Origin of the sequence: Thalassospira lucentensis, assembly GCF_032921865.1 — a bacterium.
GTDB classification, from domain to species: Bacteria; Pseudomonadota; Alphaproteobacteria; order Rhodospirillales; family Thalassospiraceae; genus Thalassospira; species Thalassospira lucentensis_A.
In genome coordinates, this window is the sequence record NZ_CP136684.1 from 2,932,095 (window position 1) to 2,988,737 (window position 56,643).

At 55.6% G+C, this 56,643-nt stretch carries 55 protein-coding genes (1 of these 55 cut by a window edge); 31 read left to right on the top strand and 24 right to left on the bottom strand.

Annotated elements, in window-relative coordinates; translation table 11 throughout:
- On the top strand, window positions 1-26 hold the 3' end of the coding sequence (locus R1T41_RS14160) for a hypothetical protein (protein WP_317337602.1). The gene continues 499 nt to the left of window position 1, outside the view; 26 of the gene's 525 nt are visible here — the last part of the coding sequence; the start codon falls outside the window, past its left edge; its stop codon occupies window positions 24-26.
- On the opposite strand, the gene R1T41_RS14165 is transcribed toward R1T41_RS14160, so the two are convergent.
- On the bottom strand, window positions 27-398 hold the full coding sequence (locus R1T41_RS14165; RefSeq protein WP_247742098.1) for a DUF1636 family protein: 372 nt from the start codon (window positions 396-398) through the stop codon (window positions 27-29).
- A 199-nt stretch (window positions 399-597) separates the two neighbouring features.
- Between R1T41_RS14165 and R1T41_RS14170 the strand changes: the two genes are divergently transcribed.
- The 7 genes from R1T41_RS14170 to R1T41_RS14200 all read left to right on the top strand — a co-directional run bounded on the left by R1T41_RS14170 (window position 598) and on the right by R1T41_RS14200 (window position 7,601).
- Window positions 598-3,021 carry a heavy metal translocating P-type ATPase gene (locus R1T41_RS14170; protein ID WP_317337603.1) on the top strand — a complete coding sequence of 808 codons (2,424 nt, stop codon included), beginning with the start codon at window positions 598-600 and terminating at the stop codon, window positions 3,019-3,021.
- 398 nt (window positions 3,022-3,419) lie between these two features.
- Window positions 3,420-4,256 (top strand): transporter substrate-binding domain-containing protein, encoded by an 837-nt coding sequence (locus R1T41_RS14175; protein ID WP_062952591.1) that lies wholly within the window; start codon window positions 3,420-3,422, stop codon window positions 4,254-4,256.
- Between the two features lie 26 nt (window positions 4,257-4,282).
- Window positions 4,283-4,945, top strand: coding sequence for an amino acid ABC transporter permease (locus tag R1T41_RS14180; protein ID WP_007090812.1), 663 nt, complete (start codon window positions 4,283-4,285; stop codon window positions 4,943-4,945).
- Between the two features lie 11 nt (window positions 4,946-4,956).
- Window positions 4,957-5,616, top strand: a complete 660-nt coding sequence (locus tag R1T41_RS14185) for an amino acid ABC transporter permease (RefSeq protein WP_062952590.1) — start codon at window positions 4,957-4,959, stop codon at window positions 5,614-5,616.
- 10 nt (window positions 5,617-5,626) lie between these two features.
- Window positions 5,627-6,391, top strand: coding sequence for an amino acid ABC transporter ATP-binding protein (locus R1T41_RS14190; RefSeq protein WP_071240365.1), 765 nt, complete (start codon window positions 5,627-5,629; stop codon window positions 6,389-6,391).
- Between the two features lie 21 nt (window positions 6,392-6,412).
- Window positions 6,413-6,799 carry a RidA family protein gene (locus R1T41_RS14195; RefSeq protein ID WP_082824806.1) on the top strand — a complete coding sequence of 129 codons (387 nt, stop codon included), beginning with the start codon at window positions 6,413-6,415 and terminating at the stop codon, window positions 6,797-6,799.
- A 43-nt stretch (window positions 6,800-6,842) separates the two neighbouring features.
- Window positions 6,843-7,601, top strand: a complete 759-nt coding sequence (locus R1T41_RS14200) for an IclR family transcriptional regulator (RefSeq protein ID WP_209221605.1) — start codon at window positions 6,843-6,845, stop codon at window positions 7,599-7,601.
- A gap of 407 nt (window positions 7,602-8,008) precedes the next feature.
- Here the strand turns inward: R1T41_RS14200 and R1T41_RS14205 are convergent, their stop codons facing one another.
- The 4 genes from R1T41_RS14205 to R1T41_RS14220 form a co-directional block, all read right to left on the bottom strand.
- Entirely contained in the window at window positions 8,009-9,148 is a 1,140-nt protein-coding gene (locus R1T41_RS14205; protein WP_317337604.1) for a DUF1513 domain-containing protein, read from the bottom strand.
- A gap of 19 nt (window positions 9,149-9,167) precedes the next feature.
- Entirely contained in the window at window positions 9,168-10,298 is a 1,131-nt protein-coding gene (locus R1T41_RS14210) for an imelysin family protein (protein ID WP_317337605.1), read from the bottom strand.
- 36 nt (window positions 10,299-10,334) lie between these two features.
- Window positions 10,335-11,792 carry a di-heme oxidoredictase family protein gene (locus R1T41_RS14215; protein WP_317337606.1) on the bottom strand — a complete coding sequence of 486 codons (1,458 nt, stop codon included), beginning with the start codon at window positions 11,790-11,792 and terminating at the stop codon, window positions 10,335-10,337.
- A gap of 96 nt (window positions 11,793-11,888) precedes the next feature.
- Window positions 11,889-13,157 carry an imelysin family protein gene (locus tag R1T41_RS14220; protein ID WP_317337607.1) on the bottom strand — a complete coding sequence of 423 codons (1,269 nt, stop codon included), beginning with the start codon at window positions 13,155-13,157 and terminating at the stop codon, window positions 11,889-11,891.
- Window positions 13,158-13,388: 231 nt separating this feature from the next.
- On the opposite strand from R1T41_RS14220, the gene R1T41_RS14225 reads away from it, so the two are divergent.
- Complete coding sequence (locus R1T41_RS14225; RefSeq protein WP_317337608.1) at window positions 13,389-14,090, top strand: cytochrome b/b6 domain-containing protein; 702 nt, start codon at window positions 13,389-13,391, stop codon at window positions 14,088-14,090.
- Between the two features lie 111 nt (window positions 14,091-14,201).
- On the opposite strand, the gene R1T41_RS14230 is transcribed toward R1T41_RS14225, so the two are convergent.
- Window positions 14,202-14,666: a c-type cytochrome gene (locus R1T41_RS14230; RefSeq protein WP_007090828.1), complete on the bottom strand. Its 465-nt coding sequence runs from the start codon at window positions 14,664-14,666 to the stop codon at window positions 14,202-14,204.
- 216 nt (window positions 14,667-14,882) lie between these two features.
- On the opposite strand from R1T41_RS14230, the gene R1T41_RS14235 reads away from it, so the two are divergent.
- The 5 genes from R1T41_RS14235 to R1T41_RS14255 all read left to right on the top strand — a co-directional run bounded on the left by R1T41_RS14235 (window position 14,883) and on the right by R1T41_RS14255 (window position 19,418).
- Window positions 14,883-16,397, top strand: a complete 1,515-nt coding sequence (locus R1T41_RS14235) for an NAD-dependent succinate-semialdehyde dehydrogenase (protein ID WP_317337609.1) — start codon at window positions 14,883-14,885, stop codon at window positions 16,395-16,397.
- 524 nt (window positions 16,398-16,921) lie between these two features.
- Window positions 16,922-17,080, top strand: a complete 159-nt coding sequence (locus tag R1T41_RS14240; RefSeq protein ID WP_156484639.1) for an RSP_7527 family protein — start codon at window positions 16,922-16,924, stop codon at window positions 17,078-17,080.
- 167 nt (window positions 17,081-17,247) lie between these two features.
- Window positions 17,248-18,033: an alpha/beta fold hydrolase gene (locus R1T41_RS14245; protein ID WP_062959223.1), complete on the top strand. Its 786-nt coding sequence runs from the start codon at window positions 17,248-17,250 to the stop codon at window positions 18,031-18,033.
- A gap of 13 nt (window positions 18,034-18,046) precedes the next feature.
- Window positions 18,047-18,661, top strand: a complete 615-nt coding sequence (locus tag R1T41_RS14250) for an NUDIX domain-containing protein (RefSeq protein ID WP_317337610.1) — start codon at window positions 18,047-18,049, stop codon at window positions 18,659-18,661.
- 28 nt (window positions 18,662-18,689) lie between these two features.
- Entirely contained in the window at window positions 18,690-19,418 is a 729-nt protein-coding gene (locus tag R1T41_RS14255; protein WP_317337611.1) for a class I SAM-dependent methyltransferase, read from the top strand.
- Window positions 19,419-19,428: 10 nt separating this feature from the next.
- Here the strand turns inward: R1T41_RS14255 and R1T41_RS14260 are convergent, their stop codons facing one another.
- On the bottom strand, window positions 19,429-20,169 hold the full coding sequence (locus R1T41_RS14260) for an SDR family NAD(P)-dependent oxidoreductase (protein ID WP_297207709.1): 741 nt from the start codon (window positions 20,167-20,169) through the stop codon (window positions 19,429-19,431).
- A gap of 143 nt (window positions 20,170-20,312) precedes the next feature.
- Here R1T41_RS14260 and R1T41_RS14265 point away from each other — a divergent pair, with 143 nt between their 5' ends.
- Window positions 20,313-20,696 carry a hypothetical protein gene (locus tag R1T41_RS14265; protein WP_062952573.1) on the top strand — a complete coding sequence of 128 codons (384 nt, stop codon included), beginning with the start codon at window positions 20,313-20,315 and terminating at the stop codon, window positions 20,694-20,696.
- Between the two features lie 95 nt (window positions 20,697-20,791).
- On the opposite strand, the gene R1T41_RS14270 is transcribed toward R1T41_RS14265, so the two are convergent.
- The 3 genes from R1T41_RS14270 to R1T41_RS14280 all read right to left on the bottom strand — a co-directional run bounded on the left by R1T41_RS14270 (window position 20,792) and on the right by R1T41_RS14280 (window position 24,157).
- Complete coding sequence (locus tag R1T41_RS14270; protein WP_062959219.1) at window positions 20,792-22,081, bottom strand: polyhydroxyalkanoate depolymerase; 1,290 nt, start codon at window positions 22,079-22,081, stop codon at window positions 20,792-20,794.
- A 654-nt stretch (window positions 22,082-22,735) separates the two neighbouring features.
- Window positions 22,736-22,867 carry a hypothetical protein gene (locus tag R1T41_RS14275; protein WP_255356831.1) on the bottom strand — a complete coding sequence of 44 codons (132 nt, stop codon included), beginning with the start codon at window positions 22,865-22,867 and terminating at the stop codon, window positions 22,736-22,738.
- A 306-nt stretch (window positions 22,868-23,173) separates the two neighbouring features.
- Window positions 23,174-24,157, bottom strand: a complete 984-nt coding sequence (locus R1T41_RS14280) for an AraC family transcriptional regulator (protein ID WP_062952571.1) — start codon at window positions 24,155-24,157, stop codon at window positions 23,174-23,176.
- A 274-nt stretch (window positions 24,158-24,431) separates the two neighbouring features.
- On the opposite strand from R1T41_RS14280, the gene R1T41_RS14285 reads away from it, so the two are divergent.
- From R1T41_RS14285 to R1T41_RS14330, 10 genes are all read left to right on the top strand, one after another.
- Window positions 24,432-25,706 carry an ABC transporter substrate-binding protein gene (locus tag R1T41_RS14285; protein ID WP_220150773.1) on the top strand — a complete coding sequence of 425 codons (1,275 nt, stop codon included), beginning with the start codon at window positions 24,432-24,434 and terminating at the stop codon, window positions 25,704-25,706.
- A gap of 134 nt (window positions 25,707-25,840) precedes the next feature.
- Window positions 25,841-26,764 (top strand): carbohydrate ABC transporter permease, encoded by a 924-nt coding sequence (locus R1T41_RS14290; protein WP_062952570.1) that lies wholly within the window; start codon window positions 25,841-25,843, stop codon window positions 26,762-26,764.
- Window position 26,765: 1 nt separating this feature from the next.
- Window positions 26,766-27,605, top strand: coding sequence for a carbohydrate ABC transporter permease (locus R1T41_RS14295; RefSeq protein ID WP_062952569.1), 840 nt, complete (start codon window positions 26,766-26,768; stop codon window positions 27,603-27,605).
- 37 nt (window positions 27,606-27,642) lie between these two features.
- Window positions 27,643-29,271 carry an alpha glucosidase gene (locus R1T41_RS14300; protein WP_317337612.1) on the top strand — a complete coding sequence of 543 codons (1,629 nt, stop codon included), beginning with the start codon at window positions 27,643-27,645 and terminating at the stop codon, window positions 29,269-29,271.
- A 26-nt stretch (window positions 29,272-29,297) separates the two neighbouring features.
- Window positions 29,298-30,428, top strand: coding sequence for a sn-glycerol-3-phosphate ABC transporter ATP-binding protein UgpC (locus R1T41_RS14305; protein WP_317337613.1), 1,131 nt, complete (start codon window positions 29,298-29,300; stop codon window positions 30,426-30,428).
- Between the two features lie 146 nt (window positions 30,429-30,574).
- The gene (gene zwf / locus R1T41_RS14310; protein ID WP_297009882.1) at window positions 30,575-32,080 is read left to right on the top strand and encodes a glucose-6-phosphate dehydrogenase; all 1,506 of its coding nucleotides are present in this window, start codon (window positions 30,575-30,577) and stop codon (window positions 32,078-32,080) included.
- 4 nt (window positions 32,081-32,084) lie between these two features.
- Window positions 32,085-32,879, top strand: coding sequence for a 6-phosphogluconolactonase (pgl, locus tag R1T41_RS14315; protein ID WP_062959213.1), 795 nt, complete (start codon window positions 32,085-32,087; stop codon window positions 32,877-32,879).
- A gap of 5 nt (window positions 32,880-32,884) precedes the next feature.
- A complete protein-coding gene (edd, locus tag R1T41_RS14320) occupies window positions 32,885-34,723 on the top strand; it encodes a phosphogluconate dehydratase (RefSeq protein ID WP_317337614.1) in 1,839 nt (612 codons plus the stop codon).
- Window positions 34,723-35,661, top strand: a complete 939-nt coding sequence (gene glk, locus R1T41_RS14325; protein WP_317337615.1) for a glucokinase — start codon at window positions 34,723-34,725, stop codon at window positions 35,659-35,661. The genes edd and glk overlap by 1 nt, the downstream gene beginning before the upstream one ends.
- A 21-nt stretch (window positions 35,662-35,682) precedes the next feature.
- Window positions 35,683-36,324, top strand: coding sequence for a bifunctional 4-hydroxy-2-oxoglutarate aldolase/2-dehydro-3-deoxy-phosphogluconate aldolase (locus tag R1T41_RS14330; RefSeq protein ID WP_007090845.1), 642 nt, complete (start codon window positions 35,683-35,685; stop codon window positions 36,322-36,324).
- 77 nt (window positions 36,325-36,401) lie between these two features.
- Here R1T41_RS14330 and R1T41_RS14335 read toward each other — a convergent pair whose 3' ends face one another.
- Entirely contained in the window at window positions 36,402-36,635 is a 234-nt protein-coding gene (locus R1T41_RS14335) for a hypothetical protein (RefSeq protein WP_114110886.1), read from the bottom strand.
- Between the two features lie 150 nt (window positions 36,636-36,785).
- Between R1T41_RS14335 and R1T41_RS14340 the strand changes: the two genes are divergently transcribed.
- The gene (locus R1T41_RS14340) at window positions 36,786-37,655 is read left to right on the top strand and encodes a LysR family transcriptional regulator (protein WP_317337616.1); all 870 of its coding nucleotides are present in this window, start codon (window positions 36,786-36,788) and stop codon (window positions 37,653-37,655) included.
- A gap of 131 nt (window positions 37,656-37,786) precedes the next feature.
- On the opposite strand, the gene R1T41_RS14345 is transcribed toward R1T41_RS14340, so the two are convergent.
- Entirely contained in the window at window positions 37,787-38,008 is a 222-nt protein-coding gene (locus R1T41_RS14345; protein WP_317337617.1) for a DUF1127 domain-containing protein, read from the bottom strand.
- Window positions 38,009-38,132: 124 nt separating this feature from the next.
- On the opposite strand from R1T41_RS14345, the gene R1T41_RS14350 reads away from it, so the two are divergent.
- The 4 genes from R1T41_RS14350 (at window position 38,133) to R1T41_RS14365 (ending at window position 40,977) form a co-directional block, all read left to right on the top strand.
- Window positions 38,133-39,002, top strand: a complete 870-nt coding sequence (locus R1T41_RS14350; RefSeq protein WP_062959326.1) for a LysR family transcriptional regulator — start codon at window positions 38,133-38,135, stop codon at window positions 39,000-39,002.
- Window positions 39,003-39,141: 139 nt separating this feature from the next.
- Window positions 39,142-39,696: a sigma-70 family RNA polymerase sigma factor gene (locus tag R1T41_RS14355; RefSeq protein WP_317337618.1), complete on the top strand. Its 555-nt coding sequence runs from the start codon at window positions 39,142-39,144 to the stop codon at window positions 39,694-39,696.
- Window positions 39,693-40,409, top strand: coding sequence for an anti-sigma factor domain-containing protein (locus tag R1T41_RS14360; protein ID WP_317337619.1), 717 nt, complete (start codon window positions 39,693-39,695; stop codon window positions 40,407-40,409). The genes R1T41_RS14355 and R1T41_RS14360 overlap by 4 nt, the downstream gene beginning before the upstream one ends.
- 133 nt (window positions 40,410-40,542) lie before the next feature.
- Complete coding sequence (locus tag R1T41_RS14365; RefSeq protein ID WP_097050751.1) at window positions 40,543-40,977, top strand: hypothetical protein; 435 nt, start codon at window positions 40,543-40,545, stop codon at window positions 40,975-40,977.
- 56 nt (window positions 40,978-41,033) lie between these two features.
- Here R1T41_RS14365 and R1T41_RS14370 read toward each other — a convergent pair whose 3' ends face one another.
- From R1T41_RS14370 to R1T41_RS14385, 4 genes are all read right to left on the bottom strand, one after another.
- Window positions 41,034-42,050 carry a high frequency lysogenization protein HflD gene (locus tag R1T41_RS14370; protein WP_317337620.1) on the bottom strand — a complete coding sequence of 339 codons (1,017 nt, stop codon included), beginning with the start codon at window positions 42,048-42,050 and terminating at the stop codon, window positions 41,034-41,036.
- The gene (locus R1T41_RS14375; protein ID WP_404969448.1) at window positions 41,974-42,603 is read right to left on the bottom strand and encodes a DUF1007 family protein; all 630 of its coding nucleotides are present in this window, start codon (window positions 42,601-42,603) and stop codon (window positions 41,974-41,976) included. The genes R1T41_RS14370 and R1T41_RS14375 overlap by 77 nt, the downstream gene beginning before the upstream one ends.
- 49 nt (window positions 42,604-42,652) lie before the next feature.
- Window positions 42,653-43,780: a zinc ABC transporter substrate-binding protein ZnuA gene (gene znuA, locus R1T41_RS14380; protein ID WP_317337621.1), complete on the bottom strand. Its 1,128-nt coding sequence runs from the start codon at window positions 43,778-43,780 to the stop codon at window positions 42,653-42,655.
- 265 nt (window positions 43,781-44,045) lie between these two features.
- Window positions 44,046-45,017: an amino acid ABC transporter permease gene (locus tag R1T41_RS14385; protein ID WP_258547291.1), complete on the bottom strand. Its 972-nt coding sequence runs from the start codon at window positions 45,015-45,017 to the stop codon at window positions 44,046-44,048.
- Window positions 45,018-45,085: 68 nt separating this feature from the next.
- Here R1T41_RS14385 and R1T41_RS14390 point away from each other — a divergent pair, with 68 nt between their 5' ends.
- Entirely contained in the window at window positions 45,086-45,922 is an 837-nt protein-coding gene (locus R1T41_RS14390; RefSeq protein WP_317337622.1) for a transporter substrate-binding domain-containing protein, read from the top strand.
- A 76-nt stretch (window positions 45,923-45,998) separates the two neighbouring features.
- On the opposite strand, the gene R1T41_RS14395 is transcribed toward R1T41_RS14390, so the two are convergent.
- The 8 genes from R1T41_RS14395 to R1T41_RS14430 all read right to left on the bottom strand — a co-directional run bounded on the left by R1T41_RS14395 (window position 45,999) and on the right by R1T41_RS14430 (window position 56,050).
- Window positions 45,999-46,610, bottom strand: a complete 612-nt coding sequence (locus R1T41_RS14395; protein WP_317337623.1) for a hypothetical protein — start codon at window positions 46,608-46,610, stop codon at window positions 45,999-46,001.
- Entirely contained in the window at window positions 46,607-47,308 is a 702-nt protein-coding gene (locus R1T41_RS14400; RefSeq protein WP_317337624.1) for a hypothetical protein, read from the bottom strand. The genes R1T41_RS14395 and R1T41_RS14400 overlap by 4 nt, the downstream gene beginning before the upstream one ends.
- Window positions 47,308-48,852, bottom strand: a complete 1,545-nt coding sequence (locus tag R1T41_RS14405; RefSeq protein ID WP_317337625.1) for an ABC transporter substrate-binding protein — start codon at window positions 48,850-48,852, stop codon at window positions 47,308-47,310. Before R1T41_RS14405 ends, R1T41_RS14400 begins: the two co-directional genes overlap by 1 nt.
- 10 nt (window positions 48,853-48,862) lie before the next feature.
- Window positions 48,863-49,732: an ABC transporter permease gene (locus R1T41_RS14410; protein ID WP_317337626.1), complete on the bottom strand. Its 870-nt coding sequence runs from the start codon at window positions 49,730-49,732 to the stop codon at window positions 48,863-48,865.
- Entirely contained in the window at window positions 49,733-50,671 is a 939-nt protein-coding gene (locus tag R1T41_RS14415; RefSeq protein WP_247742103.1) for an ABC transporter permease, read from the bottom strand.
- Between the two features lie 333 nt (window positions 50,672-51,004).
- A complete protein-coding gene (locus R1T41_RS14420) occupies window positions 51,005-52,612 on the bottom strand; it encodes a SpoVR family protein (RefSeq protein ID WP_404969443.1) in 1,608 nt (535 codons plus the stop codon).
- Window positions 52,609-53,958, bottom strand: a complete 1,350-nt coding sequence (locus tag R1T41_RS14425) for a YeaH/YhbH family protein (RefSeq protein WP_317337627.1) — start codon at window positions 53,956-53,958, stop codon at window positions 52,609-52,611. The genes R1T41_RS14420 and R1T41_RS14425 overlap by 4 nt, the downstream gene beginning before the upstream one ends.
- A gap of 145 nt (window positions 53,959-54,103) precedes the next feature.
- Window positions 54,104-56,050: a PrkA family serine protein kinase gene (locus R1T41_RS14430; RefSeq protein WP_062952549.1), complete on the bottom strand. Its 1,947-nt coding sequence runs from the start codon at window positions 56,048-56,050 to the stop codon at window positions 54,104-54,106.
- Window positions 56,051-56,643 lie beyond the last annotated feature (593 nt).

Here is a 56,643-nt window from a genome sequence, read left to right on the forward strand (position 1 = left end):
CAATGACTGTTTCGGTGGCACCTTAATCAAAGGGCCGGAATTCTGGCCTTAAGGCAAAAACGAAGACGCCCGCAGCCGCGTGCGTCTTCGATCCATCCATCCGGGGCGTTCAGATATTCCCGGCAGGTGGCAATGATATCGTCAATGTCGTGACGCGCCGATAATCCGGCAAAAAGATAACTTGCCCGCCCGGTTCCCTGAAGTGCAACCGATGTCGGGTCGCTGCATGATCCCATGCAGTCAACCTGTGTGACTTCAAACGTTTCGGGCAATTCCGCCTGATCAAGTGCCGTGCCTAACTGCCGCGCAAAACCATCCGCATCGACAAAATCCACCTTTGAGGCCGGATCAGCATCGGGTGCTGGCTGGCAGGTTTTGCAAATGACAATACGGGGCATCGGGCGGTCGGCCTTGGTTCTTAAATCGGGTGGTCACTATGGCTGCAGTGCTGGCGTAATTCATCAACTTTTTCGGGGCGTCGGGCATTGTGTGTGATAACATTCAAATCATGGTTTGAATGTTCTTGACTCCACAACATATGAATTGTTATTTGAATGTAATGCATGAATATAAATTTGAATGTTGGCGAGGTCCAGAATGTCCGTCATCGCAAAATGGGATCAGTTCCCGGCCATTGGAAATTGTGAAAGCTGCAAGTCATCGCTGATTGCGGCTCTGAACGACGCCGTACCGGGGCAAAGCTTTGTTGCTGCCGCCGATGGCCTGCACGCGCAATCTGAACTGAGTGGCAGGGAACAGGGCACGGTTGACGATGTGCTGGCCCGTCATCGCGACGGCATTTCGCATCGTCATTGGGCTGTATCGGGCATGGATTGCGGGTCCTGTGTGGCGAAAATTGAAACCGCGCTTTCCAAACGTGATGGCGTGCAATGTGTCGATGTGTCGATGATGCGCGAAATGGTGACGCTGGGTCTTCGCGACGACAGTGCCGAAACGCGTTCCGATATCAGCACCATGCTGACCAAACTGGGCTATCCGGCAAAGGAAAAGGTAATCCCGGGGGCGGCGAAATCATCCGAATCCGCTTGCTGCGCTGGCGGTTCCTGTGGTTCTGCCAATCCGGCTGCGACGGATAATGCCGCGTCGCAAGATACCGATGCCGATGACAAATCCCTGCTGCGCAAACTGGCCCCCTGGCCGGAAGCCGGGGACGAAATTGCATGGGCGGCGGTCTGGCTTATGCTGGGCGGGCTGGTTGGCTGGCTGGTTCCGGTCACCGATGCTTATGCCATGTCCATTGCCTCTATCATCGCGGCATTGCCGGTGATGAGAACGGCGTTCCGTCTGGCGGCAAGCGGCGCATTCTTTTCCATCGAACTGTTGATGAGTGTCGCGGTTCTTGGCGCGGTTGCAATCGGTGAAAGTCTTGAAGCCGGTATGGTCGTCCTGCTGTTTGCGATTGGCGAAAGCCTTGAAGGTGTTGCCGCTGGTCGGGCACGCAGCGGGGTTAAATCGCTGATGAAACTGGCCCCGGAAACCGCAAGGCGGGTTTCGGCATCGGGTAATGTGTTTGAAACGGTCGCCCCGTCCGCGCTTGCACTGAATGATATTATCGAAGTCCGTCCAGGCGAACGTATTCCGGCTGACGGTGTTCTGACCGACGGGGCCGCCGAAATTGACAACAGCCACCTGACCGGTGAATCCGTGCCCGTCCCGTCCGAACCGGGGGACGAGGTTTTTGCCGGTGCCATTGTCACCGATCGGCCCGTACGCCTGCGCGTGACCCGTGCGGCGGGGCAAACCATGCTGGATCGTGTGATCGAGCTGGTTGAACAAAGCGAAAAGCACAAGGCACCGGTCGAGCGTTTCGTTACCAAATTTGCCCGTATCTATACGCCAATCATCATGGCGCTTGCCGCCCTGACGGTCGTCATTCCGCCGGTCCTGTTCGGGCAGGGCTGGGAAGAATGGATCTATCGCGGGCTGGCCCTGCTTCTGATCGGCTGCCCCTGTGCCTTGGTGATCTCCACCCCGGCGGCGGTCACGTCGGCCCTGGCTCGTGCGGCCAGAATTGGTCTGCTGGTAAAAGGCGGTGCCGCGCTTGAGGCCATCGGGGCGGTTCGTACCATGGCGTTTGACAAAACCGGCACATTGACCGAAGGCAAGCCAAAGCTGACGGCAATGATGTCGGTGGGCGATATGGACGAAGACCGGCTGCTTGCGATTGCTGCTGCGCTTGAAACCGTGACCTCCCACCCGCTGGCAAAGGCGGTGGTTCATGCCGCGACGGAACAGAAACTTGATCTGCCGGAAATCACCGATGCGCGTACGATCGCCGGCGCCGGGGTCGAAGCCCGGATTGATGGCACGCTTTATCGTGTCGGGGCGGCCAAACGCCTTGATATCGAACCGGCTGCAAAAGTTGCCGACTGGCTTGCCGCACAGGAAGACGCCGGTAGCACGGCCGTTGTTATCCTGCGCAATGGCGATGTCATTGGCGCACTTGCGCTGCGGGATACCGCGCGTGCGGATGCCCGGGATGCGCTTGCCAAACTGAACGCCTTGGGCATCAGCCCAGTGATGCTGACGGGCGATGCCGAACGCGTTGCCAAACGCATGGCGGGTGAACTTGGTATGGACTACCGGGCGCAGCTTCTGCCTGAAGACAAGCTGAACGTGCTGGCTGATTTGCGCAATGATCCAGCGCGGAAGGGGCCGATTGCCATGGTTGGTGATGGTATCAACGACGCCCCGGCGCTGAAATCGGCCGATGTCGGCATCGCAATTGGCGGGGGCACCGATATTGCCCTTGAGGCCGCCGATGCGGTGGCGGTCAAGGACCGGCTGTCGGATGTCGTTAATCTGGTAAAGCTGTCCCGCACCACGCGCCGCGTGATCCGCGAAAACATCGGGTTGGCACTGGGGCTTAAGGCTGTCTTTCTGGTCACCAGCATCACCGGTCTGACGGGACTTTGGCTGGCGGTGATGGCCGATACCGGTGCAACCGTTCTGGTGACGCTTAACAGCCTTCGTCTGCTGATCGCGCTGCGCAACCGCTGATCCCTCAGCCGCGCAAGCTACTCCAGAAAATTATCGAAAGTCGGCCGCTATTGCATCTCGTGATAGCGGCCGAATTCTTTTTTGCTACCTCGCGCGCTGCGACTCCCGATCTTCTCCGTGTTCTTGTTCGCGTTTCGCGCAGAAATACTCGGAAAACGCCCTGCTCTGACGGGATGCACAGGTCATGACTTCCATAAAAGTCCGCACATCAGATCGTCCGGGTGCTGAGGTCACTACATTTCGAAAGCCAAGGAAAACTGCGGGTTTCGCAAAAGCGAATTGACATGGCTAGATTTTGGTTTCAAGTTAAATCCGCAACAACGATATTAATTCCGGTATAACGGAATTAATCGGGACTCATCAAAAACGGTTGGCTCTTTTCATCAGCGGAGACAAACATGACCTTCTTAAAAACAATCGCAGTCGCGGCGCTTATGACCGCAACTGCCGGATCGGCCATTGCACAGGAAGCCAGCAAGCTTCAGCAGGTTCTTGATCGTGGTCACCTGATCTTGGGGACCGGCTCGACCAACCCGCCATGGCACTTCATTGACTCGGATAACAAGCTCAAGGGCTTTGACGTTGATATGGGCCGCCTTGTCGCCAAGGCCCTGTTTGGCGATCCCGATAAAATCGAATATGTCCAGCAGTCCGGCGATGCCCGCATCCCGAACCTTGTGACCGACAAGGTCGATCTGACCTGCCAGTTCATGACGGTGACCGCCGAACGCGCCCAGCAGATCGAATTCACGATCCCCTATTACCGTGAAGGCGTTGGTCTGTTGCAGATGGAAGGTGGCGACTACGCCGATTACGAGGCGCTCAAAGCTGCCGGATCGGACGTTACCGTTGCCGTTCTTCAGAACGTCTACGCCGAAGAAATGGTCCACGCTGCCCTGCCAGAGGCAGAAGTTGATCAGTATGACAGTGTGGATCTGATGTATCAGGCGCTGAATTCCGGGCGTGCCGATGCCGCCGCAACTGATCAGTCGGCATTGCGCTGGTTCATGGTCAAAAACCCGGGCCGTTACCATGACGCCGGATATGGCTGGAACCCGCAAAGCTATTCCTGTGGCGTCAAGCCGGGCGATCAGCGTTGGCTGAACTTTGTAAACACGGTTCTGCACGAAGGCATGACCGGTGTTGAATTCCCGTTCTACGCCGACAGCTTCAAAACCTGGTTTGGTACCGAACTGTCGGTGCCGCAGATCGGCTTCCCCGTCGAATACAAATAACCTAGCAGCATCCGGGAAGAACCGTTTTGAACTACGATTTCAATTTCAGCGTCATCTGGCGCAATTGGGAACTGCTGGCGCAGGGCCTTGGCCTTGGCTTGTTCCTTGCCCTTGTTTCGATTGCGATTGGTTGCGGGATCGGACTTCTGGCGGCTTTCGGGATGCTGTCCCGTCACCGGGTTTTACGCTGGATCGCAGTGGCTTATGTCTCTGCGATCCGCAATACCCCGATCCTTGTCCTGATCCTGTTCTGTTACTTCGCATTGCCCCAGCTTGGCATTGCACTCGACAAGATACCATCCTTCATTTTTACCCTGTCGATTTATGCCGGTGCCTATCTGGCGGAAGTTTTCCGTTCGGGCCTTGTCGCCTTGCCAAAGGGCCTGCGCGAAGCCGGGCTTGCCATCGGTCTGACGGAACTGAAAATCAAAATCCACATCATCATTCCGGTGATGTTGCGCAATGTGTTGCCGTCGCTTTCGAACAATTTCATTTCGCTGTTCAAGGACACGTCGCTCGCAGCCGCCATCGCGGTTCCCGAACTGACGTTTTATGCGCGCAAGATCAATGTCGAAAGCTTCCGTGTGATTGAAACATGGATGGTTGCGTCACTGATTTACGTGGTGGCCTGCTATGTCATCGCGTGGTTCCTGCGCCAGCTTGAACAACGTCTTGCGGTTCCGCGCTGAAAGGCTTTCACATGAATTTTTCTCTTTTCCTGACCGAATTGTGGAATGCCCGCATGAACCTGCTGGCTGGGCTTGGCGATACGGTTCTGATTTCCGTCGCATCCGTGCTGCTTGGAACGTTCCTTGGCGTTTTCGTCGGTCTGGCGATGACATATGGCAATAAGCCGACCCGGTTTGGGGTGCGCCTTTATATCGACTTCCTGCGGGGAACTCCGGTTTTCGTTCTGATACTTGCCTGTTTTTATATTCTTTCGGTTGTCGGGCTGGATCTTAGCGCGTTTCAGGCTGGTGTGCTTGCGCTGACGATGTTCTGTTCATCCCATGTCGGGGAAATTGTCCGTGGCGCGTTAAAGGCGATCCCGGCCGGGCAAACCGAAGCCGCCAAGTCAATCGGGCTGACTTTTGGGCAAACCTTTGCCTATGTCCTGCTGCCCCAGGCCCTGCGCCAGATACTGCCGACCTGGGTCAATACCGCGACCGAAATCGTCAAGGCATCGACGCTGCTGTCGATCATTGGTGTGGTTGAATTGCTGCTGGCAACCCAGCAGGTCATTTCGCGGACCTATCTTAGCCTCGAATTCTATCTCTTCGTTGGTTTCGTCTATTTCATTCTGAACTTCCTGATCGAACAGGCCGGCCGTGCTGTCGAACGCCGCATCTCGATCCCATAATGAGGCAGCCATGTCCCCCATTCTGACAATTACCGATCTTCACAAAAGCTTTGGTGATCTCGAAGTCCTCAAGGGCATCGATATGACCATGCAAAAGGGTGATGTCGTCTCGCTGATCGGATCATCGGGTTCGGGCAAGACAACCCTGTTGCGCTGTGTGAACCTGCTTGAAGATTTCGAACGCGGTTCCATCGAACTGGACGGCGAAGCCATCGGCTACAGACACGACGGTGGTGAACGCCGCCGTCTTTCCGAACGTCATATTGCGCGTCAACGCGCCATGACCGGCATGGCGTTTCAGCAATTCAACCTGTTTCCGCATATGACCGCCATTCGCAATGTCATGCTGGGTCTGACCAAGACCAAGAAAATGGCAAAGGACGAAGCCTATGCCATTGCCGAAAAATGGCTTGAACGGGTTGGCATGATTGAACGACGTGATCATTTCCCCGGTCAGTTGTCTGGCGGACAGCAGCAGCGTGTCGCGATTGCGCGCGCGATTGCGATGAACCCGCGCATCATGCTGTTTGACGAGGTGACATCCGCCCTTGATCCGGAACTGGTCAAGGAAGTTCTGGCCGTTGTCCGCGATCTTGCCGACGACGGAATGACCATGCTGCTTGTCACCCATGAAATGCGCTTTGCCCGCGATGTTTCAAGCAAGGTCGTGTTCATGCATCACGGCCGTATCCACGAAGAAGGTCCCCCCGAACAGATTTTCGGCGCACCGGAAACAGACCGGTTGCGGGGCTTTCTTGCAAATTCTGAAATGTGATTGAAGACCAGGAGATATTGAATGACCATCAAAAGACACGGTGTCGGTGAAGCAAAAGGAAACGGTCAGAAGGCACTGCCTTTTGCAAAGGCTACGGAAGCTGATGGATGGCTTTACGTGTCCGGACAAACGCCGATGCGTGATGGCGAAGTCGTTGGAAACGGGATTGTCGAGCAGTCCCGCATTGCTATCGAAAACATGCTGAAAATCGTCGAGGATGCCGGATATAGCGCAAGCGATATCATGCGCATTGGCGTCTGGCTTGATGATGCCCGTGATTTCTGGAGCTTCAACGGCGTCTTTCAGGAATATTTCGGCGATCATCCGCCTGCGCGCGCTTGCGTTCAGTCTTCAATGGTGGTGGATTGCAAAGTCGAGGTCGACTGCATTGCCTTTCGCAAGGCATAAGAACCTCTATCCAAAGAACTGATTGCCAGCGAAGAGGGGACTTATGAAAGAAGGGCAAATACGGAAACGGGCGCGCGGTATTGATCGGGCGTTTGATATTCTTGATCATTTGCGCTCTGTCAAAGTCTCGCAACGGCCTGCCGAGATCGCCCAGGCGCTCGGCGCGCCGACCTCTACGATCTATGATCTGATCAGCGTTCTGCTGGAACATGGCATGCTCGAGGTCACCGATGCCAACGGATCGGTGTTCCTTGGGCGTCGTGTCTATTTCCTTGGGCTGGCCTATCGCGAATATTTCGATCTGACCCGCGAAGCCGGTGTGGTGCTGGATGAAATCACTGCCACCACCAAGGAAACATCCCAGTTCTGCATGCTGGACGGCAACAAATATACCGTCGCCCTGCAACGCGAAGGCAGCCGTCCGTTCCGCATCAGCGCCAATGTCGGCGAACGTACTCCGATCCCGTGGACGGCATCGGGGCGGCTGTTGTTGGGCCATTTTTCCGATGATGAAATCCGCGATCTGATTCCGGCAAACGATTTTGTCCTGCCCGATGGCAGCCATACCGATTTTGATGCCTATATCGCCGAAATCCGGCAGGCGGCAAAAGACGGGTTCTTTTCCTTTGACAGCATCGTCGACACTTTCACCCATTGCTTTGCCGCCCCGATCCGCGATCAGAACGGCGTGTGTGTTGCAACAGTATGTATTGTCGCACCGAAGGATGATGCACGCAAAAACTATGCGCAATATCGCGATGCGCTGAAATCCGCCGGTGACAAACTATCCCATAACGTCTGATGTCTTATCCGTCCGCGCGCAATATCTGTGCGTGGAGAAATGCCGGTTTCTTTGTGCTGAAAAGAGAAAGCGGCGGTTATCGTTTCCCGCATCGATAACCACCGCTGTTCCACCTTGAGAGGCCTGCGGGGAGAGAGACCCGCAGGTGAGAGACAAGCCTTTTGGGGACAAGTGCGAATGGGTTGCATTCGCGGGCTGTGTCGAGACCCGTTATAGGTCAGGAAAAATAACTGCGCAAGTGAAAATCGTTCGCATTTGCATAAAATTTTTGGTTGAGAGATTTGGGCTGTTTCTATCCCGACTAAAATGGTTGGTTAATGCCGCGGTTTTCTGCGGATTTCAGGTCGAAAATGCCAAAAAGGCCGCATGATCAGTGCGGCCTTTCAGGTTGGGTTGGACGACGATATTTAAACGGAAATACGCCGCAGATGATTGTCCCAATGAAGCGATTTAAGCGAATCGTCGGGTAATTCGACGCGTTTTCGGCGAATCGCATCCATGCGCCACCCATTGCCAAGCCCGCTGGTGCCAACGAACTGGCCTGCTACATCTGTCGCGGCAAGGCCGCAGCCGTCCGGGGCGGCGATATGGGTCAGGAAGCCCGATGTTTTGACATCCCAGAACGTGATCAGTCCGCCGCGTGGGCAGGAAATGCCAAATACCTGTCCCGATGCGTCAAAGCGCACCGATCCGCAATATTGCCGCATGCGCAGCTGGACATTATCCGGGGCTTCGATCGGGCGGATTTCGCTACCCGGCTGCCATAACCCGACCAGCGGTACCTGATCGGTCAGTTCCCCCTGATACTGGAAGCCCGCCGCAATTGTCCCGTTGGGGGCGACATCAAGATGGCGGATGGATAATTGATGCCAGTCGGCTTTAAGTGCTGCCTGATGGATCAGTTTGCCGTTATGCCGATCAATAATCGACAGGTTGGGTTCCATACTGTCGATATTAAGGGCGGTCCGACCATCAAAGTCCGGGTGGGTGTGCAAGCCACCATTGGCGATGACAAGGCTTTCGCCGTCGGGCATCAGGTGCAATTCGTGCGGTCCGGTGCCAAAGCTGTCAAATTCGGCAATGCGGCGATATCCGTCTTCGGCATCCCAGACGGAAACAACCCCGCGGGCATGATCAAAATCATTCTCGGTGACATAAAGGAACCGGCCATCATTGGAATAAACCGCGTGCCCGTAAAACCGCCGATCTTCCGGGCAATGCAGCTTGGCGCGGACCTCGCCGCTATGGCGATCAAGGATCAGGCCATAAAGACCCGGCCTGCGTTCAACTGCGGCCACATCGACATGGTTCGGGCGCAGGCCAAGGTCATGACCCCGGCCGGGCAGGGCCTGTTCAAACAAAATCTTGCCATTGGCGTTGAACGCGCTGACATAAAAATCATCATGATCCCCGGCACTGGCGGAAATATAATGCGCCCGGTCTTCAATAGATGTTGGTGCGGCCGCGCGCGCAATGCTGATCGGCAACAGGGTAAAGGCTCCGCCAACACCCATGAGTTTCAAAAACTCGCGTCGTTGATGTTTCATTTTCCGGCCTCCCGTTCGCCTAGTCACCGTCAAGCGCGTTAAACCCGCCGCCCAACTGTGTCGTGCCGCCAACATCGCCTTCGACCAGCGTATTGACGAAACTGACCTGCCCGGCAAAGTCGGCGAGTTTCTGATAACCGTCTGGCTGATCCAGAAGCTCGACAATCGATGGTGGCAGTTTATCAAGCGCATCCGCCATGGTTTGCCAGTTCAGCCTGAAGGACCGATCCAGAAGGCTGCTGTCGATCAGAGCTGACAGGCCTTTGCCTTCTTCGCCGGTATCACCCCACTTTCCGTCATAAATCGCAAACAGCCCGGTAAGGTTATGGGTGATATTGCGCAGGGACCGTTTGGATGTCGGGCTTTCGGCCCGGCTGGCTTTGCCGTCCTTTAGTCCGTTGCCAAGCGGACGGCCAAGTTTCTGACTGACAATGATCAGAAGTCCTTCGTGAAGCGCACGATAAAGATCGGTCGCGGCAAATTTGGCATCCGGGTAATCCATGCTGTCCGGGCCGGCTTCCATCATGCCCTGGGCAAAAGCTGGCCATTCATCAACCAGTTCACCCGTCATGCGTTCCAGATTGGCGCCAATGGCCCCGCCATAACCGCACAGGAACACGCCATCCTCGTCATCATCCAAAAGCTTGGGTGACAGCTTGTCGTCAAACAGGACCTGCTCAAGCGCCGGAAAACCCTGCAAGGCAGCACTGGTTTCGGCGATTTTTTCCCGGTCGGTATAGATCGCGGGCTTGTCAAACATCAGTTTGCGAAACTGCCTTGTCGCTGTGCCATGTTTGTCGGGCCAGTATTCGATATGCTGATCGCGACCATTGGCCACCATCGGCCCCATGCGCCACGGCTGCACTTCCTGCCAGACATCCATGGCCGCGTGGAAATCCTCGCGCACCTCGTCAAGGCCATCCTGATCGGGTTCGGCACAGAAATCATCAATCCCCTCAGACAGATTGTCCGTTGCATCATGCAGCGCATCAAGCTTTGGCGGCATCACCACGCCCAGAAGATGTTCAAGAACCGGGCGGTAATTTTCATCGGGGATATCGGCGCGTGCACCGGGCGGTGCCAACCCCACCGTCAGCAAGGCAGTTGCCCCCAAAAGGGCGGCTTTGCGAGTGTGACACAGGAAAGGCATGATATCCCCCGAACAGTAAGGCGTCTAAAACAAGGCTTACAAAGACTTCAGAAACGCGAGCAACTTGCTGCGATCCGATGATGGCAAGAATGTGACGGCGTCGCGCGCGGGTTTTGCCTCGCCCCCGTGCCACAATACGGCTTCCAGAATGCTGCGCGCCCGCCCGTCATGCAAGTAAGCGGCACGCGGATCGATTTCCTGCGCCCGGCCCAATCCCCAAAGGGGTGGCGTGCGCCATTCCGTGCCGCTGGCCTCGGCTTCGGGCCGATGATCGGCAAGCCCGTCACCCATATCATGCAGCAGAAGGTCGCTATACGGCCAGATCATTTGCCCGGATTGTTCCGGCATATCGGCACGTTCTGGCAATTGATAGCTTGGCGTGTGGCAGGATGCGCATCCGATTGAATTGAAAATCTCTCGCCCGGCCATGACATCCGGATCGGATGCGTTGGGCCGCATGGGAGGGGCGATGTTGCGCGCGTAATAAAGCACAAGGTCGGTAATCTGGTCATGGGCCTCAAGGTTATCGAACTCGGGATCGTTGCCATTCGGCGCACCGCGACAAAGGCTTTGGGCTTCGGTGCAGTCGCTGTATGCGTTCGGATAAAGCGGGGTTGAAAGGCCGATATCGAACTGGAATGCATTCTGGTTTTGCTGATCAAGGCTCGGCATTCCGGCCTTCCAGCCAAACCGCCCGATGGCAACCTCGTCCTTTGCAATATCCCAAACCCGGTTGACCCGGCCCGATATGCCGTTCCCGTCGCGATCCTGCGGATCGGCGTTGGCAAGCAGGATCTTATCTGGAATGGCTTCCAGCAATCCAAGCCCGATCATTGGCGGGGCAATGCGCGGTGAAATCATTACATCATCATGCAATGGCCCATAGGCCAGATCAGCTATGCCATAGGTCGGATGACGCAATTCGACCATGCTGCCATCGGCAAGCTCGATGGCCTGTGTATCATAACGGACAGTAACCTTGCCCTCGGCCGGGACGGACGGGATCGAAAAATCCTGAAACTGTCCGCCATAAACCGGATCGGGCAGGGTCGATACACGCCCCGTTGCCAGCAATTCCCGATCCGTATCATTTTGCGGCGGGATCGATAGCCGTAACAACATGGATGTTGCCCCGGCTGATGGATCGTTTGCATCGACCGGATGACCGCGACCATTGCGGATATGGCACCCGTTGCACGCGCGCGAATTAAACAGTGGTCCCAAACCGTCTGCAGCCTTGGTGCGCGTCGGGGCGGTTACCCAAAGCCTTTGAAAAAGGGCCTCGCCAAGCTTGAAATCAAGCCGCTTTTCAAAGGTCATATTGGCCGAATGATGGGTGAATGCCATCCGCCCGGTTTTCTTTTGCCATGTGGTTGCCCCGCCCGGCAGGCCATCGGCGGGCAATGTTTCGTCGGCAAATGCGGGTGTCATTGCCCCGAAAACAAGGGCGGTTGCAATCATGAAACGGGAAAGGCGCATGGCGGGAAGCTGCATGGAATTCTTCTAATCGTAAAAGCGAAACGGCGGGAGAAAAATTCCCCCGCCGTCGGACTCATTTGGGGCATGACCCCGAATGCGGATCGTATCTGATCAATTGATCGAGGTCGGATTGTCAAGGCTGTCCGAACCTTCGAACTCGATCCCGTCAACGCCAATCGCGGCAACGATCTGTTCGATCGATTTGGTCTGATCGACCAGCGCATCGACAAAGGTCTGAACAACGGCATTGCCGTCTTCATTGTCCATCGCGATCAGCTGGTCGAAATGCTCGCCCGCCTGTGCGCGGCTGACCATGGCTTTACCCGCCAGAACCGATGCCGCCAGTTTGGCGCGCAGTTCGGTATCAAGGCCTTCATCCTTGGCGGCAACCATGTCCGAAAGCGATGCGCCTTCGACGACCGAACCGTCAACACGGGTATAGCGGCCAAGATAAACGTTCTGGATGCCCAGCGCGTCATAGTAGTGCGAATTGTGGGTATTGTCCGAGAAGCAGTCATGCTCTTCTTCCGGATCATGCAGCAACAGGCCAAGCTTGGTACGCTCGCCTGCCAATTCACCATAAGAAAGCGAACCCATGCCGGTCACAATCGCGGTCAGGCCCGGAACGCCATCACCTTCAAGGACAGTTGCGCGTGCTTCGCCACCATCGGCCCACTGTGCGGTCATCCATTCCAGATCGGAAACCAGAAGATCGGTTGCGGCTTTAAGATAAGCGCCACGACGGTCGCAATTGCCATTGGTGCAGGCATCGCCTGCGGCATAGTCGGTCCAGGCGCGTGCACCGGCACCGGCTTCGGTCCCGTTCAGGTCCTGGCCCCACAGAAGGAATTCAATGGCATGGTAACCGGTGGCAACGTTGCTTTCAACGTCGTCAATTTCATGCAGGCTTTCGATCAGCGCGCCATCGATGGTCGACGCATCAAGGGTTTTACCAGAAATGCTAAGGCTCGGATTGGCAACGACATTGGCGGTATAGGCCGGGTTTTCTTCGTTTTCCTCGCCGTAAAGATCGGTTTCGACATAGTCGATCAGACCTTCGTCCAGCGGCCATGCGTTAACCTTGCCTTCCCAGTCGTCGACAATCGCGTTGCCGAAACGGTAAACTTCGGTCTGCTGATAGGGCACACGTGAAGCCAGCCATGCGGATTTCGCTGCATCAAAAGTTGCCTGCGACGGATCAGAAACCAGCGCGTTGACAGCAGACTGAAGCTGCTTGGCGGTGGTAACCGAGTCTTCGTAACCGGCATGTGCGATATCGGCATAGGTGGTCAGGACGTCTTTTGCGCCCGGCGCGGCATAGGCCTGTGCGCCAAGGGTGGATGCCAGTGCAGCCATCCCCAGAATTTTAACGAGTTTCATAGGAGTTCCCATCTGTCCCTGAAGGTGAGCCAAGGGCATAGCCCATCATGCTTCCGCATAATAGTTACTGCTTGTGATAATGATTTGCAAACTTCAAATATCTCAACAAGCAGATTTTCCACATTTTTTGCTGTGATAACCGGAATTTGACCTGCACTTTCGGCCGGATCGGGGCATCATCACAATCTTGCATTATTTGCCCGCGCAAAAAGCAGAAAAGGGGACCTGCGTATGAGCGATCAGATGGAACCGCAAAAAACCGTCCGGCTTTGGGATTTTCCCGTGCGCCTGTTTCACTGGGCGCTGGTGATCGCGATTGTGACATCCTGGTGGTCCAATCAGGAAGTCATGATCGATATCCATGCGATTTCAGGATACAGCGTGCTCGCACTCGTACTTTTTCGCATCATCTGGGGATTTGTCGGCAGTTCGAACGCGCGCTTTACCGGCTTCCTTGCCGGACCGCGCAAGGTGATCGGCTATATGCGCAAACTTCCAAACGGCTCGGCCCGCGACCTGACTTATCCGGGGCATAATCCGGCGGGCGGCTGGATGGTTGTGGTGCTGATCCTGCTCGTGGCGATACAGGCAATAAGCGGCCTTTTCACCAGCGAGGATACCTTCCTGTTCTTTGACGGTCCGCTGGTTGCCTATGTCAGTTCCGATTTTGCCAGCACGATGAATTTCATTCACCATACCAATATCAATCTGATTTACGCAGCGGTAGCACTGCATGTTCTGGCCGCGATCTTCTATCTGATGATCAAACGCGAAAACCTGATCGGTGCAATGATCACCGGCATGCGTAAAGTCCCAGAAAGTGTCGCCACCGGTTTCATGCAAATCCGCTTTGCGTCCCCAATCCTCGGGATCGCGATTCTTGTGGTTTGCGGGCTAGCAGTGTGGGGGATGGTCACGCTGGCGCGCGGATAAAGAAATCCCCGAAAGGCTTTTCCTGTCGTGCTGCCGGGGGAGGGCAGCAGGGGGGATGACAGGGCCTTTCGGGGACGTCCGAGCTTGCTCGTGCCCGGTATCTTCGATCTGTTACTTCGAACGGTATTCGTCGTGGCAGCCTTTGCAGGATTTGCCAAGTTCGCCAAGGGCGGCACCCATTGCGCCCTTGTCACCGGCTGCGGCCGCAAGGTTCATCGCCGCGGTTTTCATTTCCGGGAAACGGCCCGAAAAATCGTCCCAGTTTGTCCAGACATCCGGTTTGGCGGTTGTTTTTACCGATGCGTCGGCTGTATTGGGTTCGAACGCGGCCGGGGCGGCAGTGGCGGAAAACGCAATGCCATTGGCAAGGTTGCGGATCACACCATCGGGCAGTTCGCACTGGCCCTTCATGTAGCAGCCAAGTGTCCCCATCGCACCACCGATGCCATCCATCAGCATCTGACGGGTTTGAACGGTTTCGTTATCCATCGCCTCGTCGGCCTGTGCAGTACCAAATACCCCCAGACCAAGGGCAAGGGATGCGGTCATCAAACCGGCGGTCACAATATGCTTCATGGCTCTCTCGTTGGTTGTCTCTCTGAAACTCTCTGACGGATCGGGGTATTGCGAGCGACCCCGGGTCTTTTATTTCTTATATTAAGGTCACAAGCATTGTTGCCTATGACTTGTCGGTGCGCTTAGTCTCCCAATTGCGCCCCGAAATTCGGAATCACAACCGCGTGATCACCGAATAAATTATTGTAAATGACGTGCACAAGGAAACGCCCCCAAATGTCCGCTGTGTCCAACGCCGCCCCCGATGCCAGCCAAACCGCCATTTCCAATGGCAGATCGCGCGCCCGCAGGCTGATCGCCGACTGGAACCTTGATAAGGCATTTATCAATGGCGAATGGGCACGTGCTGATTCGCGCGAAGCCATTGATGTGTATGATCCGGCAACCGGCAAGGTGATCGGCGATGTGCCCTTCATGCGGACATCCGAGGCACGGCGCGCGATTGATGCAGCGGATGCGGCATTTCCGGCATGGTCGCGCATGCTGGCAAAGGATCGGTCCGGCTACCTCAAACGCTGGCGCGATCTTTTGGAACAGTATCAGGATGATCTTGCCGCCCTGATCACGCTTGAACAGGGTAAACCCTATGATCAGGCATTGCGCGAAGTGGTCGGCGCCATTGCCTATGCCGAATGGTATGCCGAGGAAGCCAAGCGCGCCTATGGCCAAACCATGCCCGCGACCCAGCGTGATCGGCGCGTGGTTGTGCAGAAACATCCCGTTGGTGTGGTGGCGGCGATCACGCCATGGAACTTCCCGCTGACCATGGTCGTGCGCAAATGTGCCCCGGCGCTGGCGGCGGGGTGCACAATTGTTGTCAAACCGGCCGAAGATACCCCGATTTCCGCCCTTGCCGCCGCCAAACTTGCCGAAATGGCCGGCTTCCCGGCGGGGGTGTTTAACGTCGTGACCGGCCAGCCCATGCCGATTGGCGAGGCCCTGACAGGGGATCCGCGCGTGCGGATGCTGTCCTTCACCGGCTCGACCGAGGTCGGCAAACGGCTGATGGTGCAATGTGCGCCGACGGTCAAGAAACTGTCGCTGGAACTGGGCGGCAATGCGCCCTTCATCGTGATGGATGATGCCGATATTGATGCCGCCGTGGCCGGGGCCATGATTTCCAAATTCCGCAACAGCGGCCAGACCTGCGTCTGTGCCAACCGCATTTTCGTGCAGGACGGGGTTTATGAAAGCTTTGTCGAAAAATTCATCGCCGCAAGTCATGCGCAGACCATCGGTAACGGCTTCATTCCCGGTACGGATATTGGCCCGCTGATCAATCGTCAGGCGGTGGCAAAAGTTGAACGATTGATCGATGATGCGAAAAAACGTGGCGCGACCCTGCATTACGGTGCTGACCGCCCCGAAGAAGGCCACTTCATTCGGCCGCTGGTGATGACCGATGTGTCCCTTGATACCGATTGCTTTAACGAGGAACTGTTTGCCCCGGTTGCGCCGATCTATCGTTTCAGAACCGAGGCCGAGGTGATCGAACTTTCCAACCGGGTACGTGCGGGTCTGTCGTCTTACCTTTTCAGTCGTGATATCGGCCGTATCCAGCGGATCGCCGATGGGCTTGAAACCGGGGTGGTTGGTATCAACGATGGCACCACGTCCCACGAAGGTGCGCCGTTTGGCGGCGTGAAGGAAAGCGGGCAGGGCCGCGAAGGCGGTCATTGGGGGCTGGAAGAATATCTTGAACCCAAATATCTGAATTATGCCCTGGGCTGAACCCGCGAATATTCGCCGACTTTCGTGCCATAATTCGAAGATCGCAGAACGGCAATTTTGCGCACCACTATTGCCGTTCTGCGATTTCTTAATCAGCCATGCAAAATTGAACGGTGTGCAGTTCCCGGAATCGAGTCTGCAATTTAAAGCCGTTTTGTCGGCAAATTGCCATTTAAGACCCCGTCTGAAGCATCAGAAACGCCCTGTTTGATCTGCCTCAATCCCTTTATACGCAAAGGATAGAGGTCTAATTGATCCGGCCTGTTCGGATTGTGTTTGAACTGTGTAAAACAGGTCGGGGAAAATTTCGTTCAAGTTGAATGGCTTATTTGTCATGAGACAATCATGCGTCTTTCGGATGAAATGATTATGACGGACTTGTGTCTGGATATGCGTCAAATGCATGGGTGAGGTGAAAAAACTCGTCTCGTAGGATCGAATAAACAGGCGTACACCGGCTTCAGAACAAATCAACGCGAAACCGGAGCGCACATAGCTCCGCCTGTTATGGAAAGGATAAAGCCATGCGTCGTTATGGTGATTACGATCTGACCACGCTGCAGCGCGAAGCCGAAAAACTCCGTGCTCAGGCGATCCGCAAAGCCGTTGTTACTTTGGCCCGCAAAATTGCTTCCCTGTTTGGCGGTAACCGCCTTCCGGGTGGCCGTCCGGCTGGTGCCTAAGCTTAACGCTTGGCGATGAATACCGGGTCGAATGACCCAAGAAACACCCCCGCATTCCTCCCATGCGGGGGTGTTTTGATTCCCATCCCCACCACAGGGCTTCACGCCACCGTCCGGTCCCGCTATTAAGGGGAATAACCAGATAACCCGATTGCGGAGCGTGCCTGATGAAACTTGCCCATTATGCCTTTGGCGAAGAAAACCGTGACAATGGCACGCTTGTGATCCTGCACGGGCTGTTCGGGCAGGCGCGTAACTGGACCGCCATCGCGCGGCGTCTGGCGGAAAAGTATCACGTGGTCACCGCCGATCTTCGCAATCATGGCCGGTCCGACTGGGACATGAACATGACCTATCCGGCGATGGCATCGGACATCGCCGAGCTGATCCGGGATGTTGCCAATGGCCCGGTCCACCTGATCGGACATTCGATGGGGGGCAAGGCATCAATGGTGCTGACCCTGTCACAGGATGCGGATTTGGTTGCCGATCTGGTTGTGGTTGATATTGCGCCTGTGACCTATGACCATGACTATACCGGCTATATCAGTGCCATGAAGTCGGTGGATTTCGATGCAGTATCGCGGCGCGCCGAAGTCGAAGATGCACTTGTCAGTGGCGTTTCGGAAAAGGGCGTGCGTCAGTTCCTGGCGCAGAATGTCGCGACCGACAAGGAAACCGGCAAAATGTCATGGCAGGTCAATATCGATGCCATGGCCAACCACCTTTCCGACATTACCGGCTGGCCCGAAACGGTGGGGGGCAGTTTTGATCGCGATGTGCTGTTCATATCCGGTGCCAATTCGCATTATGTTGATCCCAAGGATCGCGATCACATCAAGTCGCTGTTTCCCAAGGCGGCCTTTACCAGCATCAAGGGCGCAGGCCACTGGGTTCACGCCGAAAAACCCGATGCGGTATTGCTGACCCTGTCTGCCTTTCTGAACCGCTGACGGATATTTTGACATGACCGAGCTTCCCAAAGGTTGGAACTTGCCGGAAAACGACGATATCCGCGTTCAGAACATCGAATGCCTGTCGGATAACTGGTATCACCTGTATCGCGTCAGCTTTGATCTGCGCCGAAGCAACGGCGAATGGCAGTCCCAGCAACGCGAAGCCTATGATCGGGGCAACGGGGCGGCCATCCTGCTTTATAACCGCGGGACAGGCACCGTGATCCTGACACGGCAATTTCGTCTGCCATCCTTCGTGAATGGCAATGAAAATGGCATGCTGATCGAAGTTCCGGCAGGGTTGCTTGACGATCGCGATCCGGCATCCGCCGTGATTGCCGAGGTCGAAGAAGAAACCGGTTACAGGATCGGCAAACCGCAAAAGGTGTTCGATCTGTTCATGAGCCCGGGTTCCGTCACTGAGCGCCTGCACCTGTTCGTGGCCGAAGTCACAAGCGATCATCGCGCGGGCGAGGGCGGTGGTTTGCATGAAGAGGGCGAGGATATCCACGTGCTTGAAGTGCCTTTCAGGGACGCGCTGGCTATGATATCGGATGGTCGCATCCGGGATGCCAAAACCGTCATTCTGTTGCAGCATGCCGTGTTAAACAGCCTGTTTGACTGAGATTCCCGAGAAGCCAAAGGAGAAACCGATGTCCGGTTTTCGCAAGGATCATGTCCACTGGTCCGATATCGCTCAAAACTGGATCGCCTGGGCGCGTAAACCGGGGCACGATGCCTTTTGGCAATTCCGCAAAAATTTTGCTGACTTTGTCGGCCCGGGAACCGGCATTGCACTTGATGTCGGTTGTGGTGAGGGGCGCGGTTCACGGCTTCTGGCCGAACTTGGCTATGACGTTACGGGCATTGACCCGGTAGCTGACCTTGTTCTGGCGGCGCGTGAAGCTGCCACCGATAGCAGATCATCCTATCATATCGCACCGGGCAATGATGTGCCCTTTGACAATGAAAGCTTCGATCTTGTGCTGGCCTATAACGTTCTGATGGATGTGGATGATCTTGCGGGTACGCTGGATGAAATTCGCCGTGTCTTGCGTAAGGACGGGGAATTGGTGATTTCGATTGTGCATCCATTCAGGGACCGTGGCCGCTTTGACGGGACGGCTCCTGATGCTCCCTTTGTCCTGACGGGCAGTTATTTCGGGGAACGCCGGTTTGAAGGCAGCGAAGAACGTGATGGCCTGATCATGCATTTTGCCGGATGGTCGCGGCCGCTTGAGTATTACATCAATGCGTTGGGCAAGGCCGGGTTTGGTGTATCGGCCATGCGTGAACCGGCTCCCGATCAGGCCGACCGTGACATCCTCAAACAATGGTCGCGTGTGCCGCTGTTCATGTGGCTCAAGGCCCGTCCTCTTTGATCATTGCATCTCACCACGGCAACTCATTGCCATCATAGGCAAAGAAGCCGCCGCTTTGTGATGGTTGCAGCCCGTCAATCACCATCAACATGTTTGCCGTTGCCTGATCGGGGCTTTGCACATTGAGCCCCGATTTGGCAAACGGGCCCGAAAGGCCGGTATCGACCGTGCCGGGATGAAGGGCGATGCAGATCGCATTGCGTTTGCTTCGGGCAAGTTCGATGGCGGTGCATTTTACCAGTTGGTTCAATGCGGCCTTTGCCGCCCGGTAACTGTACCAGCCGCCCATCCGGTTATCGCCAATGCTGCCGACCTTGGCCGACAGGGTGGCAAAGACCGATTTGCCGTCACGTGGCAAGATTGGCGTGAAATGCCTCATCAGCAAGGCCGGACCGATGGCGTTGATCAGAAACGATTTCGCCATGTAATCGGCTTCAATCTGGCGCAATGATTTTTCCGGCTGAAATATCTCATCATGCAGATAGCCGGTGGCATCGATGATCAGACGTACGGATTGGTTCTGTGCGGATGCCTGATCACGGACAAAGGCAGCGGCACTTTCGATGCTGCCGGGATCGGTGAAATCGATGGCGGGTTTGGTGCCGCGCGACAGTTCAATCACACCATCAAACCGGCCGCAATCGCGAAGATGTCTCACAAAGGCCCGGCCAATACCGCCGGTCGCGCCGATGACGATTGCGATGCCGGCTGTGTCAAAGCTTTGCAATTTGGGTGCTGGCGTTCCCGGCATGATCTGATCCCTGATCTGGTTTTTTATTCTACCTGTTTTACGCGGGTAAAATTGCGTCGGTTCAGGGATTGTCACAGGGTCGGATACCACCCGTCTCTGATGCGTCAGTTATCTTTTATCTTTCGCAAATCAGGGACAATCCAATGCCATATGTTTTCAGTCAGGCCGCCAACCCGCTAGCTATCGCCGAATGTGAATATGCAAGTGCCGCCGAAATCCGCTTCTCGACTTTCACAAGCTGTATCGGGATCGTTGGCATTCGCAATGGCGAGGTTTTCGGCATCCATTTGCCGCTTGCTGTCGACGATTTCGTCACCAACGCAGATATTGATGCCGCGCTGGTGCATTGCCAGGGCTTGGCTCAGACAACAATTACCGGGGTGATCGGGGCGTGGACCTCTTCCCGTCCGACTGTATATGCCTATCTTGTTGCCCAGTTGGGCAATCCGGCAATTGGTGTGGATCATGACGAGGGCGTTTACGGTGCGCGCGTGAACAATGGCAATCTGGTTCTTTCCTATCCCTGATAACCCGCCATAATCACATAGCCGTCAAAGCCAAAAGCCGCCCCGGATAAGGGTGGCTTTTGAGTGTTCTATTCATCCGAGGATCGGGGCGCTGCCTATTCAGCGGCTTCGATCCGGGTCATGTCCGGCGCGCTTTTGCGGCCCTTGCCCTGCTGATCGTGACGGCGGATGAAATCCTTGATCCGCGGGCTGATCTGTTCGCGCCAGCGACGACCGTTAAACACGCCGTAATGACCAACACCCTTCTGGATGTGATGCATGCGCATATTATCGGGCAGATTGGCGCAAAGCTTGTGGGCCGCGCGTGTCTGTCCCATGCCGGTGATATCATCGCGTTCGCCTTCGACCGTCAGAAGGGCGGTCTTGGTGATGGCGGACGGTTCAACCGGAACCCCCTGCCAGCGCATCGTCCCTTCGGGCAACTGATGTTCGTGGAACACGGCTTTCAGCGTCTGAAGATAGAACTCGGCACTCATATCCATCACGGCCAGATATTCATGATAGAAATTTCGCTTGGCATCGGCACTTTCGCCGTCCCCTTCGACAAGATGGGTGAACATCTCGTGATGGGCGGAAACGTGCTTGTCCCAGTTCATGCTCATGAAACCGGCAAGCTGCATGAAGCCCGGATAAACGCGGCGCATCACCCCGGCATGGGGCAATGGCACATGCGTAATGACATGGCGTTCAAACCAGTCGAGGCTGTGCTGCTTGGCAAAGTTGTTGACCTCGGTCGGGTTTTCACGGGTATCGACCGGGCCGCCCATAAGGGTCATCGATGCCGGCTGGCAGGGCTCGTTCCCGGCGGCCATCAGCGATGCGGCCGCAACCACCGGAACCGATGGCTGACACACCGCCATCAGGTGGGTGTTCGGGCCAAGCTTGCGCAGGAACTGCATGACATAGTCGATATAGCTATCAAGATCGAAATGACCCTGATGCACGGGAACCATGCGGGCATCGATCCAGTCGGTGATGTAAACATCATGATCGGGCAGCAATGCCTCGACCGTGCCGCGCAGCAACGTTGAAAAGTGACCCGACAGCGGGGCCACGATCAGAAGCCGCGGATCATCCGGCTGATTTTTAAGGTGATCGGTTTCGCGTTTGAAATGCAAAAGATTGCAGAACGGTTCGCTATGGACGATTTCCTCGGTCACGGCGACGGTTTCACCATTGATGACCGTGGTATCAAGGCCGAATTCCGGTTTGCCATAACGGTGCGTGATATGGGTGAACACATCAAACGCGGCGGCGGCCGCACGGCCCTGATGGGTATAGGATAGCGGGTTGACCGGATTGCGCAGCCACTTCTTGCTCGCATCCGCTGCCATGCGCAACGGGCTGATGGTGGCGTGCTGCAATTCATAGAGATGGTACAGCATTAATCTCTCACTCCCCGGCGATGCAAAGGTTCGGTGTGGGGTGCATCGACCGTGTTGGTCCCCGGCTGCATTTTTCCGAAAGAATTTCCGGTGGGCAGGCCTTCTGTTTTTCGTAAATCCAGGGCCGGCTCATGCGGGCGACCGGCGGAACGGGGTGATCATCGCGGGTTAACATCCCGCAATATCACGATAAACAGAAATCCTGCATTCATCAGAACCCTACGATACTTCAGGTTTCAATCAATAACCTAAAAGTATGATGAATTTCCAAACTTTCGTGTTTCACCTTGATTCAAACCAACATTCAGGGTGCTGTCGAGTGAAATTTTGCGATGCAGCGTAAGTTGTTGCATTGCAACAATAGTTTGAGGTTCGAAAGGCGGGGGAAAAGTACTCGGACCTATACATAGGGTTAGTTTTTTCGGGACTCGGCCTGTTTGCGGGCCGAACAAAGAAAAACGCTGCCGTCGGGGAAACAGCAGCGTCAAGTAGCGCGGAATAGCGAAGGTAATATGCAGGTTACAATTCACGAAATCCGGATCGATGGATGAGGGACGACCGACAGACGGGACAGGGTATGGGTGCGGGGTTGCCTGCCGGTCGTCACCCTGGATGGGAAGTCCATCCGGGTCTCGCAAAAGGTATGAGCTTTGATCAGATCAGACCGCGAAGGGTTTGCGCCATTCCCAGTCCGATAACGAACAGGAAAAATCCGGTGCTTCCGACCACGGCAACCGTGCTGCAAAGCTCGTTCAGGCGGTTCGGATTTTCAAGCAACTTCATCATGGCTGTGTCCTCCTCAATCTGTCTGAAGAAACCATACTGATCCTGTTTTGTTCTCACAAGAACAAAATTAGAACAAAAGCCGATAAAATATTTAAGTTATTGATTTTAAATGAAATTTATATGGCCTCGATGTTCTTGTCTTTCGAAGGAAAATGAGAACATCGGCGGTGCATGACCGGTATCAGGTTGAATGAAACCCGCAGAAACCAAAGCTTTTGCGCGAGTCTTCCGAAGTGATGAACCGCAGGGGAATGAAAAACGGAACATCATCGCATTCCCGATGTTCTGTCGTGCGATGGCGGTGGACTATTCTGCGGCGGATGCCGGAATGGCGGTGCGTCGGTCCGGAACACCGTCTATCTCGCTTGGCAGCGGACGGGCCGGAACGGCACCGATACGGGCATCGGGCATTGGCGGGTGATCGGGGAACTGGCCGTGAATGCGAATGTTCTCGCGATAATCGCTGGCCGATTTCCCACGATACTGGCGAAAACGCCGGTTGAAGTTCGAAAGGTTGCTAAAGCCGTTATTTTCGGCGATCTGATAGATCGGAAGATCAGTGCGCGACAGCTGCACACAGGCCCGCGAAATCCGGTATTCGTTCAGATATTCGACAACACTGCGCCCGGTATAACGTTTGAACAGCCGGTAAAAGCTGCTTTCACTGACACCGGCAACATCGGCAAGCGACGATACCCGAAGCGGTTCGGCGTAATGCGCGTGAATGAAAGCCAGTGCGCGATCCACCCGGATAGATTCACTGTTCTTCCCGGCTTCGCCGCCAAAATTGGCCGATGCCAGCGGTTTGTCGATCCCGGCAAGCAGGGCCTCAAGCAGTTCGATCATCAGGATAAAGCGCCGCCGCGGTTTGGCATCATCAAGGTGCGGGCAGATTTCCCGAACGCGTGCTACGGCGTCATCGGTAAAGGAAAGGCCACGACGCGCACGGGCAAACAATTCGTGAAAATCGGCAAATTCAACAAAATCCCGCGTCAGGTTTTCCACCCATTCCTGCGACAGCCACAGCACATAAACCTCGATCGGGCGGGACGGATCAATGCGTTTGCATTCCCAAAGATGGGGCAGGTTGGGGCCGACCATGGCGAAATCCAGCCCGTCAAACGCCTGCCGGTGATCGCCAATCAACCGCGATCCTTTGGCATTCAGCGTCAGGGTCATCTCATATTCGGGGTGCTGGTGCCAGTTGCAGCGAAAATCATCCCAGACATAGTGAAAATAACCCCAGCTATATCCCTGTGGATTCGTGATCCGTTCCTGGATGATCCGCATATCGTCCTACTATTCGTGTCGTGATTGCCGCGAATTTGCAGAATAGTATCATCCTTTGAAGGATATGACACTTTGAAAAGGTGCGATCAGGCGTATCCTTTTTCAATCGGGCGGCTCCGCGCCGGGAAGCAATCACCAAAACAGATTGCAGCCGGTGATTGCACCTGGGGTTCCGGTACGGGCGCCCGACCCGGACAAAAAGACCAATCAAAATGAATAAAAGCAGCTGCCAAAAGCTGCATGGGAAAACCGATAACATCCTAGGGAGGTCTATATGACCTTGATGAAAAAACTGCTCGCAACGGCGGGCGTTCTTGGCGCGACTTTTGCGATGGCCGGATCGGCCAATGCCGCAAAGATTTCTATTTCCTGTGGTGCCGTCGGACAGGAACTTGCGCTTTGCCAGGAAGGTGTTGATGCATGGGCAAAGCAGACAGGCAACGAAGTCGCGGTGATTTCCACCCCGAACTCCACCACCGAACGACTGGCCCTTTATCAGCAGATTCTGGCCGCCGGATCGTCCGATATCGATGTGTTCCAGATTGATGTGATCTGGCCGGGGATCCTGGGCAACCACTTCATTGATCTTAACGAATACATGGCGGACGAAGCCAAGCAGCATTTTGAGGCCATCGTCACCAACAACACCTTTGAAGACCGGCTGGTCGCCATGCCGTGGTACACGGATGCGGGCGTGCTTTATTACCGCAAGGATTTGCTGGAAAAGTATGGCGAAACTGTTCCTGAAACCTGGGAACAGCTGACAAAAACAGCGCAGAAAATCCAGGAAGGCGAACGCAAGGCCGGTAACGACAAAATGTGGGGCCATGTGTTTCAGGGCCGTGCCTATGAAGGCCTGACCTGCAATGCGCTGGAATGGGTCGTTTCGTTCAATGGTGGTTCGGTGGTCGAACCGAATGGCGATATTTCGATCAATAACGATCGGGCCAAAAAGGCAATTGAAACCGCTTCAAACTGGATCGGCACTATTTCCCCCGAAGGTGTCCTTGGCTATGCCGAGGAAGAAGCACGCGGTGTGTTTCAGTCAGGCAATTCGGTCTTCATGCGCAACTGGCCCTATGCCTGGGCGCTGGCCAATTCGGCAGACAGCCCGGTCAAGGGCAAGGTCGGTGTTGCTGCCCTGCCCAAAGGCGGTGAAGACGGCCGTTCGGCCGCAGCCCTTGGTGGCTGGCAGCTCTCGGTTTCGAAATATTCGGAAAATCCCGAACTTGCAGCCGATCTTGTGAAATTCCTGACCTCCTACGAAGAACAGAAACGTCGCGCGATCAAGGGTTCCTATAACCCGACCATTGCGGATCTCTACAAGGACGAGGAAGTCCTTTCGGCCAATCCGTTCTTTGGCGATCTGTACGAGACATTCACCAGTGCTGCACCGCGCCCGTCAACCGTGACCGGTTCGAAATACAATCAGGTATCAAGCGAGTTTTGGCAGGCGGTGCATGCATCCTTGTCGGGATCGCAAACCGTCGATCAGGCGGTTACCGGGCTTGAACGCAACCTGAAACGTGTAAAGCGTTCCGGCTGGTAAACGGACCTCGCAGTACCGGGGACGAGGGTCGCCCGGTACTGCCCCGATCCTGTTTTCGTACCGGTTTGCTTAGGCCGGTTTGATGGATGGCGGTCATAACCGAACATCCCCCTTCAAGATCAAGAGCGGTTCCCATGGCGCAAGCTTCGTCCCTGACGCGTGCAAGACGGCGTTCGGCATGGCTGTTTTTAACACCGATGCTGGTCATTCTTGCCGCAGTGGCCGGTTGGCCGTTGCTCCGGACTTTCATCTTTGGCTTTACCGATGCCAATCTGTCCGACCTTGGAAATTATGGCTTTATCGGCTTTGAAAATTTCTATGCGGTTTATGATGGCGAGACGTTCGGCCTTCTGGCCGATCCGGAATGGTGGCAGGCGGTCTGGAATACGATTTACTTCACCGTGATTTCGGTTTCGCTTGAAACGGTACTGGGGATCATCGTGGCCCTTGTCCTTAATCAGGAATTCAAGGGGCGCGGTCTGGTGCGGGCGGCGGTTCTGATCCCTTGGGCGATCCCGACAATTGTATCGGCCAAAATGTGGAACTGGATGCTGCATGACCAGTTCGGCATCATCAATGATCTTCTGATGTCGCTGGGGCTGATTGCATCGCCGATCGCCTGGACGGCCAATCCGGATACGGCGATGGTCGCTGTGATCATGGTTGATGTCTGGAAAACCACACCGTTTATGGCGCTTTTGACACTGGCAGCCCTTCAGATGCTGCCAAGTGACTGTTACGAAGCCGCCCGTGTTGATGGCATCCATCCGGTCCGGGTGTTTTTCAAGGTAACCCTGCCGCTGATCAAACCCGCATTGATGGTGGCCGTGATCTTCCGTGCCCTTGATGCATTGCGTGTGTTTGACGTGATTTATGTCTTAACGCCAAACAATCCGAACACCATGACCATGTCGGTCTATGCCCGGCAGCTTCTGGTCGATTTTCAGGAAGTCGGATATGGCTCGGCGGCATCAACGCTGCTGTTTCTGGTCATCGCCTTTTCGATCATGGCCTACATGATGATCGGTCGGGTCCGGCTTGACGAGGGGGGACATTAACATGAACCGCAATGTCAAATCCCTGATGATGAAGGCAGGGTTCTATCTTCTGGTAGCGGCCATCGTGATCTTTGCCGTTTTCCCGTTCTACTATGCGATCCTGACCGCGTTCGAAACCGGATCGGCGTTGTTTGACGTCAATTACCTGCCCGAAAGTTTCAGTTTCTCGAACTATCTGTCGGTGTTTGAAGGGCAACCATTCGGTCGCAATATCTTCAATTCGATCTTTGTCAGTGTGATGGTTGTTGCCCTGTCGCTTCTGATGGGGGTGACCGCATCCTACGCGCTTGCACGGGTTAAATTCGCCGGGCGTGGCCTGTTGCTGGTGACAATCCTGTCGGTGTCGATGTTCCCGCAGGTCGCGGTGCTGTCGGGGATGTTCGAACTGATCCGCGCCGTCGGGCTTTATAACTCGATGTTCGGGCTGGCGATTTCATACATGATGCTGACCCTGCCATTCACGGTCTGGATCCTGACCGCCTTCATGCGCGAATTACCGCGCGAGCTTGAAGAAGCCGCCGTGATGGACGGGGCCAGCCCCTGGACCGTGATCACGCGGGTGTTCCTGCCGGTTATGTGGCCGGCGATGGTCACCACCGGGCTTCTGGCCTTCATCATGGCATGGAACGAATTCCTGTTTGCCCTGACCTTCACCCTGACCAATGAACAGCGCACCGTGCCGGTTGCCATCGCCCTGATTTCCGGGGCCAGCCAGTTTGAAATGCCATGGGGCAATATCATGGCGGCATCGGTGATCGTGACGGTTCCGTTGATTGTTCTGGTTCTGATTTTCCAGCGTCGCATCGTTTCCGGCCTGACCGCCGGGGCTGTCAAAGGCTGATGCGGCTTCTCGTCCCACATGACTTAAGGTGACTTAAATGGCTTTGGCCGGAAATCCTGACTGGTGGCGCGGTGGCGTCCTGTATCAAATCTATCCGCGCAGCTTCTTTGATTCGAATGGCGATGGCATTGGTGATCTGCCCGGCATTACCCAGAAACTCGATTACATTGCCGATCTGGGCGTCGATGGCATCTGGCTATCGCCGTTCTTTACCTCGCCCATGAAGGATTTCGGCTATGATGTGGCGGATTACCGCGATGTCGATCCGATGTTCGGGACATTGGCCGATTTCGACCATCTGGTTGAAAAGGCCCATTCGCTTGGCCTGCGCGTCACCATCGATCAGGTCCTGTCGCACAGTTCCGATCAGCATGCCTGGTTCAAGGAAAGCCGGTCATCACGCGATAATCCAAAGGCCGACTGGTATGTCTGGGCTGATCCCAAGGCGGACGGCACGCCGCCCAATAACTGGCTGTCGATCTTTGGCGGTTCGGCATGGAAGTTCGATACCACCCGGCAGCAATATTACATGCACAACTTTCTGGTCAGTCAGCCGGACCTGAATTTCCATAACCCGGATGTACAGGCCCAGTTGCTTGACGATGTGGAATTCTGGCTGCGTCGCGGGGTGGACGGTTTCCGGCTTGATACCGCCAATTTCTATGTCCATGACGCGGAATTGCGCGATAACCCGCCATGGGTTCCGGGTACCCACCGGCCCGAAGGTGCCCCAAAGGAAAATCCCTATACCCGCCAGATGCATGTCTATGACAAAACGCGACCGGAAAATATCGCGTTCCTTAAAAAACTGCGTGCGGTTCTCGACAAATATCCGGGGGCAACGACGGTTGGTGAAATCGGGTCGGACAATTCGCTGGCGACCATGGCGGAATATACCGCCGGGGGCGACAAGCTTCACATGGCCTATACGATCAATCTGCTGGAAAGCCCGCTTGAAACGCCGTTGATCCGCGGGATGTTGCGCAATGTGTTTGACGTCCTTGGTGATGGCTGGCCGTGCTGGGCGGTGTCGAACCATGACTTCGTCCGGGTCGCGACCCGTTGGGGCAGGGATAAGGGCGGCGATAATGATGCCCGCCTTCGCATGATCCCGGCCCTTTACACCACATTGCGTGGCACGCCCTGCATCTATCAGGGGGAAGAACTTGGCCTTGAAGAGGCCGTCGTTCCCTATGAATTGCTGCAGGATCCTTACGGGATTGAAATGTGGCCGGAATTCAAGGGGCGCGATGGATGCCGGACCCCGATGCCGTGGATGAATGCCAATATTCCGCATGGCGGTTTCACGACAAGTGACGCGCCGTGGCTTCCGGTCCCGCAGGATCACAGCGCGCTTGCGGTTGCCGAACAGATGGATGACCCCAATTCGCTGCGCAGTTTCTATCGTGATCTTCTGGCGTGGCGCAAAATCCATCCGGAAATCATCGATGGCGATATCGAGATGCTCGATATCGATGACAATGTCATCGCCTATGCCCGGATGGCGGGCGTGGTCCGGACCATCTGCGTGTTCAATACGACGTCCGATGCCCGAACCGTGACCTTGCCCGGGCGTTCGGATGCGAATTTCGCCCTTAACAGCGGATCGGTTACCGGCAATCAGCTTTCGCTGCCGGGCTGGGGCTTTTATTTCGGAACGATATAAATCGACAAGTCGAGGGAGGAACCCGCATGTCTGAAGTGGTTCTTAAGCAGGTTAAAAAACGTTTCGGTCCGATCGAGACCATTCATGGTGTCGATCTGAATATCCGCGATGGCGAATTTTGCGTGTTTGTCGGTCCGTCAGGATGTGGCAAATCGACCTTGCTGCGCCTGATTGCCGGGCTCGAAGATATCAGCGACGGCGAACTTTCCATTGGTGGCGAGGTCGTCAATGACAGGGCGCCAAAGGATCGTGGTGTGGCCATGGTATTTCAGTCCTATGCGCTTTATCCGCATATGACGGTCTATGAAAACATGGCGTTCGGCCTTGATCTTGCAAAAAAGACCAAGGACGAGCAGCGCGAACGCGTGATGGCCGCGGCCAGGGTGCTGCAACTTGAAGAATTGCTGGACCGCAAGCCAAAGGAACTTTCGGGCGGGCAGCGTCAACGCGTTGCGATTGGCCGGGCGATTGTGCGCAAGCCGAAAGTCTTCCTGTTTGACGAGCCGTTATCGAACCTTGATGCCGGTTTGCGCGTGCAGATGCGCATCGAATTGACAAAACTTCATGAAAAATTGAAGTCCACGATGATTTATGTGACGCATGATCAGGTCGAAGCCATGACAATGGCTGACAAGATCGTGGTTTTGCGGGCGGGTTCGGTCGAGCAGGTCGGGACCCCGCTTGAACTCTATCATCATCCGCAAAATCAATTTGTTGCGGGCTTCATCGGGTCGCCTAAAATGAACTTTGTTCCGGCGGTTGTGATGGGGGTTTCGCAACAAACTGTTACGGTTAAACTGGATTCCGGTAAAGAGGTGATGCTGCCTGTTGATGGCAGTGGTCTTGACGCCGGAGATCGTGTAACAGTGGGCATCAGACCGGAACATTGCAGCCTTGCCGATCAGGACACGGCATTGCTGTCAGGTACGGTCGAAGTGGTTGAACATCTGGGCGAGGCGGGTCTCGTCTATGTGCAGGCCGATGGTGATGAACTGTTCGTTGCCCGTGTCACGGGTGATACGGCAATTGTAACAGGATCATCCATTGGCATTCATGCCCGGGTGGAAGATTGCTATCTGTTCGATCAGAACGGACAAGCCAGACGGCGCCTTGATGTGGATAACGAACCGCTCAGAGCCCAGCTGGCAACAGGATAGGCGGTGACGGGGCGAAAACCCGGCGCCGGCCAACACGGTAAATACCGTGGCCCGGTCGTTTGCCAGAGCCCTTCGGGCTCGGGATCCCACCTTTACGACGGGGAGGAAACGAGTGAGAGCAGTTCGCTTGGAAGGCTTAGGGCAAGATGACACAAACGACGACGCAGCGCCAACGGCTGAAGCATCGTATCGCTGATATCGTGATTTTCGGTGGGACCGGAGATTTGGCGTTACGCAAACTTTTCCCCGCACTTTACGAAATGGAACGTACCGGGCGTTTCGATGATTCCACCCGCATTTTCGGCGCCTCGCGCAGCGAACATTCCGATGACGAATTCCGCACCAAGCTGGAAGAAGCCGGAAAAAAGTACATTCCCAAAGGCGAATTTGACGCCAAGGTCTGGAAAAAGTTTGCAGCCCGCATCGCCTATGTTCAGGTATCCGCCGGCGATGAAGCCGGGTTTAAGATCCTGCATGAAAAACTTGCCGATCAGCCGGATCGGGACCGCGTCTATTATTTCTCGACCAGCCCTTCGCTGTTTGCCGATATGGCCTTTAACCTCAAGAAAGCCGGTCTGGTAACGCCCAATTCGCGCGTTGTGCTTGAAAAGCCGCTGGGCCACGATCTTGAAAGCTGCCGTGAAATCAACGGCCAGATTGGTGAAGTCTTCGAAGAACACCAGATTTTCCGTATCGACCATTATCTTGGCAAGGAAACGGTGCAGAACCTTTTGATCCTGCGCTTTGCCAATGCGATGTTCGAGCCATTGTGGAACAGCGCGCATATCGATCATGTGCAGATCACGGTTGGCGAGGAAGTCGGCGTCGAAGGGCGCTGGTCCTATTATGATGATGCCGGTGCGATGCGCGACATGGTTCAGAACCATATGTTGCAGCTTCTCTGCCTTGTCGCGATGGAAGCCCCGCATGTTCTCGATCAGGACGCGGTGCGTGATGAAAAGGTCAAGGTGCTCAAGGCGCTCAAACCGATCAATGATTCCAATATCGACAGCGCAACCGTGCGCGGCCAGTACCGCAATGGTGCCGTTGGCGGCAAGGAAGTCCCGGGCTATCTTGAAGAAGAAGGTGCCAATATCGACAGCACCACCGAGACATTCGTTGCCATCCGGGCCGAACTGAATAACTGGCGCTGGGCCGGGGTGCCGTTCTATCTGCGGACCGGTAAACGTTTACCGAAACGCCATTCGGAAATTGTCATCCAGTTCCGCGATGTGCCGCACCAGATTTTCCCGCTGGCAAAATCCATGACCAATTATCAGGCCAACCGCCTTGTTCTGCGTTTGCAGCCTGATGACGGCATCCATCTGGTTCTGAATACCAAGAACCCGGGGCCGGGTCTTGTGCGCCTGCGTCCGACCGCGCTTAACCTGTCCTTTGCCGAGGCATTCGGCGGGCGCAGCCCGGATGCTTACGAGCGTCTTTTGCTCGATGCGATTGATGGCAATAACACACTGTTCGTCCGTCGTGATGAACAGGATATTGCCTGGCAGTGGGTCGATGCCATTCAGGAAGCATGGCAAAGCAATCACATCACACCCAAGGGGTATACCTCGGGCACGTGGGGGCCTTCGGCGGCCATTGCGCTGATCGAGCGTGACGGCCGGACCTGGAACGAAGAAGCCGGGTTCTGATGACATGCGGGTCGCCTTGCCTTTTGGTGTGGCGGCCTTGCGTGACGATGAACCGGTTCCCAATTTTCTGGACGAAGACATGACAAACGAACGCATTTTCCAAAGCGGCGATGACATGCTTGCGGCCATGGTCAAGGAAACCGTGGAACGCCTTGAATTCGCCATTGCGACCCGCGGCCATGCCAGCATGGCGGTGGCCGGTGGACGTTTTCCCAAACCGCTCTTTGAAAAACTCTCGACCGTCAAACTGGACTGGTCAAAAGTCACTGTCACCCTTGGCGATGATCGCTGGGTGGGGCTGGATGACGATCAGTCGAACGAAAAGCTGGTTCGCGATCATTTCCTGATCAACGAAGCCCAGCATGCGCGTTTTGTGTCGCTGAAAACCGGCGATGCCAATCCCGAAGACGCGATTTCAACGGTTTCAAGCCGCCTTCGCACCGATCTGAACTGGCCGCTTGATATCGTGTATCTGGGCATGGGTGATGATGGCCATACGGCATCCCTGTTCCCGTCATCCGCGCCCGATGCCCTGCAAAAGGGACTTTATCCCGCCCATGGCGAACTGGTTGCCGCCGCGCGTCCGACCGTATCCCCGGTCCCGCGCATCAGCATGACTTTGCCCGCCATCCTCAATGCCCGGTATATTGGCATCCATATTACCGGACAATCCAAATGGTCGACCTTTGAAACCGCGAAAAACGGCACCGAGATCGAAGAAATGCCGGTTCGCGCAATCTTGCAGCAGACTGACATCCCCGTCGATCTGTGGTGGAGCGCCGAGAACCCGAAAGGCTGAACCCCATGAAACGTGAATTAGAACAGATTACCAAACGCATCATCGAACGTTCCAAGCCGACCCGCGAGGCCTATCTGGAACGCATCGAAGCTGCCGCGTCCGACCGCCCGCATCGCTCATCCCTGTCATGCGGCAACCTTGCCCATGCGTCTGCGGGCTGCAGTGCGGCGGACAAGGAACGCATCAATGGCGACGAAGGTGCCAATCTGGGCATCGTGACATCCTATAACGATATGCTGTCCGCCCATCAGCCGCTGGGCGTCTATCCCGATCGCATCAAAAAGGCCGTGTTCGAAGCCGGCGCAACCGCACAGGTTGCCGGTGGCGTGCCCGCCATGTGCGATGGCGTGACGCAAGGCCGTCCGGGCATGGAGCTGTCCCTGTTTTCGCGTGATGTGATCGCGATGTCGACTGCGGTATCGCTGTCGCATGATGTGTTTGATGCCGCTCTTTATCTTGGTGTCTGCGATAAAATCGTACCGGGTCTGGTGATGGGGGCACTTGCCTATGGTCACATTCCGGCGGTGTTTGTGCCAGCCGGTCCGATGCCGTCCGGTTTACCCAACAATGAAAAGGCCCGCATCCGGCAGCTTTACGCGCAGGGCAAGGTCGGTCGCAAGGAACTGCTCGAAGCGGAAACCGCATCCTATCACAGCCCGGGGACCTGTACCTTCTATGGTACGGCGAACTCCAACCAGATGCTGATGGAAATCATGGGCCTGCATTTGCCCGGTGCGGCGTTTGTTAATCCAAACACCGATCTGCGTGATGCCCTGACCGAAGAAGCCGCCCGTCGTGCGCTTCAGATCACCAAACTTGGCAATGATTATCGTCCGGTTGGCAAAATTCTCGATGAAAAGGCATTCGTGAACGGCATCATCGGTCTGCTTGCGACCGGTGGGTCGACCAACCATACCCTGCATCTTCCGGCGATGGCCCGTGCCGCAGGGATCGAACTTCGCTGGGAAGATTTCGATGAATTGTCGCGTCTGATCCCGCTTCTGTGCCGTGTTTATCCGAACGGGCAGGCTGATGTGAACCATTTCCACGCCGCGGGCGGCATGGGCTTTGTGATCAGCGACCTTCTGAAAAACGGTCTTCTGCATCCCGATCTTCAGACCATCCATACCGGCGGCATGGCGGCCTATGGCACCGAGCCGTATCTGGATAACGGCAAATTGTCGTGGCGTGATGCCCCGGCCACCAGCCATGACGAGGAAATCCTGCGTCCGGCCGAAAAGGCGTTCAGTGCCGATGGTGGCCTTCGCATGCTGGCGGGGAACCTTGGCCGTTCGGTGATCAAGGTATCGGCTGTGAAGCCTGAAAACCGCGTGATCGAAGCCCCGGCTGCGGTCTTTACCTCGCAGGAAGAAATGATGCAGGCGTTCAAGGACGGCAAACTGCATCGCGACGTTGTCTGCGTCGTTCGTTTCCAGGGGGCCAAGGCCAATGGCATGCCGGAACTGCACAAACTGACCCCGCCGCTTGGCGTGTTGCAGGACCTTGGTTACAAGGTCGCCCTTGTCACCGATGGCCGCATGTCGGGCGCATCGGGCAAGGTCCCGGCGGCAATCCATGTCACCCCCGAAGCCATGATGAATGGGCCGATTGCCAAGGTGAAAGACGGCGATATCGTGCGTCTTGATGCCGAAACCGGCGAACTGATCCTGAACGTGACCGAGGCCGAACTGGCCAAGCGTGACTTCGCAACCTTTGATAACAAGGCCGAACATCAGACCGGTTTCGGTCGTGAATTGTTCGGTGTCTTCCGCGAACATGTCGGACTGGCCGAACTGGGTGCCAGTGCGGTGCTTCCGGGGGCAGCCGAGGTCGAGGTAGCATAATGCGGCTGGTTGGTGATATCGGCGGTACCAACGCCCGCTTTGCCTGGATTGACGAAAATGGAAATCCGCAATCACCGATGACATTGCCGGTCCGCGATTATGCGACCATCGGCGATGCCATGCGGGATTTCATGGTGAAAACCGATTGCGCGGATCTGAATGAATTTGCGGTTGCCGTGGCCTGCCCGGCATCCGCAGACATCATCAAATTCACCAATAACCCGTGGGTGTTTTCCAAGAACGCGCTCAAGGCTGAATTCGGTCTTGATCGTCTGGTGGTGGTCAATGATTTTACCGGTCTTGCGATGTCCGTGCCTTATCTTGGCGACGAAGACCTGATCACGCTGTTTGATGGTCCGGGGCGCCCGGGATTGCCATTGGCGGTGATCGGGGCGGGGACCGGGCTTGGCGTTTCGGGGCTTCTGCGCCATGACGATCACTGGATTCCGATCCAGGGCGAAGGCGGCCATGTGTCACTGCCCGCCGTCGATGATCTCGATTATGAAATCGTCAAATTCCTGACGGCTGAACTGGGCCGTGTGTCGGCCGAACGTATCCTGTCGGGGATGGGGCTTGAAAACCTCTATCGCGCGCTTGCTGCCATTGACGGGATCGACGTGACACCGCTTAGTGCCGCTGTAATCGTTGAAAATGCCATGCAGAAAAACGATCCGCTTTGCCTTAAGGTGCTGGATCGGTTCTGTCTGTTCATGGGCGGGGTGGCCGGTGATCTGGTCCTGACGCTTGGCGCATTCGACGGCGTATTTATCGGTGGCGGCATTGGTCCGCGCATTGCCGACTTTATGAAACAAAGCGGCCTTAAGGATCGTATGATCGCCAAGGGCCGTTTCCATGATTTGATGAATGATGTGCCGGTACGCCTGATGACGGCGAAATACCCGGCCCTGATCGGTTGTGCCAAGATTTTGACGGCCTGACCGAAAACTGGAGGATACCCAATGAGCCTTTCGTCACGCGAAATTCTGTCCAAGGCCCCGGTCGTACCGGTTCTGGTGATCGAAGACGCCAATGATGCCGTTCCGCTTGCAAAGGCACTGGTTGCCGGTGGTTTGCCGGTGCTTGAAATCACCCTGCGCAGTGCCGCAGCCGAAGAAAGCATCAAACGCATCATCGCCGAAGTGCCAGATGCGATTACCGGTGCGGGCACCGTGATTAATGCCAAGCAGATGGAACGCATGGCAAAAATCGGCTGTGCCTTTGCCGTGTCGCCCGGCCATACCAAAAGCCTTCTGAAGGCGGCCAAGGATACTGGCGTGCCGTTGCTTCCGGGGGCCGGAACCCCGTCAGAGATCATGTATCTGCTTGAACATGGTTACGACATGCTGAAATTCTTCCCCGCCGAACAACAGGGCGGTGTTTCGATGCTCAAAGCCCTGTCCGGCCCGCTGCCGCAGGTCAAATTCTGTCCGACCGGCGGTGTGTCATTGGCAAACCTTGGTGATTATCTGGCCCTGCCAAACATCATCACCGTGGGTGGTTCATGGGTGGCTCCCAAGGACGCGGTCAAGGCCGGTGACTGGGCAACCATCACCCGCCTGGCACAGGAAGCCACCGACAAGGTTGCCGAACTGCGCGGCTGATCGGCCCTGATAGACAACTGCAAAAAAGGAGCCCGTAACGGGCTCCTTTTTTATTGGTGGGGCGGGGGGGATCTTCATCAGACAATGCGCGTAACGCGCCATTGGTGGCCATCAAATGTGCGTTGCAGCCCGACATCGCGAAGCTGATCGTCGCTCAGATGCGCCATCACTTCGCGTTCGTTCTTGCGTTTGCGGGCGTCGGCCGAATAGTTGGTGATCTTGTCGATCAGACGGCCAAACGGCACGCGGTTGGCGATCGGGTCGGTACGGATGTCGAAGTCCTGTGCTTTGGTCGGGGGCCGATAGGTCATGGTGTCCTCCTGGTTTCCAAAAAACCGTATTCCGTCGATGAACTGATCCTCTCATATGCAAAATAAAACGGGAATTTGGTTGTTTCGCAGATTTAATGTGCAAAAATAAACGGAACTGATGATCCCCGATCATATGAACTGGTCATGCACATGAACTGGAACGACCTGCGCTATTTTCTGATCCTTGCCGAGGAAGGCAGTCTTTCGGGGGCCGCCCGACGGTTGCGCAAGGAACACACCACCGTCGCTCGCCGGATCGAGGCGCTTGAAGACGCGGTGGGAACCAAGCTGTTTGACCGTCTCCCGCGCGGCTGGCAATTGACCATCGCCGGGCAGAACCTTGTGCCGGTGGCCGAACGGGTCGAGGCCGAGGCGCTTGGCTTTGAACGGCAGGCCAAAGGCGACGAAGCCGCCCACGGTGTGGTGCGCATATCGGTTCCCCCGGTGGCAGGGCGGGTTTTGTTTGCCCCGCGTCTGGCGCAATTGCTAACCGCGCACAAGGGGCTGGAATTTGAAATTATCGGGGCGTCCAATGTCGTCAATCTGGCCCGGCGCGAGGCCGATCTGGCGGTGCGCATGGTCACCCCGCGCGAACCCGGCCTGATCACCCGCAAGCTGGTCGAACTGGGCGTCGGCCTTTATGCCGCCCGGGGATATAGCGCGCGCGTGCCCGAACAGGATTGGGAATTTTGCGGCTACGAGGACACATCCTATGGGGCCGCCAAAAAGGAATGGGTGCGCAATATTATGGGGCGTGAACTGCCCTGCCGTTTCCGGGCCGACGATACGGAATCGGTGCGGCAATTCATCGCCGCCGGGCACGGGGTGGGGGTGTTGCCACGCTATCTGGCGGACGGGGACGAACGGCTTGAACTGATCCGGGCCGATACGGCGGGCGAAAGCCGCGAAACAGCGTGGCTGGTGCTGCATCCCGATATGCGCCGCTCCCCCGGTGTACGGCTTGTCATGGATGCCCTGATCAAGGCCGCCGACAGCATTTCGGCAGAATTTCAGGTGTGAAAAACAAAAAGAGACCCCGTGCTGTGTATCTGCGCGGGATCTCTTTTGCTGCCTGAGGGAGGCATATCAAAGCGTGTCGATTGCCAGAATGAAAGGGTCAGGAACCCTGATCAGGCACCGCCTTGAATCTTTTAATAATTGTCGCGGGATACATACCCGCTTTCGCTGCGTTCCAGTCCGATATCGCACAGTTGATGATCCGACAGTCGGTGAAGTGCTGCGCGGCTTTGATGGCGTTTGTACGCGGCCAGCAGGACATCAATCGCAGTCGTCGCAATTTGCGAGACACTGGGGCGCGAGGGGCGGTTCAACCGGACATTGGCATCGCATTCGATATGATGGGAGACGGCCATGTCGAAATCTCCTTGTTCGGGGGCTCGTTTGATATGGCGTGATCATGACATGCGCATAAATCTCATGTAATTCCGATAAAATGCGCTATGATTGTGCAAATTTGCGCAAGCGGGATAAGCCATCATGAACTGGAACGATCTGCGATATTTCGTCGTACTGGCAGGTGAAGGCACGCTTTCCGGTGCCGCCCGAAAGCTCGGCAAGGATCACACCACCGTTGCAAGACGGATCGAGGCCCTTGAACAGGATGTCGGCGCGCGGCTGTTTGACCGGCTGGGGACGGGATGGTCGCTGACCGATGCCGGTGAAAATCTTGTGCCCGTCGCGGCAAAGATCGAGGAAGACGTTCTTGCCTTTGAACGCCAGGCACGTGGCGATGAAACCGCGCACGGTGTGGTGCGCATTGCCGTGCCACCAGTGGCAGGTCGCATATTGTTTGCACCGCGCCTTGCCGAACTTCTGAAAGACCAGCGCGATCTGGAATATGAAATCCTTGGTTCCAGCGTGATTGCCAATCTGGCACGGCGCGAAGCCGACGTGGCGGTGCGTATGGCAACCCCGGATCAAAGCGGGTTGATCGCGCGCAAGCTGACCGACATACGATATGCGGTTTACGCCGTGCGCGGTTACACCGCCAATGTGCCGGAAAAGGATTGGGAATTTTGTGCTGACGGGCGCAATAGCTTTGGCGACTATCAGCAGGGCTGGGTATGGGATCAGCTTAACCGCAAATTGCCGATGCGGGTCAAATCCGACGATACCCAGACCGTGCTGGCCTTTGTTGCCGCGGGATACGGGCTTGGCCTTCTGCCGCGTTATCTGGCGGACGAGGATGACAGGCTGGAACTTGTCACCGATGACGTGACCAATGAACTCAGCAAGCCGGTCTGGCTGGTCGTGCATCCCGATATTCGCCGCTCACCCGCGGTACGGATGGTGATGGATGCCCTGATCAAGGCAACCGACGCCATCCCCGACCAGTATAAATGCTGATGGATACAGGTTTTTCTGATCGGATAACTGATCAACCCTGCCAATCTGCACGTATGAATTGATGGCTCGGGATCAAACATCCCGGAAAATGGTACATTGGTTCGTCGCAGGGTTGCGGCGGCGATAATTGGCGGATGGCATGGGGACATCAACCCGGGATCTGGAACAGTTTCTGGCACGTGCGGCCGACGGCGATATGGACGCCTTCGGGCATCTTTATCATGCGACATCGGCGAAACTTTTCGGCATTGTCCTGCGTATCTTGAAAAACAGGGCCCAAAGCGAGGATATCCTGCAGGAAATCTATGTGCGGGTCTGGGAACATGCCGGTGATTTCGAACCGGGCCGTGCGTCGATCATCACCTGGATGGCAACGATTGCGCGGAACCGGGCGATTGATGCGCTGCGCCGTGACAAACGTCATGACGCGGTGGTTGATGATTTCGATATCGATCAACTGGCCGATCACGATGATCTGTCGGTTGCCGATGATGCCGAACGCAATGATGACCTCCGCCTGCTTGAAATCTGCCTTGGCGGGCTTGATGATGATCGCCGCAAAATGGTCAGGCTGGCCTATCTTGACGGATTTTCGCGTGCCGAACTGGCAGAGCGGTTTGCCCAGCCGGTCGGCACGATCAAGACATGGCTGCATCGCAGCCTGAAGCAATTAAAGGAATGCCTCGGATCATGACCGACCGGGAAGATATCGACATGCTGGCTGCGGAATATGTGTTGGGAACACTTGATCCCGACATGCGCCGAATTGTCGATGAACGCCGGTCGCACGAGGATGATCTGAATGCCGCGATTGCTGATTGGGAAAAACGCCTGTCGCCATTAAACGCGCATTACCGCGATGAAATACCGTCGCGCGATCTGTTTCCCGGTATCCGTGCGCGGATAGAAGAGGCGCGTGTGCAGGCGGATAATATTGTCGAAATCGATCTGCTTAAACGCAAACTCGCCCGCTGGCGGATCGGGACATTTGCCACCGGCGCACTGGCGGCAAGCCTGATGGTGGCCGTTCTGGTATCGGATTTTGCCACCCCGGTTCAGGACCGGCAATTTGTCGCCGTCTTCCATCGTGACGATACCCAGCCCGCCTTTGTCATGAGCATTGATCTGGATACCCGTGCGGTGATCATCCGTCCGGTTTCGGCAACATTGCCTGAAGGCAAGACCTATCAGTTATGGATCGCATCCGATGAGTTGGGCCCGGCACCAAAATCGCTGGGGCTGCTTGAAAACGCATCCGTGCCAACAACCCGGTCGCTGGGCGAATTTGATCCGGCCCTGCTGCGAAATGCGACCTTTGGCATCAGTCTGGAACCCGAAGGCGGGTCGCCCACAGGGCGTCCGACGGGCCCTGCCATTCATGGCCGTTTGATCCCGGTCGAACACTGATTTCAAAAAAAAGTTTCCCGATCTGAAACCCGGCCGGTCTGGCCTGCGTAGCTTCGATGTGCGCAACAAAGCGCGACACGAGCGGACGGCAGACAAAAAGCCTGTCCCGGTTCAACAGACAAGGAGACTTCAAATGCTGGTGACCAAAAAGATGTTCGGTATTCTCGGCGGGGCGCTGATGGCCGGTGCCCTGACCGCTGCCATTCCGACGGCCGCCAACGCCATGGGGCCGATGGTCGATGCGATGGATCAGGATGTTTCGGGCGGAACCGTCAGTGCATCGAAAATCATGGCTGACGAAAATGGCTGGCTGGTGGTGCATCGCACCGATTCCGCGATGAAGCCGGGCCCGGTTGTCGGTTATGCGCCGCTGAAAAAGGGCGAGAACATGGACGTTACCGCCATCCTGCAGGAACCGGTCAAATCCGGTGAAATGCTGATGCTGATGATCCATTCCGAACAGGGTGGCATGAAAACCGGCTATTTCGAATATACGCTGGGTGCCAAGGAAGACGGCCCGATCAAGCCGGATGGCAAACTGGTGATGAAAGTCGTGACCGCCGAATAATCGGGGCGGCATTTTAAATCAAACGGCCCGCAGGCAATCTTGCGGGCCGTTATCTTTTACAGCCAGCCAAGCTGCCGGGCCGCAGACAGCAATAACAACAGGCCAAACAGGGTAATCAACGCGGCCCCCGCCAAGCCAACCCCGCGGCGAAGCCAGCCCGACGTGCTTTCCGAAACACTGAAAAGATGCTGCGTGCCGGTCCGAATGCCGATGGCCGCCAGCCCGATCAGGCTGATGGTCAGCGCCACACCGGCCGCCATGGCAAAGGCCGAGGCAATCCCGATCAGGAACAATCCATTTGCCAGCGTAAACAGCAACACCAGTATCGACCCGGTACAGGGACGCAGGCCGACCACAATCCCGCCCGCAATCATCTGCCAGCGGGACTTGGTGATGGCGTGATCATGGTCATGGTCATGGTCATGATGATGTGAGTGATCATGTGCATGGTGGTGATCGTCATGCCCGCCGTGATCGCAACAATCATCACGTCCCTGCAAGATACGGATACACATCAATCCGCCCAGCCCGGCAATCAGGGCATAGGACACGGCTTCCAGAACCAGTCCGTTCTGCGTAATTGCCGCCGGGCCAAGATTAAGGATCAGGGTCAGCGACCCGACAAGAACGATGGCCGTTACTGCCTGAACGCCGGCAATCAGGCTGCCCATGGCAACACCCTGTTTCCATCCGGCATCACGCGACAGGAAATAGGTGGTTGTGACCATCTTGCCATGGCCGGGGCCCGCCGCATGAAACACGCCATAGGCGAATGAAAGCGCGATAATGGTCAGGCCCGGCCACCAAGCATCGCCGGTTTTGGCACTGCGCAATGTTGCGGTCATCTGCCGGTTAAGCTGTGTTTGGATCACCACCACCTGACCGACAATATCCGATAGCCATCCCGGCAGGCTGATCAGGCTCTCGCTGTCATTTTGTGTTGTCTGATCGGGGGTATTCGGGGCCTGTTCGCTGCTTGTGCCGCGGCCCAGAAGGTTACTGGCTTGTGCTGCGGCCTGATTGCTCGGCAGAAACGAAATCGCCAGCAGAAAGGCCATGATCAGAACCGGCATCCGCAACCTCGTTCTGGCAGGCAAGGTCGGCGCGTATTGGCGAAACCAGATCAAAATAGATGCGGTTCTTTTCATCTTCGCTCATTTCATAGTGGCATTTGAGATGGCGGTTGCCCTTGAACAGGATCGGATCAACCTGGGTAAAGGCAACATCAATATAGAATTCCGCATCATATACCGACAGGGCAACGGCATCTTTTATCGGGTCAAGCGGCTCTTTAAGCGTCAGGGTGAAATCGTAACTCACCCGACGGTCATCGGTAATATCGGCCTTGAAGTCCGTTGCCCCGGCAAAGGTCACAAGCTCCTCGTTCCGGCGCAGATGCGTCAACCATGAAACTTCGGAAAGCAATGCAAACGCATTGTCGTGAACATCGGTGTTTTCTTCATCAAAGAACCGCAAATCATGATTTTTGTCGAACTGGTCAATCAGCGTCAGACTGAACAGATCGTCAAACACCCAATGCAGCCGGATGGCGGTGATTTTGTCGTCTTCAAAAATCATCTGCGCATCGGCATCAATCCAGACATGCGGATGTGCTGATGCCGGCATGCCTGATCCGACCCAAAGGACGGATGCAAGCATACCCGCAACAAACGTCTTAGGACTGCGACAGGCAGTCCGCCAACGCGCCAGCATTCTGGCGCAGGATGTTCTGATAGGCATCTGGTCCTGCCGGAATATCCGCGCCCAGCGGATCAAGCGTTCCGATATGCGCGCCGGTATCGGCAACCACGGCTTCGACAATCGCCGGGCGGAATTGCGGTTCGGCAAAGACACAGACAGCATTGCTGTCCCGGATTTTGTCTTCGATCTCATGCAGGCGCTTTGCTCCGGGCTTCTGTTCCGGTGAAACAGTAATCGAACCAACCGCATTCAGGCCAAATCCCGCTTCCAGATACTGATAGGCATCATGGAAAACGACAAACGGCTTGCTGCGGACCGGTTCCAGTTGACTGTCCAGATCATTCCCAAGTGCATCAAGGCTTGCAAGGAACTTTTTCAGATTGTCCTGATAGGTGCCTGCATGGTCCGGATCAATTTCACCCAGTTCAGCGGCAATCGCCTTTGCGATAGATGCGCCATTGGCCGGATCAAGCCAGAGATGGGCATCAATACCGTGTTCATCATGATGGTGACCTTCTTCACCTTCGTGCTCGTGGTCATGATCATGATCATGGTCATGTTCTTCGGCATGGGCGTGATCTTCATGCCCGTCATGGTCATGGTCGTGGTCGTGGGCATCGTGATCATGGGCATCATGATCATGTTCGTCATGATGTTCATCTTCGTGATCATGATCGCCGTGATCATGGCCGCCATGGTCATGGCCGCCATGGTCATGGCTATGGGCTTCCCACGCGCCGCCTTCACGCATTGCCAGGATGGTCAGACCTTCAACATCGGCCAGTTCAAGCTGATGGGCACCGCCCGACAGGGTTGCCAGCGGTTTTTTCAGAAACCCTTCAAGACTGTGCGACACATAAATCACCAGATCAGCTTCCTGAAGCGACCGGGCTTCGCTGGGACGCAGAGAATAGGCATGCGGTGATGAGGCACCATCAAGCAGCAGAACCGGTTCACCTACGCCTGCCATAATTGCGCTGGCAATGCCGTGGATCGGCTTGATCGATACAACGACCGACGGATTTTCGGCTGCCTGCACCCCATAGGGCAGGGCAAGTAACGGCAGGGCAAGCAGGGCGCGACGAAGGGCAGAAATTGGCATGACATCAATCCGGTTCGAAACGGGGGAATGGCTATTGGTGAGGTATTATTTGTTATGTTATATCATAACGATTCGTCAAGCGATAAATCCCCTCGTGATCCGGTTATGCCTGTTTGAGCCTAATAGGGTTTTCTGTTTGATCCCGATAAGCAAGTTTCGAGTTCGTAACAAAAAATCCGCATCCGTAGTTGAATGCGGATTTTGGGCGGAGTTCGGCGCAAAACCAACGTTGGGGAATGGCAATGATATTAACGGGCGGGCCTGATCAGACCCGCACACCCTTGCCGAGCTTTTTCTCGATCCGGCTTTGGATGAATTCAAAAATCCCCGAAAGCGCCCAGTAAATCAGCGCTGCCGAAATCAGCATTTCCATATATTTGAACTCGGACCGGCCATGGGTCCGCGCCAGATACATCAGCTCCCACACGCCCATCACGGATACCAGGGACGAATCTTTCAGCATCGAAATGAACTGGTTGCCGGTTGGCGGGATTACCAGCCGCAAGGCCTGTGGCAGGATCACCAGACGCATGACCTGATAGGGTTTAAGCCCGAGTGACAGGGCGGCCTCGGTCTGGCCTTCGGGAACGCCTTCGATACCCGCCCGGAAAATCTCGGCCATATAGGCCCCGTAACATAGCGACAGGGCGATGATCCCGGCCGGGACAGCCGACAGGACAATGCCGACCTGCGGCAGGCCGAGATAAATCAGCATGACTTGAAGTAACAGCGGTGTTCCACGAAAGAACGACGTATAAAAGGTCGAAATCCCGTAAAACACGCCGTTCTTCGATAAACGCCCAAGGGCTGCCGCCAGGGCCAGCACCGTCGCGCAAAAGATCGACACCAGCGAGATGAAAAGTGTCAGCACCGCACCCTGAAGAAACTCACCTTCAAGCCTGAGCCCCAGCAGGAAGGGCAGGCGCGAGCCGATGAAATCAAAGCTGAGATCAAAGCTGTAAAAGAACAGGGCAAAGCCCAAAAGCAGTTCCGCCCAGATGATCGTGGTCTGCACCCGGAACGGCAGATTATGCAGCAAACGAAAATTCAGCCAGATCATAAAGCCCAGCACGAGGGCCACGATGACATCGCCAATCATGTTATCCATGCCGATCCAGATGCCCGGCTGGGCTGCCATCAGGATCACGCCGCAAATCACCGAAAACAGCCCAAGCGGCCAGCCGGGGCCGGTCTTCGTTCGGGGGCGGGATGCGTTTTCAGGCAGGGGCGTGGTCATCGGCGCTGACATTTTCATGAAATTGTATAAAACTGCGTCAGAACTACACAAAAAGAGAGTTTTAGGAAATGGGCTTTCACAAAACTGGGATGCTTCTGGTCGGGGTCACCTTTGCAATTATGCCGTTTGCCAACGGGATGGCGGGCGAAACCCTTGATCGCGTGATGGAAACCGGAACGCTGGTCGGTGCGACGGCCGATGGCTATCCGCCGGTTGCCTTTACCGATGAAAACAATCAGCTAACCGGTTTTGATGTCGAAGTCGCGCGTGAAATCGCCAAACGGCTTGGCGTGGAATTCAAACCGGTGACACCCTCTTGGGAAGCACAGGTTGCCGGACGCTGGGCCGGGCGGTGGGATATCGCGGTCGGTTCCATGACCCCGACAACCGCACGCGCCGAAGTCCTCGATTTCCCGGCGGTCTATTACTATACCCCGGCAATTCTGGTCACGCATAAGGACAACACAACCTATCAGTCCGCATCCGATCTGGATGGCAAGGTGGTCGGGGCCTGTGCCGCCTGTTCGTATGAAGATTACCTGCGCCATAAGCTTGTGATGGATGTCGAGGGCGTGCCGCCCTTCGACTACGAAGTCACACCGGGCCGGATCCAGACCTATGAGTCGGATGGTATGGCTTTTGATGATCTGCGTCTGGGCGATGGTGTGCGCATTGACGCGGTTCTGTCCAACGTGCCGACAGCAACCGCCGCAATTGAAAACGGCATGCCGTTCCGCATGGTGGGCGAGCCGCTGGTCTATGAACCGCTCGCCATCGCAACCGACAAGGGGGATGCAGAATTCAACGCCAAAATCACCGAAATCGTCGATGCCATGCGGGCCGACGGAACGCTAGGCGCCCTTTCAGAAAAATGGTTTGGGGTTGATCTGACCACCGTGAAATAGCCGATCCGATTGCCGCATAAACCATAAACAAAGCCGCCCGAAACCAAACGTTCGGGCGGCTTTTTGCTATGACTGCTCAGGACGGTGTCATGCCCTTTAACCACGGCAGGAACCCGTCAAGAAACCGTGTCGTCGCGGGCATGAAATGGCTGCCGTGATGATACATCGGGTCAAGCGTGGTGACGATCATCCGGCCCGGCGTGGTGACCGTGTCGTCATAAAGAACCGACCCCAGATCACCAACATCAATCAGCGATACCGCCCCCTCGGGCACGATCAGATGCCCGTGATGATGCCACGTCGCATCGGCCAGCGTGATGTGATCAAATAACGGGTGATCGGGTGCGGTTACGTGAAGGCCAAGGCTGCCGCCTTCCTTCCACCACCAGAAATTGGTCGGCGTGAAATGCCATTCGATCCCCGAAATCCATTCCGCCGGTCCGGTCGACCCCATGATGACAAGCGTTCTGCCGCTTTCAAGAAACTGTCTGAACTTTTCACGGTGCGGGCGCAACACGGACGGATCGGTACGGCATGACACAATCAGCGTGTCATAATCCTCAAGCACCGTCTCGCCCAGTTCACGGGTATAGATCACACCGTCAAAAAAGTCGCGATAACGCGGCTCATAAAGCGTTCTGTGATGGTAATAGGTCCCGCCATCAAGGGCTGCAATCCTGCTGGTCATGATGCGCCTCCCTGTTCGTGATCCTCATCACCATTACCACCGGCCCAAAGGCAAAGCTGCGGTACGATCCGTGCGGTGCTGTCTTTTGATCCGGCATACATCCATAAATCATTGCCCGCATGCATCAGGATGCGTCCGCCCTCGGGGCGATGATAAACCCAATCGCACGGCAACCGGTCCGGGCCAACCCCGTGCAGGGCAATCGCGCCCTTGGGCGGCGGATTGTAACCGCGGGCATAAAACCCCGCCACACCGCGCCGGAATGTCAGATGCTGCGTATCCACGCCTTCGAAAACCGGATGATCGGCAAGGCGATGAATGATCAGGTTTTCAAGCGACTGGCTTTCAAGCGGAACAAAAGTCTCAAATTCCGGCAACATCGGCCATGCGACATGCCCGTTAAACACAAGCGTCCCGCCCCTGGCAAGGAACCCCTCGATCTTGGTCGTCAGCGTCCCGAAAAACCGCTGATCAAGATGGGCTGGCAACATCAGGGCAGCATAGGGCGAAAGATCGATATCGCTCAGGTCGTAATGATCGATCTGTGCGATATTGGGCGCATGATCACCCACATCGGGCAAATCATCCCCGGCCCCCTTGATCGGATTGATAAACAGGCAAAGTCCCATGGCTGTTTCCTGCAAGAAAAGCGCGTAAAATCCCGTCCCCGGCGATAATGCCGGGGACGGGAAGATCATCAGTCTTTCGACACACTCTTGAAGTCATAGAAGAAGCCGGACGGATGGATGCGATAACCTTCAACATCCTTGGCCGACGCCCCGACCGAAACCTTGTGCACCAGCGGAATGATCGGTGCATCGTCATGCAGGATATTTACCGCCCTGCGATAGGTTTCGTCCTTTTCCGCACCGGGCGAAAGGGTCCTTCCGGTATCGACGGCCTCGTCAAAATCGGCATTGTTCCAGAACTGGTAATTCAGCCCGGCCTTCGAATGGAACTGCGATTTAAGGTGCAGGTCCGGATGGCCGGTCATTTCCGGGGTCCAGAACACGACCGAAATGTCATATTCACCGCGCTTGACCAGATCAAGCATCCCTTCCCAGGTATACATCTGCACATCGGTGGCGATGCCGTTCTGGTTCAGAAGGGCGGCAAGTGCCTCGGTAATCGCGGGCATTTCGGTCCGGCTGGAATAGCTGAGGATACGAAGTGTCAGCGGCGCACCATCCTTTTCCCATTTGCCGTCATTCTGTTCATATCCGGCGTCGTTCAGAAGCGACGTCGCCAGACCGGTATCAAGCTTGAACGGGGCATCGGCCTTGGGCGCCCAATCAAATTGCGGGCCAAAGAAATCCCATGCCGGTTCGCCAATCCCGTCAAGCGCACCCTTGACGATCAGATCGCGATCCACCAGCGCATTGACGGCTTGACGAATGCGCACATCCGAAAGCGGGCTTTTGTCCCCGGCATTGAACGCACCGTAATAAAGCCCGGCAATCGGTTTGGAATAAACCTTGAAGTTTTCATCGCGTGACAGACGTGCCACATCGGATGGCAGCATATTGTCGATGAAATCAACCTCACCGGCTTCAAGGGCCAGCGTGCGCGAATTGTGATCGGGGATGAACCGGTATTCGACTTTCGAAAGGGCCGGTTTTTCACCCCAATACCCATCAAAACGCGTCACGATGGTGCGGTCCTGTTTGCGGTATTCCTCGAATTTCCAGGGGCCGGTGCCGACCGGTTTGACGAACTCGCCCGCATCATTGAACGATGCCTTGGCATAAATGCCGGTGATCGCGTCGGTCAACTGGTTGGGAAGTGCGGCAAACGGCTCGTTCGTCTCGATTTCCAGAACCAGCGGTTCGGCCACCGACATCTGCTTGATGTTCAAAAGGTCGGCAGCATAAGGCAGCAGCGCAATCACCCGTTCGAGCGAGAATTTGACCGCCTCGGCATCAAGCTTTGTTCCGTCATGGAAGACGACATTTTCACGCAGGTTGAAATGCCAGACAGTCGGTGAAACGCGTTCCCACGATGTCGCAAGACCCGGAATGGTATTCAGGTCATAATCCAGTTTGACCAGCGTATCGAGGATCTCGCTTTCATTGAAAAAGCGTGACCGGCGCGGCTGCATCGCCAGCGGAAGGGCTTCCCACATGGTGCCGACAACCAGCGTATCCTGTTCGGTTGCTGCTGCTTTCTGTGGTGCGGTTGCGATGGCACCGATTGCCAGTGTTGCAAAGGCAAAAGTGCAAAGGGTCTTCCTGAATATCGTCACAATGATCCTTCTAGTGAAGATAGTTGATCTGACTGAGCCGGAAACGATCGCCAAGCGCGTCTCCAAGCAGGTTTACGGCAATGACAAACCCGGCAATGGTCAGGCCAGGCGCCAGAACCAGCCGCGGGTAATCGCGAAGATAGTTGCGGGATTCAGCAATCATCAGGCCCCATTCCGGCGTGCCCGGTTCAACGCCAAGCCCAAGGAAACTGAGCCCGGCAAAGGACAGGATCACCCAGGACATGGAATAGGCACCAAGCGTCAGAAGCGGCCCGACGATATTGGGAAGGATATGCCGTCTTGCGATCCGGTGATGCGGTGCGCCAAGTGCCTCGGCTGCCATGACATAGGGCTTGGCCCGTTCGACAATCACCGCATTGCGAACGATCCGGGCATAGTCGGTCCAGTGAATGGCAATCAGGGCAATGATAACGGCGTTAAGTCCAAGCCCCAGCACCCCGGCAATGATCATGCTGATTGCCAGTGCCGGGAAAACCGAAATGCCCTCGCAGAACCGCATCAGGATGCGGTCCGGTGTCCCGCCGATCATTGCCGCAACCGTGCCAAGCAGGCTGCCAAACAGCGATGACGCAATTACCACGACAATCGCCGATGCGGTGGTAAGCCGTGCGCCATAAAGCAATCGCGAAAACACGCAGCGCCCCATCGCATCCGTGCCCAGCGGATAATCCAGACTTGGCGGCTGCAACCGAAACAGGAATTGGGTCTGATAGGGATCATGCGGCGCAAAGAACGGCAGGATCAGGATCGCCATCATCACCGATACGACAATGGCGGCATACATATTGCCATTCCGGCCAGGAAGGGTGGCCAGCTTTTCGTGGGCGACGGATTTGGGAACAAAGGACCGCGCCAGCATCTAGACGATCTCGCGCGTGCGGGGATCGTAAACCGATATGGTGATATCGACGATCAGATTGACCAGAATGTAGGATGCTGCAATCAGAAGGAAACAGGCCTGTATCGCCGGATAATCACGATTAAGCAGCGATTCCACCAGATACCGCCCGATCCCCGGCCACGCAAACAGCGTTTCGACAATGATCATGCCATCAAAAATCCGGGCAAATTGCAGCCCGGAAAATGTCAGAAGACCCGGCACGATATTGGGAATGGCATGATGCAGAACCACGCGCCGCCGTCTCCCGCCCTTGGCGCGTGCGGTGCGGATATAGGGTTTTGACAATTCTTCCAGAAGACTGCTGCGCACGAACCGCGACAGAACGCCGGTGATGGATGTCGCAATCACAAGGGTTGGCAAAACGGCATGTTGCCATGTGCCGTGCCCTCCGGTTGGCAACCAGCCAAGTGCAAGCGAAAACAGCAGGGCAAGCAACAGCGAGTACCAGAAATTCGGGATCGACATGCCGATCACGCTGATGATCCCCGCAATCCGATCTATTCTGCTGTCGGGATAAACCGCACACACGATACCGATCGGCACCGCAAGCAACAGGGCAACCGCCAGCGCGCAGACCGCAAGGATCAGCGATTGTTCAATCCGCAACAGAATGTCGGTGATAATCGGTTCGCGGGTCACAAGCGAAAGACCAAGATCGCCCTGCATCAATCCGCCCAGCCAGCGCAGATACTGCAACGGCAACGGATCATTCAGACCATGCGTATCGGCAAATCGCGCAACCTGGGTGGCATCGGGCAGGGTGCCATCCATCTGCGCCATCAACAGGACTTCGGCAAAATCACCCGGCATCAGCCGAAGCAGGGCAAAGCCCGCAACCGAAACGGCAAGCAGCAGAACAAGAGCATGTGCAATGCGGGCTGCCAGGCGGGACGCCATCGGATCGATTTTCCATCTTGCGCTATGAACCGGGAATTCGAAACCGCACCGGGTGCGGCACGAATTAATACCGCAAGTAATATGCAGTTGCATGAAAGTGATGCAACTGATTTCCATTATTAATTAAGGGGCCTGTGAATAAATCGATTGTACCTGCTGATAAAGCACAATCTTTGGGGGTGGTTGTGCCGAAGTCACGGTTTTAGATGGATAGGTTCGTGGCCTGATACAGCTTCAGGTTTTCTTTGGTGCGCAAAAATACAAATCCTGTTCCGCCGTATTTCAACGATACGGATCGGATTCTGGATCGGCTAAACTGCCGCAACGACAGGGTCAGGCGTTGGCAAGGTCTTCGGGGGTGTAGTCCATTTCATGCAGGATTTCGCCGGTTTCATGGTCGACGGCCTGTAATGTCACGCCATAACCCCACAACTGCCCGATATAGCCCAGCGTCATTTCCGCTTCGGACTTTTCAAGCCGGATGCCGTCATGTTCGGTATGCTGGATGTAAAGCTGCCGGTTGCCACGAATATCAACATCAACCACCTGCATGTCCGGTTCGCGGACCGAAATATCATGCATACGTGCCAACGCGCGGCGCACCTTGCGATATCCGTTATCGTCATGGATGGCGGCGACTTCCAGATGCGGGCTGGAACTCAGATCCTCGATCAGGAACATCCGCATGTCGCGCATCAGTTTGGGGGACAGGAATTGCAGGATGAAGCTTTCATCGCGGTAATGTGCCCATGCCTCTTTCAGCGTTTCAACCGGCTCATTATTGCCTGCAATATCGGGGAACCATTTGCGGTCTTCCTCGGTCGGGTCGACACAGATGCGGTGAATATCCTGCATCATGGCAAAGCCAAGCGCATAGGGGTTAAACCCGGAATAGCGCGGATCATCATATTCGGCCTGAAACACGACGCGCGAATGGTAATCGATGAATTCCATCATCGCACCTTCGGAAATCAGACCCTTGTCATACAGGCTGTTCATGATCGCGTAATGCACATAGCACGCGCAGCCTTCATTCATCATCTTGGTCTGTTTCTGCGGATAGAAATACTGCCCGATATTACGCACGATCCGCAAAATCTCGCGTTCCCACAACTGCATGGACGGGGCATTTTTTTCCAGGAAATAAAGCAGGTTTTCTTCCGGCAGGCCAAATTGCGCCCGGCGTTCTTCCATCCGCATTTTCCGGCGCATTTCATCAAGGTCTTCGTCGTCCTTTTCGGCCTGGGGCAGGGTGCGCCACAGATCGTTATAGGTCTCGTCCTCGTATTTCGCGCGTTCGCGTTCGCGTTCAAGTTCCTCGGCCAGATTGGGTTTTTCCGGGTGTGAATACCGGTTTACCCCCTGTTCCATAAGCGCATGGGCCGCATCCAGAACCCGTTCGACCGCATCAAAGCCGTACCTGTCCTCGCACTTGGCGATATAGCGTTTGGCAAATTGCAGATAATCGAGAATACCTTCCGCATCGGTCCATTGCTTGAACAGGTAATTGTTCTTGAAAAAATGGTTATGGCCAAATGCCGCATGGGCAATCACCAAGGCCTGCATGACGATGGTGTTTTCTTCCATCACATAGGAAATACAGGGGTTGGAATTGATCACAATTTCATAGGCAAGGCCCTGATATCCCTTGCGATACATCACATCGTCGCGCACGAACCGTTTGCCGAACGACCAGTGGTGATACATCAACGGCATGCCGATGGATGAATAGGCATCCAGCATCTGCTCGGACGTAATCACCTCGACCTGATTGGGATAGACATTCAGCTTCAGCTCGTTGATCGCAATATCCTCAATCGCGTCATAGGTGGCTTTCAGGGTGTTGAAATCCCAATCCGCACCGGAAAACAGAAGTCCGGGCGCGCTATCGGATGCGGCGGTTTTTTCCATGTCCGCTTTGGTCGTGCGTTTCTCGGTCATCCTTTGACCCCGCTTAGTTTTTCTGCACGGTTCTTGGCAAACAGTTCCCGGAATACCGGGAAGATATCGGCGGCCTTGGTCACCCGTTTAAGGGCAAATCGCGCATTGGTGCGTGCAACCGGGGCATAGGCCTTCCAAAGGGCGGTTTCCCCTTCGGCGGACGAGAAAATCTCGGCCTCGCGCTCGTCGGTGATTTCGATATAGGCGTAATACTGGCATTTCGGCAAAAGGTCCTCGGCCAGCAAGGCCGTGCATTTTGCCCCGTCATTGGAATAATTGTCGCCGTCCGATGCCTGTGCGGCATAGATGTTCCACTGATCGGTCGGGTAACGATCCTTCAGCACGCGTTTCATTTCCTCTAACGCGGTGGAAACGATGGTGCCGCCGGTTTCACGCGAATAGAAAAACGTTTCCTCGTCCACTTCGGCGGCGCGCGATGTATGGCGGATGAACACCACATCGACATGCTCGTATCTGCGGTGCAAAAACAGATGCAGCAACATGAAGAACCTTTTGGCCAGTTCTTTCATCTGCTCGGACATTGATCCGGATACATCCATCAGGCAGAACATGACCGCCTGGGTGTTTGGATCGGGGATTTGCTGGAACTGGTTGAACCGTGTGTCGATGGGGTCGATGAAGGGGATCGCCTTCATGCGGCGCTTGGCTTCCTCAAGTTCGGCCAGAAGCCCGTGAAGCGTGTCTTCATCCGTCTTGGTCAGTTTGCCGGATGGGCGTTTTTCCGCCTTGGCCTGAAGGGCGGCGATCCTGTCTTCAAGATCACGAACCTGTGCCGTTTTCGGGCGTCGCAAACCGATCCGGCGCGCCAGCGAATTGCGCATGGTGCGCACAAGGCTCAGGTTCGATGGCGTACCCTCGACCGAAAAACCGGCCCGCGCCGTACGATAGGCAGTGGTCTGTTTCAGACTTTTTTTCAAAAGGTCGGGCAGTTCCAGATCTTCGAAAAAGATATCCAGAAACTCGTCACGCGTCAGACTGAACTGAAATTCGTCCTCGCCCTCGCCGTCAGGGCTGGCCTGTGATCCGCCGGCACCACCATCGCCGCTTTGCGGGCGGGCAATCCGGTCGCCGGGGACAAACTTTTTATTGCCGGGCAGGACATAATTGCGATCCCCGCCGCGGCGTGCGTGATGGAAACCCGGTTCATGCAGGGTCTTTCCCGGAATGGTGATGGAATCGCCGCTATTGATATCGGTAATGCCGCGGGTGCGAATGGTGTCTTCTACCGCCTTTTTGATCTGTGCCTTTGCGCGCCGCATAAAGCGCTGCCGGTTGCCAAGGCTTTTGCCTTTCGGGTTCTTGCGGCGGTCGACGATATAAAGCATGGGCCATCATATCCTTGCTTGCGCACGTATCGTTTCGAGAACCCCGGCCGACGCTCGTTGGAAAACCGTCGGCCGGGAACTCGGTGCACCGGGCGGACAAGGGGACAAACCGCCCGGTGCGGGTCGGCAAAGCCGCAGCTTGGGCTTAACCGGCCTTGTTCACACGCATATACCACTCGACCAGACGACGGGTCTGACGTTCGGTATAGTTACGATCAATCATGCGTTTGACGAACTCGTTATGCTTCTTCTCGGTGTCGCTGTCTTTTTTCGACCCGAAGGAAATCACCGGCAGCAGGTCTTCGACCTGGCTGAACATGCGTTTTTCGATGACTTCGCGCAGTTTTTCATAAGACGTCCATGCCGGGTTCTTGCCCTTGTTATTGGCACGTGCACGCAGGGCAAACTTGACGACCTCGTTGCGGAAATCCTTCGGATTGGCGATGCCCGCCGGTTTTTCGATTTTCGACAGTTCTTGATCGATGATCTTGCGATCCAGCAACTGACCGGTATCGGGATCCTTGAAGTCCTGATCCTCGATCCATGCATCGGCATAGGCGACATAACGGTCAAACAGGTTCTGGCCGTAATCGGAATAACTTTCGAGATAGGCCTTCTGGATTTCCGCCCCGATGAACTCCGCATAGCGCGGGGCCAGTTCGGATTTGATGAAATCCATATAATCCTTCTCGCGTTCCTCCGGATATTGTTCGCGCCGGATCGCCTGTTCCAGCACATACATAAGATGGACCGGGTCGGCCGCAACCTCGTGGGTGTCGTGGTTGAACGTTTCCGAAAGCACCTTGAAGGCAAACCGTGTCGAAATGCCGTCCATGCCTTCGTCGACACTCGCGGTATCACGATATTCCTGCATCGATTTGGCTTTGGGGTCGACATCCTTCAATGTCTCGCCGTCATAGACACGCATCTTGGAATACAGGTTTGAATTCTCGTGTTCCTGCAAACGCGACAGGACCGAAAACTGTGCCAGCATCTTAAGCGTACCGGGCGCACATGCCCCCTGTTCCAGTTCGGACCCCTGCAACAGCTTGTCGTAAATCTGGGTTTCCTCTGTCACCCGCAGGCAATAGGGGACCTTGATCACGCTGATACGGTCGATAAAGGCTTCGTTGTTTTTATTGGCCTTGAAGGTTTGCCATTCGGCCTCGTTCGAATGCGCCAGAATAAGGCCCTGGAACGGGATCGCGCCGAGGTTCTCGGTGCCGATATAGTTGCTTTCCTGTGTTGCCGTCAGCAACGGATGCAGCATCTTGATCGGGGCCTTGAACATCTCGACAAATTCAAGAAGTCCCTGATTGGCGCGGTTAAGCCCGCCGGAATAGCTATACGCATCCGGATCGTTCTGGCTGTAATATTCAAGTTTGCGGATATCGACCTTGCCGACCAGCGACGAAATGTCCTGATTGTTTTCATCGCCCGGTTCGGTTTTGGCAATCGCAATCTGACGCAGGCGCGACGGGATCAGTTTAACGACCGAGAATTTGGAAAGATCGCCGTTAAATTCATCAAGCCGTTTCACCGCCCATGGTGACATAAGCCCGGTCAGGCGGCGTTTGGGGATGCCGTATTTGTCCTCGATCGCATCACCCATCTTGGCCGGGTTAAACAGGCCAAGCGGACTTTCGAAAACCGGGCTGATCTGATCGCCGGCTTTCAGCACATAGATCGGCTCGACCTCCATCAGTTCCTTCAGCCGTTCGGCAAGCGAACTTTTGCCGCCGCCAACCGGGCCCAGCAGATAAAGAACCTGTTTGCGTTCTTCCAGTCCCTGGGCAGCATATTTGAAGAAACCGACGATGCGTTCGATGGTTTCTTCCATGCCGAAGAAATCCTCGAAGGCGGGATATCGCTTGATGGTGCGGTTCAGGAAAATTCGGCCGAGACGGGAATCGGTCGAGGTGTCGATCATTTCGGGTTCGCCGATTGCCTTGATCATCCGCTCGGCTGCGGATGCGTAGGCCGATGGATCATCGCGACATAGATTAAGATAGTCCCGGATGGTTAGTTCGGTTTCGCGTTTTCCGTCATAGCCTTCCGCATACAGCTCGAAGATGTCCTTGTCTTCAGCCATGGCGCGGTCTCCTTTCCAACGTTATCGCACTTCTGTCAGATGTCGTTTCCTGTGTTCTTTTGATCTTGGGGCTTAACCGGCCTGATGGGGGCGGCGGGCCCGATCCTGTTACAAGAATGCAGCGGGTTTGCTGCACTGCGGTGGCATTGAAAATAGCCGCCGTTCATTCTGTCTGCGCCCGAAATAAACATCTCGTTTAAGCGGGCGGTGAGTAAATAAACTAATGAACTTTATTTAAGGTTCGTTTAAAGGTCTGCCAGATATTGGCAAAGAAAACGGCTTTGATGACTTTTTAGAATGGCTTGCAATATTTGCAACCGACGATGGAAATTTTGCGGCCCCGGCACGCGGCAGCCCAAAGTCACTTTTTGTTGCGGGCAAACTTTACCGGTGAATACACCCGGATAGGGTCTGCTCCTGTAACCTTGTCCCTTTGACGTGGGGCTTCCGGTTTCATTCCGCAATGGCCAACTTACGAATATTGTTGGTAAAAACGCATGCGAAACGATCACTTCAAAGTGACCGGCCCCGACATCGGGAATAGCTTGGCCGGCCGACGAAAACATCCGCCGCACCCGTTTTGCAATTGCACA

What these genes read in the sequence shown, in the direction of transcription:
- R1T41_RS14165 (WP_247742098.1), bottom strand. Translation starts at nt 398, where the DNA reads ATGCCCCGTATTGTCATTTGCAAAACCTGCCAGCCAGCACCCGATGCT.
- R1T41_RS14170 (WP_317337603.1), top strand. Translation starts at nt 598, where the DNA reads ATGTCCGTCATCGCAAAATGGGATCAGTTCCCGGCCATTGGAAATTGT.
- R1T41_RS14175 (WP_062952591.1), top strand. Translation starts at nt 3,420, where the DNA reads ATGACCTTCTTAAAAACAATCGCAGTCGCGGCGCTTATGACCGCAACT.
- R1T41_RS14185 (WP_062952590.1), top strand. Translation starts at nt 4,957, where the DNA reads ATGAATTTTTCTCTTTTCCTGACCGAATTGTGGAATGCCCGCATGAAC.
- R1T41_RS14190 (WP_071240365.1), top strand. Translation starts at nt 5,627, where the DNA reads ATGTCCCCCATTCTGACAATTACCGATCTTCACAAAAGCTTTGGTGAT.
- R1T41_RS14195 (WP_082824806.1), top strand. Translation starts at nt 6,413, where the DNA reads ATGACCATCAAAAGACACGGTGTCGGTGAAGCAAAAGGAAACGGTCAG.
- R1T41_RS14200 (WP_209221605.1), top strand. Translation starts at nt 6,843, where the DNA reads ATGAAAGAAGGGCAAATACGGAAACGGGCGCGCGGTATTGATCGGGCG.
- R1T41_RS14205 (WP_317337604.1), bottom strand. Translation starts at nt 9,148, where the DNA reads ATGAAACATCAACGACGCGAGTTTTTGAAACTCATGGGTGTTGGCGGA.
- R1T41_RS14210 (WP_317337605.1), bottom strand. Translation starts at nt 10,298, where the DNA reads ATGCCTTTCCTGTGTCACACTCGCAAAGCCGCCCTTTTGGGGGCAACT.
- R1T41_RS14215 (WP_317337606.1), bottom strand. Translation starts at nt 11,792, where the DNA reads ATGCAGCTTCCCGCCATGCGCCTTTCCCGTTTCATGATTGCAACCGCC.
- R1T41_RS14220 (WP_317337607.1), bottom strand. Translation starts at nt 13,157, where the DNA reads ATGAAACTCGTTAAAATTCTGGGGATGGCTGCACTGGCATCCACCCTT.
- R1T41_RS14225 (WP_317337608.1), top strand. Translation starts at nt 13,389, where the DNA reads ATGAGCGATCAGATGGAACCGCAAAAAACCGTCCGGCTTTGGGATTTT.
- R1T41_RS14230 (WP_007090828.1), bottom strand. Translation starts at nt 14,666, where the DNA reads ATGAAGCATATTGTGACCGCCGGTTTGATGACCGCATCCCTTGCCCTT.
- R1T41_RS14235 (WP_317337609.1), top strand. Translation starts at nt 14,883, where the DNA reads ATGTCCGCTGTGTCCAACGCCGCCCCCGATGCCAGCCAAACCGCCATT.
- R1T41_RS14240 (WP_156484639.1), top strand. Translation starts at nt 16,922, where the DNA reads ATGCGTCGTTATGGTGATTACGATCTGACCACGCTGCAGCGCGAAGCC.
- R1T41_RS14245 (WP_062959223.1), top strand. Translation starts at nt 17,248, where the DNA reads ATGAAACTTGCCCATTATGCCTTTGGCGAAGAAAACCGTGACAATGGC.
- R1T41_RS14250 (WP_317337610.1), top strand. Translation starts at nt 18,047, where the DNA reads ATGACCGAGCTTCCCAAAGGTTGGAACTTGCCGGAAAACGACGATATC.
- R1T41_RS14255 (WP_317337611.1), top strand. Translation starts at nt 18,690, where the DNA reads ATGTCCGGTTTTCGCAAGGATCATGTCCACTGGTCCGATATCGCTCAA.
- R1T41_RS14260 (WP_297207709.1), bottom strand. Translation starts at nt 20,169, where the DNA reads ATGCCGGGAACGCCAGCACCCAAATTGCAAAGCTTTGACACAGCCGGC.
- R1T41_RS14265 (WP_062952573.1), top strand. Translation starts at nt 20,313, where the DNA reads ATGCCATATGTTTTCAGTCAGGCCGCCAACCCGCTAGCTATCGCCGAA.
- R1T41_RS14270 (WP_062959219.1), bottom strand. Translation starts at nt 22,081, where the DNA reads ATGCTGTACCATCTCTATGAATTGCAGCACGCCACCATCAGCCCGTTG.
- R1T41_RS14275 (WP_255356831.1), bottom strand. Translation starts at nt 22,867, where the DNA reads ATGATGAAGTTGCTTGAAAATCCGAACCGCCTGAACGAGCTTTGCAGC.
- R1T41_RS14280 (WP_062952571.1), bottom strand. Translation starts at nt 24,157, where the DNA reads ATGCGGATCATCCAGGAACGGATCACGAATCCACAGGGATATAGCTGG.
- R1T41_RS14285 (WP_220150773.1), top strand. Translation starts at nt 24,432, where the DNA reads ATGACCTTGATGAAAAAACTGCTCGCAACGGCGGGCGTTCTTGGCGCG.
- R1T41_RS14290 (WP_062952570.1), top strand. Translation starts at nt 25,841, where the DNA reads ATGGCGCAAGCTTCGTCCCTGACGCGTGCAAGACGGCGTTCGGCATGG.
- R1T41_RS14295 (WP_062952569.1), top strand. Translation starts at nt 26,766, where the DNA reads ATGAACCGCAATGTCAAATCCCTGATGATGAAGGCAGGGTTCTATCTT.
- R1T41_RS14300 (WP_317337612.1), top strand. Translation starts at nt 27,643, where the DNA reads ATGGCTTTGGCCGGAAATCCTGACTGGTGGCGCGGTGGCGTCCTGTAT.
- R1T41_RS14305 (WP_317337613.1), top strand. Translation starts at nt 29,298, where the DNA reads ATGTCTGAAGTGGTTCTTAAGCAGGTTAAAAAACGTTTCGGTCCGATC.
- zwf (WP_297009882.1), top strand. Translation starts at nt 30,575, where the DNA reads ATGACACAAACGACGACGCAGCGCCAACGGCTGAAGCATCGTATCGCT.
- pgl (WP_062959213.1), top strand. Translation starts at nt 32,085, where the DNA reads ATGCGGGTCGCCTTGCCTTTTGGTGTGGCGGCCTTGCGTGACGATGAA.
- edd (WP_317337614.1), top strand. Translation starts at nt 32,885, where the DNA reads ATGAAACGTGAATTAGAACAGATTACCAAACGCATCATCGAACGTTCC.
- glk (WP_317337615.1), top strand. Translation starts at nt 34,723, where the DNA reads ATGCGGCTGGTTGGTGATATCGGCGGTACCAACGCCCGCTTTGCCTGG.
- R1T41_RS14330 (WP_007090845.1), top strand. Translation starts at nt 35,683, where the DNA reads ATGAGCCTTTCGTCACGCGAAATTCTGTCCAAGGCCCCGGTCGTACCG.
- R1T41_RS14335 (WP_114110886.1), bottom strand. Translation starts at nt 36,635, where the DNA reads ATGACCTATCGGCCCCCGACCAAAGCACAGGACTTCGACATCCGTACC.
- R1T41_RS14340 (WP_317337616.1), top strand. Translation starts at nt 36,786, where the DNA reads ATGAACTGGAACGACCTGCGCTATTTTCTGATCCTTGCCGAGGAAGGC.
- R1T41_RS14345 (WP_317337617.1), bottom strand. Translation starts at nt 38,008, where the DNA reads ATGGCCGTCTCCCATCATATCGAATGCGATGCCAATGTCCGGTTGAAC.
- R1T41_RS14350 (WP_062959326.1), top strand. Translation starts at nt 38,133, where the DNA reads ATGAACTGGAACGATCTGCGATATTTCGTCGTACTGGCAGGTGAAGGC.
- R1T41_RS14355 (WP_317337618.1), top strand. Translation starts at nt 39,142, where the DNA reads ATGGGGACATCAACCCGGGATCTGGAACAGTTTCTGGCACGTGCGGCC.
- R1T41_RS14360 (WP_317337619.1), top strand. Translation starts at nt 39,693, where the DNA reads ATGACCGACCGGGAAGATATCGACATGCTGGCTGCGGAATATGTGTTG.
- R1T41_RS14365 (WP_097050751.1), top strand. Translation starts at nt 40,543, where the DNA reads ATGCTGGTGACCAAAAAGATGTTCGGTATTCTCGGCGGGGCGCTGATG.
- R1T41_RS14370 (WP_317337620.1), bottom strand. Translation starts at nt 42,050, where the DNA reads ATGCCGGTTCTGATCATGGCCTTTCTGCTGGCGATTTCGTTTCTGCCG.
- R1T41_RS14375 (WP_404969448.1), bottom strand. Translation starts at nt 42,603, where the DNA reads ATGCCGGCATCAGCACATCCGCATGTCTGGATTGATGCCGATGCGCAG.
- znuA (WP_317337621.1), bottom strand. Translation starts at nt 43,780, where the DNA reads ATGCCAATTTCTGCCCTTCGTCGCGCCCTGCTTGCCCTGCCGTTACTT.
- R1T41_RS14385 (WP_258547291.1), bottom strand. Translation starts at nt 45,017, where the DNA reads ATGACCACGCCCCTGCCTGAAAACGCATCCCGCCCCCGAACGAAGACC.
- R1T41_RS14390 (WP_317337622.1), top strand. Translation starts at nt 45,086, where the DNA reads ATGGGCTTTCACAAAACTGGGATGCTTCTGGTCGGGGTCACCTTTGCA.
- R1T41_RS14395 (WP_317337623.1), bottom strand. Translation starts at nt 46,610, where the DNA reads ATGACCAGCAGGATTGCAGCCCTTGATGGCGGGACCTATTACCATCAC.
- R1T41_RS14400 (WP_317337624.1), bottom strand. Translation starts at nt 47,308, where the DNA reads ATGATCTTCCCGTCCCCGGCATTATCGCCGGGGACGGGATTTTACGCG.
- R1T41_RS14410 (WP_317337626.1), bottom strand. Translation starts at nt 49,732, where the DNA reads ATGCTGGCGCGGTCCTTTGTTCCCAAATCCGTCGCCCACGAAAAGCTG.
- R1T41_RS14415 (WP_247742103.1), bottom strand. Translation starts at nt 50,671, where the DNA reads ATGGCGTCCCGCCTGGCAGCCCGCATTGCACATGCTCTTGTTCTGCTG.
- R1T41_RS14420 (WP_404969443.1), bottom strand. Translation starts at nt 52,612, where the DNA reads ATGACCGAGAAACGCACGACCAAAGCGGACATGGAAAAAACCGCCGCA.
- R1T41_RS14425 (WP_317337627.1), bottom strand. Translation starts at nt 53,958, where the DNA reads ATGCTTTATATCGTCGACCGCCGCAAGAACCCGAAAGGCAAAAGCCTT.
- R1T41_RS14430 (WP_062952549.1), bottom strand. Translation starts at nt 56,050, where the DNA reads ATGGCTGAAGACAAGGACATCTTCGAGCTGTATGCGGAAGGCTATGAC.